The following is a 57,671-nucleotide window of genomic DNA, read 5'->3' on the forward strand; positions in this document are numbered from 1 at the left end:
ACGCCGCCAGCGTTCGTCCTGAGCCAGGATCAAACTCTCCAATAAAGAGTAAGATTAGCTCTTAAAGTTTTAAAACTTGATTTAAACGTTGACGTTTTTGCTTTGTTTAGTTTTCAAAGAACTATTTTTCAACAGATTCATAATATAACATTTTACAATCTAGCTGTCAAATGCTTTTTAAAAAAACTGCTGATGTCTTAGCGACAAATAATATAATATCAACTTCATTTTTATTTGTCAATCAGTTTTAAAAAACTTTTAATAAAAGTACATATTACTAGTCTATTATTTTAAGAGAGCAACATACTCTGTACACTTAAAAAGCAGATCCGTGAATACAGACCTGCCAGTAAACCATTTATTCCACTATTCTACTTTGATTTCACCGCTTCTCCCCTTGTACCATTTACAAAACTCGTTAGTTACCTCTTGGGGAACATCCTCTACCCCTGCATAGTAGACGGGCTTTGCCCGGTTGATCGTTGTTATTGATGCAAGTCCTAATAGTTTTTGAATGATATTCCTCGATACTTTTACCTCAATGACCTTTTCTCTTTTGGAAATAAATAAAGTAGTAGTCAGACTCCCTTTTTTAAATTGAACAAAACAATCGTTCAAAACATATCGGGTATGCAAGAAATCCAGTAATCTTGCTATACCAATAACAACTAATAAAATAGCAGGTATTATCCACCAGGCTTGCTCCATATTTAGAATAATAGGTTTGAAATAATATAGGACAGCAGCTGTTAAAATCCAAATCCAGCTTGGCCACAGCAAGCGTACCCACAAGGATGTTTTCGGAAGTCTGACCATTTTTTCAGTTACCTTATATGTTGGCAAAATGTCTGAAACAATCTCATATGCACGTTTAATAGGCAGGTATGGATAAAGAGAGTTGATTTCGTGTTTATCTTCCCCAAAATCCAGACTTCCCGCACTGGTCAATTTCACTTCAGCGAGTCCGAACAATCTTTTTAATATTGTTTGTTTAATTTCTATCGCCTGCACTTTTTCTTTTGAAATAGAAAAGGAAGTTTCATTGATTACTCCTTTTGTTATATAAATTCGATCAACATCGGAGGAAATTTCATATTTTCCATATTTCAAAAATGTCGACACAATACCAAAAGCTGCAGAAGCAACGACAAGGAATATAATGATGCCAAAAACGAGCCACCAGGAGCTAAAAATTTCGGAAATAACCCCTTCTGCCTCCTCTTCCACATGGAAGATATCATTTATTTTGAAATATAGAGAAGCAATTAAAGGAATAAGGAGGAGAAAGCTAAAAGATGTAAAAGAAGCTTTTAACGTATCCTTTTTTGTCGGTTTAAAATGCATGACTCGAGTTGAACTTACCTTTGAGTCATCCTCTTCAGGGGGAAATGTTTCCATATTCGCATCACTTTCCTGAATGGAGGGTAAGTCAATGTGTACAGTGCTAGACAATTGCGCCTCCATCCGATCGGCTTCTATCCTTGAAACAACTTCGAATTTTACCGCTGCATCATCCCCTTTAATTCCTGTCTCAAAACTAATAGAAGTCACTCTAAATATCCGATGGAATAAAGCAGTATGCCGATTGATGTTTTGAATCTTTGAAAAAGGAATAGATCGCTCAGATTTACTAAAGACTCCTTTGTAAAGATAAAATGATTTATTATCAAATGCATATTTAGTGGTGAACCACTTGATAATTATCGAAATAAACGTTATTACGAAAGCTAGAATGAAAATAACCTTACCATATTTAATAAAGGCTGAATCTGAACCTGCCTTGATTACAAATAAAAAAACCACAAAGAAAATGGAGTTCTTTATTAAATTCATTAGTTGAAAGATCATAAGTAAAGGGTTATATCTTTTTGCAGGAATCATGATTCCACTTCCTTTACTTTTGCAAATTGAGCAATTTGATTCCTTAACTCAACCGCTGCCTCCTTTGGAAGTGCAGGAATTGTGTACGATGATGCCATTGTTTCCACTGACACTGAATAGAGGCCGTACCTTCTAAGCAATGGTCCATGGGTAGTCGCTACTGATTGTATTTTCGTCATAGGAATAAGTTGGTGCTTTTCATTTAGGGCACCGTATTTCAATTGCAGAAATTCTTCATCCACCTCATAGCACCATGTTTTATATAGAAGAAAAGGTTTAATAAATGACCCAACTGCCAACAGCACAGAAATACCTGCAACCCCAATTAATATCCATCCAATCCACTCTTTCCATGAAAATAAATGATCTAGGTAAAATAAAACAGCAAGTATGATGAATCCAATTACATTTTCAATTACTCCGCTAATTATCCATACTTTAACCGCATCTTTGGATAATCGATTTTGAGGTGAGGGGATATGAGAATTCATAAGTCCGCTCCTTTCTTTCTAATCTAGCTGAAACTCTCTAGTCTTATATACGATTAAAGAAAGAAATGGTTCTATTATATTTTTAGATGCATAGCAAAATTTGCAAAAGTTTAATGCAGCAAAATAAAGAAGAAAGAAAAAAACAATGACCAGCAAATCTGAATCTGCTAGTCATTCCTTGTACAAACAAAATTATATTATCCTTAAACATCCCGCTTTTTATACCCTATAAAGCCCACAGCTATTGTTACAATAGCAATGATAGTAAGGATGACTACCTTCATATAATCTAATTCTTCAACAGGCAGATTCGGTATATGATCGTAAGGCGAAAGCCTGCTCATCCATTCTGGGAGTTGAAGTAACCCTCCTAAATACACGACAAAGAAGGAATAGGCTAAGTAAACCCATACTAAGCCAGACAGTTTTGGTGCAATTCCAATCAATAATACTGCCAATCCAATCATAATCCAAATCGCAGGCAGATAGACCATTGCTGCACTATAAAGCCTGCCAAACGCAATCCCTTCCTCCATAACCGAATTCCCGACTGCTCCTAATCCAATTGCCGCAAGCGACAGCATAACAAATCCACAAACAATGGATATTAATAAATAACTCCCCATCAGGCGTATCCGAGAGACAGAACGACTTAGCAGATGATCTGTTCGATTCTTTCTTTCTTCTCCTTTAAGCTTTAACATTGCCATCAAGGGAGGAATTGTACAAATCATTGAAATAACTGACATCAGCATCGTTAAAAACTGCTCAGTTAATGTGAATCCTTCACTAGGAGTTACTAAATTTTGCATTATATCATTCCCAGCGAAAAAAGATTCTAAATCTCCTAAAACAGATCCGTATGATGCACCAAGGATCAACATTCCTACAGCCCATGCAACTAGCCCTGTACGCTGAAGCCTAAACGCTAGCCCAAGCGGACTAAGCAAAAAGGAAGACGCCTTTTTCTTGCCAGGCTTTGCTGGTAAAAACCCTGCCTCTAAATCACGAGTGGCATTCAAATAAAGTGAAAGGACAACCAAAATAAATGCCACACTGACCGTAAGTAAAATCGGCGACCAGTAATTATTTACAAATACCTCTGAACCTAAAACCCAGCCTAATGGAGATAACCAAGAAAGAGCTTCATTGCTGACATCACCTATGGCACGAATCAAATAGGCTATAAGCAAGATTGTAATTGAAAATCCTATTGTCCCTCGAGAGCTTTCTGAAAGCTGGGCAAACAATGCCGTTATGGCTGTAAAAACAATTCCTGTAGCTCCTAACGCCGCACCGTATAAAAGAGAACCTTCTAAATCCATGCTTTCAATTCCTAAAGCAGTCAGTCCAAAACCAACAATTAATGCTAATAGCACATTCGTCCCAACTAAGACTAGAATTGTTGAAGTTAGATTAGCTAACCGTCCAGCTGGCAGAGCTCGAATCATTTCAATCCGGCCATCTTCTTCATCTGCCCGAGTGTGGCGCACAACAAGTAATATACTCATGATTGCCACTGCCATCAATGTGAAAAGCAGCATCTGGTGAGCCATCATGGCACCGTTTGTATAGTTTTCTAGACCGTATCCTTGACCTACCATTGCCGTCATAGCTGGGTTCTTCATGGTATCAGCTAGCGCCTGTCTTTCTCCTTCATTCTTATATAAATCTGTAAATGCTGCTGCAACGATAATCGTGAGAGCCGATAATGAAATTAACCACACAGGGATACGAACTCGATCCCTTCTTATTATCAGTCCAGAAAGAATCCTTGTATTTTTATATAATTGCTTTGACATTACTTAGCACCTCCAACTCCCGTTTTCAGAGTTTTGCCTGTACCCTCATAATGACGCATAAACAAGTCCTCTAAAGTTGGCGGTGCACTTTCTAGGGATAGAATGCCGAAGTTGCTTACATGCTTAATAACATTATCCAACTCTTCGGCATCTACTTGAAAGACAAAAGCATGGTTTTTCTTCTCTATGCCATGTACACCACTTATTTCATTTAAACCAGTAAGAGGCTGTTTTGTTTCAACAACCAAGCTAGTTCTTGTTAAATGGCGCAACTCATTCAATGTACCTGTTTCAATTATTTTTCCATGTCGTATAATTCCTACCTTGTCACATAATCTTTCAACTTCAGACAGAATGTGGCTCGATAGGATGATGCTCTTCCCTGCACTTTTCGCTTCTAATACACACTCCTGGAATACTCTTTCCATCAATGGATCGAGCCCTGATGTCGGTTCATCTAATATATAGAGATCCGCATCTGAAGAAAAAGCAGAAATTAACGCAACCTTTTGCCGGTTCCCTTTTGAATACGTTCGGCATTTTTTCGAAGGGTCTAAATCGAATTTACCTATTAGTTCTTCACGTCTGCTGCTTTTATTATTTGACCCACGTAATTTTACAAAAAGGTCAATTACTTCGCCCCCTGTCAAGTTCGGCCACAAATTTACATCACCAGGAACATAAGCAATCCGTTTATGGATATCGACAGCATCTTCCCATGCATCCAATCCAAAAATTTTCGCTTCTCCATCAGTCGCTTTCAAAATGCCAAGAAGGATCCGTATAGTCGTAGATTTCCCAGCACCATTAGGACCAATAAACCCATAAACCTCCCCTTCATTTACCTCAATATTCACTCCATCTAATGCAGTAAATTCCCCAAACCTTTTAATTAAATTTGTTGTTTTTAATACACTCATTTCCATCCCCCTCGTAAAATTATGAAATATTTTAATCATTTTAGTTCATAATATATATAAATAAGCTCCTTGACAATAGTTTATGAACTATTCTATTTGTTTTATTTCATAAATTTCATTAAAATGAACAGGAGGTGAAAGAAATGGACGGGTTTGAACGACGCAGAGAACAGAAGAAAATGAATATATTAGAAGCAGCTTTAGCTTTATTTATGGAATATGGTGTTCAAAAAATCTCTATTGCTGAAATAGCAAAGAAAGCAAATGTATCCCAAGTAACGATATATAATTATTTTGACAGTAAGCATAATTTAGTTCGTGAGGTGTTTCTTTATTACGTAGATAAGGCAATGGATGAATTTGATCAAATACTTAATGGTGATATTGCTTTTCCTGAAAAAATTAAGCAGATTATTTTCACTAAAAAGGAAACTGCCAATCAGATTCATGAAGATTTTTATCAATATCTAATGAAGGAATATACAACAGGGGTCAATTATATTGAGAAAATGTATGTAGAACAAATCATCCCTCGCTTAATTGATCTTTTTAATGAGGGGAAGAAGCTAGGATACGTGGATCCGAATGTATCTAATGAAGCCATTTTATTTTTCATTCAAGCGGTCCATGAATATATACAACGAGAAGATGTATATCAAAAAATTCTCCCGCTGACTGAGGATATAATGAGACTTATGTTTTATGGAATCGTGGGAAAAAAAGAAAATTAATGCGCAGGATATAACAGATTAAAAGGAGCACGATGGAAAGACTTCATGCTCCTTCTTGATGATAATATCCTAATTCATCCTCATGTTAATCTAATAAATTGTTTGTATTTTTCCGCATCCCACCTTTCACACTCTACAATTAGTTTCGTTCCATCGTCCTCATACTCACTTAATAACACATGACTATTCTCATTAAAATATGAAACGATCTCACCTTGTGCATAAGGAATGAGGAATTCACATTGAATAGAATCATTGTATATCTTTTCAGAGATTAGTTGAGTAATTTCATTGAGACCTATTCCTTTTTTTGCAGATAGATACACACAGTTTTGTTGAGTAAATGGATATGCGGCTTCTGTTAAGTCAGCTTTATTATTTGCGTAAATGACAGGAATTCCTTCAATTCCAATTTCTCTTAAAATTTCATTTGTCAGCCTTTTTTGCTCCTCATGATTTGGATTGGAATAATCCAAGACATGAATAAGTAAATCAGCTTCACCAACTTCTTCAAGGGTCGAGCGAAATGCCTTTATTAAGTGATGGGGAAGCTTATTAATGAATCCCACTGTGTCAGTTAATAAAAAATTTTTATTTTTTGCTAGTGTAATCTTTCGTACGGATGTTTCCAGCGTAGCAAATAGCATATCCTTTTCAAAAACTTGCTTATCTTTCCTCTTATTATATTTTTCCAGCATCGCATTCATTAATGTAGATTTACCGGCATTGGTGTACCCCACTAATGAAACTACTGGAATATTATTCTTTTTACGCAGCTTTCTTTGCGTTTTACGCTGGTTTATTAATTTTTCAAGTTCTTTATTGAGTGCCGTTATTTTAATCTCAATTTTCCTCCGATCCAGTTCTAGCTTCGTTTCACCTGCTCCTCTATTCATCAACCCTGCACCACCGCCTTGACGTCCGAGTGATTGGTGCATGCCGACCAATCGAGGCAGCATATATTTCAGCCTAGCCACTTCTACTTGCAGCTGAGATTCCCTTGTTTTCGCCCGGTTAGCGAAGATTTCCAATATTAACATCGTGCGATCGATTACCACACAGTCAAGCTCTGACTCTAAATTCCGGATTTGTGAGGGAGACAGTTCATCATCGAAAATAACAATATTTGCATCCTTTTCATTTAAAAGTGAAAGTAGCTCTTCAACCTTTCCTGCCCCTATATAATGCGACTTATTTAATTGCTGTAAATTTTGAGTCATCTCACCAGCAACTTCCACATCACATGCCCCAGCTAGATTCGCTAACTCCTCCATCATATATTCAAAATCTGACTGCGTGCTATTTAGATTCACACCAACTAAAATGGCCTTTCTTTTCATAAATGATTTCCTCCATTTCAAATAAAATAAAATAAAAAGCACAGGCAGTCTGCCTGTGCTTAATTAGTAAACGGAAATGGATATCTCTAAAAAAACCACAAAGATAGTTGTAAACAAAATCAACAACTGTCCTAACGGTAAGGTGGAAGGTCCTTCACATAAAGAATGGTGCACCGAATTTATCCCTAATATGAAAGAAACTTAAGCTTAAATTTTCTAGCTAAAGTCCTGCTATCATTAAAGATAAATATCATGATATTAGATGAATTTTTTTATTTTAAAGACAACAAAAAGAGAGTGAGTTCGTCCTCACCCTCCTTTTTACATATGCCGTAAAATAAGGTTTCCTTAAAAAAGGCAGACCAATCCCGTTTACTCTGCGCACAGGCAGAGCCTTGAACGTATTCAATTACTGGTTCAAAGTTTGGAATCGAAGTCTGTTATCTAACACTAAGGAAAACCTCCATTCATTATAAGTAACATTATCATAACATGCCAAAGCAGCTATAACAATGCAAAAATTCAAAAATATTCCAAAATCACAAAAAACGAAGCTTAACTAATCAAACGTTTGATTAAGATGTTTGCGATGATATTATGCTTTCTCCATCTTTACTTTAAACTTGTTATTCAATGCACGTTTTTGCCATACAATTGTCGTTACTAACGTGATCACTAGAAGGATTAAACCTAAAACAAATGGATAAATTATTTTAACATCGTATAACAGTCCTGCAAGCGTCGGTCCTAAAACATTCCCTATGCTCATATAAGCGTTATTCATTCCCATAGCAAACCCTTGCTCGTTACCTGCCAACTTAGAAATAAGTGTATTCAAAACAGGGCGAAGGATTGAGGTTGCAAGGAAAATTAATAGTGTAATTGCAAAGAATAGCACATAGCTGGATGCGAATAACGATAGAAGGAAACCGAATGCAGCTACACCAATAAACATAGTCAATACTGTTCCTTCACCAAAACGGCTTACAATGCGATCGACAATAAATAGCTGAACGATGACACTGATAATCCCCGTAGAAGTAACCATAATGGCAATATCCTGTGGAGAGGCACCAAACTGATTATCAACAAATAAACCAAGAACTGATTCAAAGGCCATTAAACCAAAGCTCATAACAAGTGTAATGATAAGCGGAATGAAATAAGGCATCTTTACAGAACGAACCATTTTTCTTGCCATCGATTCATCCTCAGGTATATCACCAATAGCTCCCGCCTGCTGGTCATGTTGGCTTTCTTTAAGAACAATAACTGAAAAAACGACTGCTACAAGTGATACGACTGCTGAGATCAAGAAGGGCATTTTAAGTCCAAAATCAGCTAAAAAACCTCCGACTCCTGGTCCAATAACAATCCCAAGTGACATAGCAGCTGAAACTAAGCTATTCCCCTTTGCTCGTTGATCCATTGTTGTAATATCAGCTACATAAGCGAAAATTGCAGGTACTAGCAAGGCTGCTCCTACCCCGCCAATAAAACGGGAAATATACAACCACCAAATAGAATTAGTGCCGTAAAACACAAACATGGAAGCCGTCAATCCTATTAATCCATATATAATCATCTTTCTTCGGCCATATTGATCCGTCCATTTCCCCGCGATCGGAGAGAAGATCAACTGTGCACCTGCGAAAATAGCAATCATTAACCCTGCAGCAGTCCCCCCTTGATTAATTGACTCTAAGTAAGCTGGGAGAATAGGAATAATGATCCCAAAGCTGCCGATGGCAATAAACATATTAATCATCAATATGGTCAATTTTTTCCTTTGATCCTTTGTCATTTAGAGAACACCTCTTTCCCTTTAAATTATTCAAACGACAAGTTTTTTAATCTAAATTATAATCCCCTTACCACTTTAAGAGATTGATAACATAATTTTACAGACGCTAAAAAGAAAAAATCATATCACGATAAGCAAATGATGTCAATACAATCAAATAAAATTAATGAAAATATTATTGCGAATCCTTTATTCCAATCAGCATTCTATTAATCAAACGTTTGATTAATAGATATATCCGTTATAATTCCGAAAAAAAAAGGGATTAGACCAGCCTAACCCCTTTCTCTTATTGAAAATTTTAAAATACTCTTCAATTATTCAGACTTTTGAACATTCAATGCACTTTGAACCTGGCTTACAGCCGTTTGTGCTTGCGCTATTTCTTCCGCAGCCTGTTTAAGCGCCTGTTCAGCTAAAGCTGGGTCTGAAGATGATTTTTCAATTGCTTGGTTTAATAACGTTTGTGTTAATGTTACATTAGCTTTTGCTTGATTTAATTGATTGACATCCATTTGTTGAGGCACTCAAATCTCTCCTTATCAATTGAAATTACCTCTATATCTTAACCGAACAAAAAACTTTTATTATTAGTAAAAAACACCATGATTTAATCTATATACATTTTCCTAAAATCGGGAATAATTTCTCAAAGGATTGAACATTCCCTGCGACTCTTTCCTATTTTTTTGCTACTCTTTTTTTCATGAATAAAACAGCAAATACAATAACTGCCAGCGCTAAGAACGCATAAACAAAGTTTGAATAAATATCCATGTACTTCACGATGGTTTCCCATGAATCCCCCACTGCTGCACCGACATTCACAAGAATCACATTCCAAACCAACGTTCCTAGAGTGGTAAATAAAAGGAATACACCAAAGTTCATACCGGACATTCCTGCAGGTATAGAAATCAAACTTCTTATTAATGGGATTAAGCGGCAAAAGAAAACAGTCCATACTCCATATTTATCAAACCATTGATCAGCCTTTTGAATATCCTTCTTCGTCAGCCGAAGAATATGTCCCCATTTTTCTATGATTTTTTCCATTCTATCTACATCGATCAGACGGCCAATCCCATAAAGGATAACCGCACCAGCAACTGAACCAATAGTGGAAAAAGCAACTACTCCCATAACAGTTAACTCTGAATTTGTTGTCATAAATCCGCCAAATGTTAGAATAACCTCAGATGGAATTGGAGGGAAAACATTTTCCAATGCAATCAGCAGTAATATCCCCAAATATCCGAATTCATTCATAATATCAGTAATCCAGTTTTCCATTTATGACACTCCCCATAAAATTTCCTCTTCGCTTAATTTATCATCTAACATTCTCTTCTAACTTTCGATAAATCATTGCATCAAATAACTTATACACAAAAAACAATCCTACAAATCCTAAACTATAAGCAATAAGCATCGATTCAACAATTAGCATGAGGGTAGATGAAGTAAATAAAGTAATCCAGAATACCCCTATAACTATAAATAAAGCAAAGGCTAGGATTGACCAACCAAGTAAATAATAATGAGCATGCAAATTAAATAGTAACGTATTTTTCGATAGTGATAAAATCTCTTGAACTTTAAAATGGGTAATTGCCTCTATTGAAGCTTCTTCTTTTGTCCTTCCTTGCTGAATTAAGTCTTCGGCAAAGTCCTCTAAATAAGCTTGAAGCTCCCATTTATCCTCCTGGCTTAACGCAAGCTGAGCAACATAAGCATGAATATTATTTTGTTTTTGGTACATTACATTCATTCGAATATGGCCAATATAATTGATGGCTCCCCATAAAACCGCAATGGTAAAAGAGAGAAGATAGCCAGTGGTTACTATAGCCGAATCAATTAAAAAATCAGCACGATCAATATAAAATATCAGAAAGCATAGTATCATGGATAGCAGCAGAATCCAACTATACTTTATATCATTTAAACTAAACATTTTCCGAATAAACTGACTCATTCCTTATCCTCCCTCTATATAAACCGATCAACCATCTCAACAGTTTGCTTCCATTCATATATAGACTTTTGCAATAGATCCAAACCATCTACGGTTACAGCATAGTATTTGCGCCTTCCGCCATGGCTTTCATTGCCCCAATAAGAAGTGATTGCTTGCTGTTTTTCTAATCGTTTTAATGATAAATATAGAGTAGCTTCCTGAATTTCAAAGGTTCCTTCTGTTCTTTCCTTTATCGCCTTTGAAATCTCATAGCCATAATTCTCCTTTTCTTTAAGAATAGAAAGAATAAGAAGATCAATCGTTCCTTTCAGCATCTCTTTATTCAAAATCATGACCCCCAAAATTACTTAATAAAATTAAGTACTTAACAATCATAAGTTATATTACTTAAAATAGCAAGGTAAAAGAAAAATAGAATCGCCCTACTTAGCGTCGTATGACTGGACGTCTCCTGACTGAGATAAAGGAAACACGATGAACAGAGTGATTCAATGCTGACTTATCGTAGGGAAGGATCGGAAGTACATTAGTCGCTGGGCGCTGGAACTAGACAATTCCCAGGCTCAAAAGACAAAAAATCCACTGCTCTATTTTCTAGAACAGTGGATTTTAATTGATTGTTATTGATTTCATTCAAACTTTGTCACCGCGCATCTGACCGCGCTGATTAATCTTGTGAACCTAGAACCTCTTGTTTCTGCTCTACTTTCATATTATAAATTGGCAATATAAATAACAAACCTATAATAAACAAGATCGCTGCTGATTCAAAGATGGCAGTCAATGAGAATTGTTGCTTTAAGATTCCTGCTGCACTCATGGTTAAAACCATGGAACCAGTGAACAGCGGACTTAATATTCCGTTAACCCTGCCAATAAAGGCTGATTCTGTTCTCTGCAAGATCATTGTGTTAATCCCGATCTGGATACATGGAAGCATTAATCCATTTAAAAACTCTGCACCAAGTGTTAACCAAAGATTTGTTGATAACCCCATAGCCGCCAGGCCAATTCCATTCGCAAGCATTCCAAAAATTAAAAGCTTCTGGGGTGGGACTTTTTTCGCAAATATCATGACTCCTGCTCCACCGATAATCATGCCAATTCCATTTGCAGTAAGTAACCATTGAAGATTTTCCTTTGGTAAGCCTAATTGTTCAGTAACTAGAAAAATAGAGAGAGGCTGAACAAAACCAAGTCCAAGTCCTGCTGCTAAAAAGCATAAGCCTAACTGGCTTAATTCCTTCTTATTCAACACATACTTAATGCCGCTCTTCATTTCCTCCCATAGTGAAGTCGTACGGTTCTCCTCTTCCATGACGCGATCTTGAGGAAGGAAAGCTAAGGCTGCTGCTGATAGCAGGAATGCCATCCCTGTAATTGCAATGGAAATATTAATGCCAAATGCTTGAAATGCAAATGTTCCAAGAATTGGACCTAACACCATAAATACAGCAAATACCGTTTGATAGACAGACATCCCCGCCTGAATTTGTTCTTCCGGTAAATGCATCTTAAACAGCTTCATTCCAGAGGGCTGAGAAAATTGCGACAGAATGGCAGATAATAATGTTGCGAAAAACACAACCTGCCATGTTCCGAACATAAGTGTTACTAATACTGCAAATACAGATATAGCACTTAAGATATCACACCAAACCATTGTTCTTTTCGGACGCCAGCGGTCAGCAAATGTTCCACCGATAAATGAAAAGATAAAAATGGGCGCAAACTCAGCAACAGAAATCATTGAAACTGCAAAAGGATCTCCCTTTGTCTGCTCCATAACAAACAGCAGAACCGCAAAGTTCCTCACCCATATTCCTATTTGCAAAAACAATCCCGACATTATAATAGCCTGGAAAACCCGATTGCCAAACAGACTAGGTGAACCGCCAGCTAATTGATTTGATTCCAAAATAAAACCTCCTGTCAATATTCTAGACAGGAGGAGAAGGTACAATACAACACCAAAATGGCATAATACCCCTTTAAGAAGGGACACAATGAACATATCGTTTGTATAAAAATGTACAGACTAATCCTATCTAGAAAAAATGAATCGTATTGTAAACGAATTTTTTCTTAACAAATAGGATTAATTGTTCATTGTTCCACGGACACCCTTCCATTTTTTGATATTTACATCATAATTGAAAAATTTTGGGAACACAAGGTTTTTCTTAGCCTATTTTTTTACATTTTTTCTCGAACTAAAGCTTCCACTCACACTTCATATATAATTGATTTTCCTTTAACTCCGCAGTTAGACTCCCATTCATCTTCACCATTAGACTTTTTGCTATTGATAATCCCAAACCTGTACTTTTTTCTGATCGTGTTTTATCTCCTTTGTAAAACCGATCAAAAAGCAGATGAACTTCTTTTTCGCCTAGTTGATGAACAGGATTGCTTATAATCAGTTGAACTGTTGAAGAATACTGATCAAGCTGTATTCCTACATTTCCTTTTGAATGTTTTACAGCATTAAGCACTAAATTTTCAATCACACGCTTAACTGCAGACGAATCCGCCTGAATTCGAATATCTTTTTCTGGAATATGAATAGATGGCTCTACTCCCCTTTGGTTAAATTCCTCATAAAAACCAGCCAAAACCTCAAAAGCCAAGTTATTCAACGAGATTGTTTCAGCCTTCAATGGATAATCAGCAGACTCAATGACCGATAACTCAAAAAAATCTTCTAATAAAACCTTCAGTCTTAGTGCCCCATTTTTAACAATTCCTAAATAAGCTGATCTATCCTCTAATGTTTGTTCATCAGATTCCAAAAGCTGAATATACCCTAAGATAGAGGTCATCGGCGTCCGTATATCATGTGAAATATTGGCAACCGCCTGCTTTAACTCATTCTCTGTTCGCATTTTTTCTGCATTTGCCCTTTGTATTTCATCAATTTGATCATTGATCTCTATTGCCAGCCCTTCAAGATCCCTATCCAAAAAGGTAAGATCAATCTTTTTGCCCGTTAGTCCGTTGTTCAGTTCGTTCAATTGACGCGCTATACTCTTTATCTCCATTTTCAAACGATAGTAGCGAGTGAGAAAAAACAGGGCGGCTGCCGTACAAATAATCATAATAAAGTACATGATCTCACTCGCTTTCATCGTTATTTTATTTCTTTCTTCTGAAATACCAAACTGCCTATTAATCCAAAAACTACAAAGGTTATGATTGGAACAAGCACTAATTTCAAAAGTATGCCATTACTTATATCAAATTCACTGATTTCTAAAAACAGCTTGAACACTGAGTAATTAAAAATTTGTTCAATGAATGAAAATTTTTGACTTAAAGCGTAGAAGATACTATCAAATAGAATGAAAAATAGAATGAGAAAGCCGATCGTTTTGCCGCTATCAGTAAATATAATTGATACTACAGCCATAATGGAAGCAAATGCAGCTGCATAGAGGAGGGTTAAGCCGAGAGTTCGTACAACATAGTCCATTGCTGGCATATCATTAAAACCTGATAAAATAGCTCCAACTATCATTATGACGATTGGGAAAGTTAGTGAAATGATCACTGCTCCAATAGAAAAGATCATCAATTTTGAAAAGTAAATTCGGAATCTGCTATTTCCTGAGGCTCCGATACTTTTCATTGTACCAAGCGAAAATTCGCTAGAAATAAAGAAACCTGCAAGGATACATGGGACAAGTTTAACGATGTAACTATTGCCGCCAAGTGCCGTATAAGCATACAAATCTTTCACTGAAACAGCATCTGCGCCAAATACTCCATCATTAAAAAAGATTAGCATTGGATACAGAATTCCTGATGCAAGTAACCCTAATATTAATGTCCAAAAGGAACGATCCTTCCTTAACTTAAATAACTCTGTTTTCACTAAATTATCCATGCTGAACACCTCCAATCCGATTGGAAAAATACGTTTCTAAATCTTCCCCCATCGGCATGAATTGCTCAATTATTAACCCTTCATCAGCAAGTGTCTTGGAAACGCTGCCGGGAGAATCTAGATAGTCAAACAGCTTAATGGTCCCTTCAGGCATAACTTCAAATTGAGTTGTCCTAAGCTTTGTTTCAAAAATGGCGGCTGCTTTTTCTGGATCATCCACTTTCACATGAATGTATTGCTGGCATCTCTCATTAAGTTCTTTTACAGTCAGCTGCTCCAGCAATTCCCCTTTATGAATAATTCCATAATGGGTCGCAAGTAAATGAAGTTCACTTAATATATGGCTTGAAATCAAGATCGTAATCCCATATTCCTGATTTAATTTCTTCAATAGCTCTCTAATTTCTACAACACCCATAGGATCTAATCCATTTATCGGTTCATCAAGGATCAAAAATTCCGGGTCTCCTAATAAGGCAATTCCCAGACCTAGGCGCTGTTTCATCCCTAATGAAAAGTTCTTTGCTTTTTTCTTCCCTATTCCTTGAAGACCCACAAGAGCAAGCGTTTTTTCCACACATTCCTTTCCAGGAATACCTTTTAAAAGCCTGTGTGCTTCAAGATTCTCCGCCGCTGTCATTTGTGGATACAAGGCAGGACCTTCGATAATTGTCCCAATCCTTTTTCTTGCCTGAATTATCTCCTGCTGACTGCCTTTTCCAAATAACTCGATGGAGCCGCTTGTCGGATACGCAAGCCCAGTTACTACTCTTATTAGAGTGGACTTTCCGGCTCCATTTTGCCCGATAAATCCATAAATGGAGCCCCTTTTTATTGTAAGATCAATATTATCAAGGGCAATTTGCTTCTTATATCTTTTTGATAAGTGGTTGGTTCTAAGAACATATTCGTTCATTTTTTTCCCCTCCCTCATGTGATGCTTTTAGTATAAAAAGGAAAACATAAGAAAGGCTTAAGATGTTCCTTAAGAAAACCTTAAGATTTTAATCGATAGCCCATTCCCCAAATTGTCTCGATATATTCTTCATGCGGATTGGCCTTGGCTAGTTTATTTCTTAAATTACTCATATGTACATTAATCGTATTATCATCGCCATAATAAACTTCATTCCACACAGCTTCAAATACGTTAGCTTTTGTAAACACCTTCTTAGGCGAGGACAGCAATAGCACTAAAATCGCGTATTCACGTGCTGTTAGCGCAACCTCTCTTCCATTTACCCTCACTGCTTTTGCTTCCGTATCAATATAAATATCTTTATGCTTCAACTCTATTCTTTTCAGCGAATCCATTGAACGTTTATATCTCCGTAAATGGGAGTCAATTCTTGCTGCGACTTCCTCAATATCGAAAGGCTTCGTTATATAATCATCTGCTCCAGTTCTTAATGCTTCTATTTTCGTTTGCTGCTCCAATTTTGCCGAGATAATAAGGACCGGAACTGAACTTTTCTCACTAATATTCGCTAGAATTTCTTCTCCATTCATCCCAGGCAGCATTAAATCTAGCAGAATCATATCCCACTCTTGTCTTTCTAAATAAATCATCGCTTCTGTACCTGAATAAGCAGGCTGTGGGAAATACCCGCTCCTTTTGATTATGCTGCATAGCAATTGACTAATATCATTATCATCTTCGACTACTAAAATGTTTATCTCTTTATCCATCTATCTTCACCTTATTTCTATGTAAAAAATAAATTGCATGTCTGAATAAATATATAAATTTAACAATGAGTAGCATTCTTATTATTATATTTGGGGTCATGGGTATAAGGTAGCTTTACCCTACTTCTTATTTTACTAGGACTTGCTTGCGGACAATATAAAATATTTGAAAAGCTGGAGTAAAAAACTAAACAGCTTTTTATATTTACGGCAACTATGCTTATTCTTAGCATAATTAGGTTGTATATCCAATACTTAAATATGCCTGAACAGCCATTTGAACCGATGATTTTATTAAGTGAAGATGGCTCCCTTGATCAGTCAAGCAGGTTTCTCCAAATCGGACGGACCGATTATATCAGAATTTTGCTCTTGCTCCTACAAACAAAAATCGTCCAAACCATTCTTAGCCTCCTTAAATATTATGGGCGAATGGCATTCACAAACTATTTTGGGCAAACAGCTTTTATCTTACCTTTTGACAGGATGGTTCATTTCATAAGCAATCTGACTTATGTCCAAACGCTTTATGTATGCTTAGCTATTTATGCTATTCAAATCCTTTTCAGTGTTATTTGGCTGAAATACTTTAGGATGAGACCGCTTGAATGGATTTGGCGTATAATTACGTATTGGCACACAGTTCCTTTGAGAAAACCTGTGATTCAAGAAAAGCATGTTCAAAACCACGGGAGCTTATAGAGTAAAAACACCAGCTCTTGATGTAAAAAATATGGCAAGAGAATATTTTCTCCCGAAATTAGAATAAGAAGCAGAACAAAAAAACGGACTCTCCTTTAATCGGAAGTCCGTTTTATTTAGCCTATACAAATCGAATCCAAATGACGTTCTAACACACGAACGATTCGCTCCTTATCAACTCGCTTTGGCTCAAGCAATGCATGAAGCGCGATCCCATCAATTAAGGCATACAATCTTTCAGTTTCTACAGCTATATCTAGTTCCTTCCGAAGGAGTCCATACTGTTCCATGGAATCAACTAGTTTTTTTATTCCGTTAAAGACGCCATCATCCTTTATATTAAAGATGTCTTCCTTATGTCTGGCATGGGCAATAAAAGCAAACCAAACCTCCATTTCGGCCATTGTTTCCTCATTGATAGGGACCATTTGCAATAAAATGCTTAAAATCATTTCTTTTGGCGGCAAATCCTTCTTAGTTATTTCATTAATACGTACAGTAGCCTGTTCCTTCACAAGATCCATCGCATACACAAGCAATTCATCCTGTGTAGAAAAATAATGACGCAGAGCTCCAAGCGATAGCCCTGCTTCCTTTGCGATATTCCTAACGGTCGCTCCTTCCATCCCTAGGTTTAAGATGACCCGCCATGTTGCTTCAGCTATTTGTTTTCGTCTTTTTTCATGATCCACAATTTTTGGCATAGTATTATTTTATCAATGAAAAATTAATTTTTCAATTATATAATACAGTTGTATTAAATAAGGCAGCATGGTAAAATCTTTTTATATAATACAGTTGTACTGGAAAGAGGTGCTCGTTTGAATTTCCTAGCATGGATGATTATCGCATGTGAAATCGGCTTCTGGGTCGTTATTGCCTTAGGTTTAGTCATACGCTATGTATTCAAGATGAATAGGATTGGATTAATATTTTTAGCCTTAACACCTGTTATTGACTTAATTTTATTAGTAACGACAAGTATTGATTTATACCGTGGAGCAACTGCATCAAGTATTCATGGGATTGCAGCCGTTTATATAGGTGTATCAATTGCCTTTGGTAAAAGCATGATTCAATGGGCAGACGAGCGATTTCAATACTATATTACAAAACAGGGACCGAGGCCGGCTAAACGTTATGGGCTGGAATATGCAAAGCATTATCTTAAAGGCTGGGGCAGGCATGTCATTGCATTTCTCATCGGAGCAGGACTTCTTGCTGGGATGATTTATTTTATAAATGACGCCTCCCGAACCGAAGCATTAAGCGGGATATTAAGGTTATGGTCTATTATTTTGGGGATTGATTTTCTAATTTCCCTTTCCAACTTTATTTGGCCGACAAAAGCAAAGGTAAAACAAATACATTCAAAGGACCGATAAAATACAAGCGGGTATTCCACTTTTGGAACATCCGCTCTTTTCAATTAAACAATAAAATAAGCAATAATCGATAAACAAATAGAGGTAATCCCCATGGCAATTAACGGCTTTAATGCTTTCGTACGCAGATCGTGAAGGCTGACATTCAATCCAAGTCCGACCATTGCCGCCGTTAAACACCAAGTAGTAAGATTTGTTACTCCATTTAAAAACATTTCCGAAACAGGAATGTACTTGCCAAACACGTAGCTGCCGATCACACTCATGATTATAAACCCAATGAGGAACCATGGAAATTCAATCTTGGTATCTGAATTTTCCTCTCCTGTGTTTTTCTTTTTCATCATATACATAAAAATAAAGCATAATGGAACGAGCAAAAATACCCTGCCTAGTTTTGCAAGCAAGCCGATAGCGAGTGCATCCTGTCCACCGGGTGCAGCTGCTAATGCGACATGAGCGATCTCATGCAGGCTTATCCCTGACCAAATGCCATATTCACTTGCCGTTAATGGAAGGACAGGGCGTAGAATCGTATAGCCAATCGCAAAAATAGTACCTACAAGTGCAATAATTCCAACACCAATGGCGGTATCCTCATCCTTGGACTTGATAATCGGAGCAATAGCCGCAATGGCGGCAGCACCACATACCCCTGTTCCTACTCCAACAAGCAGTGAAATATTCTTATCCGCTTTTAATAGGTGCGCCAGCCAAACGGTAAACAAAATGGCAAAAACAATGACACCAGCATCACGGATAAGTAATCCAAGACCATCCTCTAACACCGTCCCAATATTAAGCTTTAACCCATATAGGATAATCGCAAATCTTAAAAGTTTCTTTGAAGAAAAACCAATGCCGGCACGTAAAAGCTCCGGATATCCAAAAATATTTCGGTATAATACTGCAATTACTATGGCGGAAGCAAGTTGACCAACATGGTCAAACCCAGGTAATTTTGCTAATAAGTATCCTAATAAAGCGATCAAAAACGTAAACGCAATCCCACCTGCCCATCTTCCGGCAGAGGCATTTTTTTTATCTGGCTGAAGCGGTTCTTTACTAGATGAATTTGTATTAGCTGCTTGTGCTGACATTCCATCACCTCCAAAACTGTTTGTAATCTAAGCATAATGTTTTCTTTACTATAAGAAAAATAATAATTTATAATGCTAATAATAAGTAAAACACATACCAAGTGGAGATGATGAGTTGGACCAACATTTAGCTGTCTTTATCACTGTAGCGGAAAAGCAGAACTTTTCACGTGCAGCAGAAGAATTACATATGACTCAGCCTGCCGTCAGCCAATACATTCAAGCTTTAGAACGTACAATGGGCACCAAATTATTAGAACGAACCAATAAATATGTTCATTTAAATAAAGCCGGAGAAATCGTTTACCATCATGCTAAAGAAATATTAGGGCTCTATGGGAAAATGCACTATTTAATCGATGACCTTACAAATAATCCAAATGGACTGTTATCCATCGGAGCAAGCTATTCTTTCGGGGAGTATGTTTTGCCCCACTTAATCGCTGACATGCAAAAAAAGTATCCTCAAATAAAACCTGCTATCACCATTGGAAATACAAAGGAAATAGCTGAACTCGTACTTGGTCATCAACTAGATGTCGGCATTGTGGAAGGACAATACAGGGAGAAAAACTTAAAGATTGAGCCTTTTGCTGTAGATAAGATGAGTATCGTCGCCTCTCCCAAAAATCGATTATCACACATTGAAGGCGAGGTATCTATTAGAGACATTGAGAAAGAAATATGGATTGTAAGAGAAAACGGATCAGGAACAAGGGAGGCGACTGAGAAACTGTTTAACCAGCTTAACATCGCACCTAAAAAAATATTAGAATTTGGGAGTACACAATTAATTAAAGAATCTGTCGAGGCAGGCATTGGCATTAGTCTATTATCTGATTGGGTTATTCGGAAAGAAAGAGACTTCGGCTCATTGGCAGTTATCAAAGTGAAGGGGTTGTCTCTTACAAGAGAATTTTCAGTTGTTCTGCGCTCTCCCTTCCAAACAAAGGCATTGTCTGTATTTTTAAAGCTATTGAAAGGGTAAAATGAGTAAAATGAAAAAGCTGATAAACAGCTCTATATGCAGCCTTTTATCAGCATACTTATGATTACATATGAAAGCTAGCTAAAATCAGGTGATTTATAAATCATTGGTTTTCCGAAGCTAAAGTCATGTTCAACCATATTTTCATTTACCTGATGCGGATAGAAATTAAGCTTTCCTTTATAAATTAATTCAAGCTCGTTCACTGCTAGTAAATCTTGGGGGGTGCACTGGCTTGGGGATTTTTCGAGCATCCCTCTTTTTTCATTTAATATAGTTGCAACAAATTGTGAGCAAAAGAAAGCATTTTTTCGTTTAAGATTATATTTAAGCATAATAGCAATAAGTCCTAAGAAGTTATATTTATATAGTTCTTTCTTTGCTTCTATTTCTCTAACCTTTTTTTGCATTTGTTCATATTCCGCTTCTGATAAGGAATAGCTATATACCTCACATCTCGCTTTTTTAAATAATCCTTCCGCAATTCTTTCTCTTACAAAACCCCCAACAAAGGGATTATAAGGCTTCTTGCGCCCGAAGCTGAATATATTTGTTAATTGTTTATCAAATGAAATCGATACATGGTTTAATGGCTTCTTCGTATATAGCTTGATTAATTTTGTGAAAAGTGTTCCAGTATCTGTAAAAATGATATAGATCTTTTTCTCCTCCATAATCTACCTTCACTTTCTTCTTGAATTCAAATCAATTTACTCTTCTCTTCTTATAGACGAAATAATACATAGAAAGTGGCCACCATAATACACAAAAAATTGGGTAAACCGCCCAAATTGTGTTTGGAGAGGAGACTGCATTCACAGTAATAAAAAATAAAATGATTAATAAGCTGGCATGTACCGAAAATGTAAAAAATGTCTTTTTCAACGCATGGTATAATGAAAGCGGCCACCATAACACGACAAATGCGGGATAGATTGCCCAAGGATATCCAGGAGAAATGAGTATGTTCAAGATTAGATAATATAGAATTATACTTATGCTTCCTACCCACGCAATGGACATGGTCTTAGCCCGTTTTCCTAAAATAATCAGTATTGGCCACCATAGGATGGGAAAGATGGCGTACAAGGACCACGGGTGGACTGGAGAATGAATGATATTTTCAGATATAAGAAAAAGAATAATGAGTCCACTGCATAATATCGAAAATAGATTATGTTTTCCCTGTTTTGCACAATATAGACCAATAGGCCGTAGCAGCAAGGCTAAAGAAGGATAAATAAACCATAAATACTCGGTGCTTGTTACATAATTGACGATCATAAAAAAGAGAATACTCATCATGCTTCCAGCTGCCGCAAAACCAACATCATATTTTTTCATTTATTTTCACCCCTCATTTAGAACGCTGCCACTTAAAATACATCGTTAAAGGCCACCATAATACAGCAAACGTCGGATAAACAAACCAGATGACATCAGGAGAATAATAAAGATTAATAAAAAGAAATAATGCAATGATTAGTGCGCTACCCCAAATCGAATATCCTAGATTTAATTTCGTCATATTTTTCTTTATTGGCTGTTTAACACCCAGCTCCTTTTTCAAATCTTCTATATCCCCAAACTCGACAATCGCTTTATTAATCGCATCTTCCTCTTCTTTCCCATTAGCCTTTAAATCCCAGACCTTTTCTTCAAGATTTTCCAAAACCTCTTGCTTAATTGCGTTTTTTTGTTCACTTTCAGGAATGTCCTTAAACAATTCTTCCACATGATTTTTTAGCTTCTTCACTTTAACCCCTCCATAAATAAATCGATGATCGCCCTTACTTCCTTCCACTCTTTCACCATTTCTTGCAAGTAAGCTTTTCCCAGCGTTGTAATTCTGTAATATTTTCTTTTTCCGCCTTGAGAAACTTCCCCCAAGTAAGATTCAATTAGTTCTTTCTTCTCAAGCCGCTGAAACACTGCATATAAAGTTGCTTCTTTTATCTGAAATCGATTGTCTGTGCGTAAACTGATTTCCTTTGAAATTTCATATCCATATCGGTCCTCTTCATAAATCAAGCGCAAAATAATCGAATCCAAATGTCCGCGAATAATATCACTTCTAATCATTCTGACACACCCTTGTACATTCACTATTCTATCTGATAGAGTAATATTAACCGAAATTACTCTACCTGTCAAAGTAATTTTTATCCCTTTTTTAGCTTTTTTTGATTTTTTTGTAAAAAAACAAAAGGAGCATCTTCTTTTTCTAGAAGATGCTCCCACTCATTTTTATATAAGACGAACAATTTGCTTTTTCTTCCACGACCAGCGGTAATAAGAATACACGAAAGCAAATGTGACAATGAATGCTGCTGGATAACCAATCCATATCCCTTTGATGCCAAGATTTGTGTAACTGGATAACCAATACGCAACAGGAACCTCAATCAGCCAGATCGGAATAATACTTAAAACGGTCGGCCATAGGACGGTTCCGCTTGCCCGCATCGTTGAATTTAGTATATGTGCATGCCCAATAATCACATAACTCCATAATGTAATCTTAATCAAGCTATTCGCAATCTCAATTGTTTCTTTACTTGTAATAAATAACGAGAGAATGTTTTCAGAGAAGATATAGATAAGAATTATCAAAACCCCGCTGATTACATAATTAAAGAAGACCCCAGTTCGAATGACCTGCTGTAATCGATCAAATTGACTTCCGCCAATAGCCTGTGCAGCAAACACAGAAACAGTGATGCTTAAACTGATTGCTGGCATCTGTACATAACTTGCTACTTGATTCACTACACCATATGCTGCTGTTGCATCCGATCCATAGCGATTAACAAAAGTGATGACTGCGATTTCAGAAAGTGACAGCAGGATCATGCTGATGCTTGATGGAATACCGAGTCGCAAAAGCAGTTTAAGCAATTCTTTATCCATTCGAAGATACTTCCGAATCGAAGCATCCATTTGCAGCGGATGCTTTACCTTGTGTAAATAGAAAAGCATAATAACAAAAGTGATAATGGTAGAAAGTAAGGACGCATATGCTGCTCCATACACACCGAGCTGCGAAACACCAAACCACCCGAACACTAAGGGCGGCAATAAAGCCACATTAAGAACAGTGCTGACGATTAGGAAATAAAAAGGCGTTTTTGAATCTCCTGTCCCCCGCATAAAAGTTGTGTATACAGAGTACAAAAACAATACAGGCAATGACCAAAACAGAATTTGTGCATAATGGACACTAATTTCTAAAATATTGGCCGGCGTGCCAATTAAGCGAAGAACATCCATAGCAAAAATTCCTCCTAGGATTGCCAGCACAACTCCTATAATGAATGTAAATGTTAGTGTTGTCCCTACGATAGCCTTTAGCTTTTCTTTATTTCCCGCTCCAAAAGCCTGGCCAATCAAGATTGCACTGCCTGATCCAATCCCAATAGCAAAGGATATAAGCAGAAAGAACAATGGAAAAAAGGCAGAAATGGCTGCCAATTCATTCACACCTAACCAGCGTCCAACAATGACCATCCCAAATAATTGACCAACAGATTGTAATATATTGCTGAGTATTAAGGGAATCAGGAACATAAGCATTGGACGCCATACAGGCAAACGACCCGTTCCATCTCCTCCAGGTTTATGATTTTTGTCTTTTATCCTTTGCTGTGTTTCCAACTTTCATTTCTCCTTTTAGCGGGTCTTTTCGTGATGATACCCGCGATCTCCAAAGGGCTGAAGCTGACTCAGCCACTTTTCCTCCAGTTTCTCCAATTCTTCCTTCTCATTGTAATAAGGATCATCCTTCTCTTTCAAAATCTCTAATACTTCCATTTCAAAAGCATCTTTTCCAAATTCGCTCCATTCTTTTTGAAGCAGTTTATTTGTGAAGCCACCATTTTCCAACGAAAATCTAGTACCATTTAATGTTTTTAAGTTTCGAGTACTGCCGATAAAAATCTTATCATTCTTTGTATTTTTAATTTTGAAAACGCCTGCTTCAATTTTAATTTCTTTATATTGCTGCTTTAGTTCTTTTTTTCTGTTCATTTTCACTTTCCTCCCAATTACTTTTTCAGCCAATATTCACTGCCATCTGCTTTACGATCTAAAAAGCCATATTCAATTAGATATCGTCTTAATAACACATAATCATGGTAAGCATCATTTAGTAGCTGATTAACTTCTTTTTCCCCATAGATTTTTTCACTTTTGAAACGACTAGCAATTGCACGAAGCACAACTAGCCTTTGTTTTTCCTTTGGCGGGAAGGATTTCAATAGTTGATTTGTTCCCTCAGGAAAGAACTTCTTTAGGATTTCTTCATTTTCCTCCTTCGTCACGTTGTATCGGTCATCGACCATCCTTGCTGTTTTATGAATATCAATGAAGGCTGGTTTATGATTGTCCTTTTCTTTTAAAAGTTCCATTAAAGTTAAAAACAATTTTGCCTGACGTTCTTTTTCTTTTAAGGCAAAGCGATGATTCCGAATTGTGGATGCACTGCCAATCCCCATGTCCTTCTGCACCTCGGCATCACTCTTTCCATCATAGAAAAGACGAAGAAGGCGATTTTGATGATCAGTCAGTCCTGTTAGCTTTTTATCCAGGTCAATCAAGGAATCAAATACAGATTTATGTTCATTTTCAATATGAAGAGACATATACCTTTCCGCTTCGTAAAAAACATCCTCTGCTTGATAAACAATCCCTTTCTCTGTTGTCTTTCCGCATAGAAGACACATATAATGACGATTCTCCTCAATATAGCCCCGCTTCAATTCCTCCATGGAAGCATTCCAAAAAGTTTCAGATAAACCCATATATAGTCACAACCCTTATTTGTTTATATTATAATAGACATTATATGTTTTTGTTTGTTTTATGTCAAACGTTTTTAAGGAACGTCTATAAAATATACAACATAAAAAAATCTGGCAAATTGCCAGATTTTTCATTGATATGCCTTTATATTTAACATTGTTTCTAAGTCTACTATTTCAAAGCCCTTTTCCTGTAATCTCTCAATTAACTCCGGCAATGCTTTTGCTGCCTCCGCCTTCTTTGAATCCGAATGCATAAGGATAATATCACCGTTTCTAACATGATTCATGACATTATTAATGATATTGCTCGCATCTTTTTGTGACCAATCAAGCGTGTCTATGGACCAAAGGACAACAGAATATCCCTCCTGCCGGGCTATTTCTACTACCTGATTATTCGTTTCTCCATAAGGTGTTCGTATAATGGAAGGTCTTTTTCCAATAACTGATTTAATCGATTTTCCAGCACGATCAATTTCTATTTGGATTTCTTTCGACGTTAACTTCGGCAGTTCTACATGATTATAACTATGGCTTAAAACTAAATGACCACTAGTAAATGCCTTTTTTGCAATTTCCGGGAATGCCTCTACATTTCTGCCAAGAAAAAAGAAATTACCTTTAACTTTATATTCATTTAATATATCAATTATCGCTGGCGTTACTTTCTCATCAGGACCATCATCAAAGGTTAAAGCAACTTGTTTTTTATTTGAACCATTTATATACACATTCTCATGATCCTGAGCAAATGAAACAATTTGTTTTCGCCATTCCTTCATGCTTTCCCATGCTGATGCAGACAGCTGATTGGATTCCCCTTTAATATCAAGTACATACTCATCGTTTGCTCGTTCAGGGTTAAAAACGGATACGTGATGAACACCTTTTTCTTCTTTTGGAATAATAAACTTCAGTTCGATTTTCCGTTCCAATTCGTAAACATAAATTTCTTCATTATCTGTTTCCCTTATTTGGTCTGGCTGACCAAAACGATCTTCAATCTGTGCGGAAGTAATTTCATTAAGTTCTTTAGCATACGAACGAACATCGAATATGGCTCCTGCCTTATTAAAACCCAATGCGAAACTTTTATTTTGATAAGTAGCATAGAAACCCTTTCCTGCCTGATCCTCGTTGTCTGGCTTGCCCCATTCACCTTTTACTTCATCTACTTTACTGTCCAATACATTGAATGGACCGCCAATGGTCAATCCAATTTGTGCTTTTTCCATCACTTGATTCAGCAGATCAGCAGCCCTATTGCTTTCCTTCGGCTGAAGTGCGTCTTCTCTCTGCTGCAATTGATCGGATGATGAAGGGGTTTTCGCATGGCAAGCTGTTAACAGCATACATAACATGCCCATGATGAGTATGCTTTTTTTATTCAAGGTTCTATACCTCCTTAAAGTTAATACATTTTATCAGTCGGAAGTATTCAATTAAAAGTTGCAGAAATGTTTAGAATTAGTTCTTCTGCTTTTTAAGATAATGCCTTCAAACCCGTTACACCGATTACGATAAGTGCCACACTTGCAATTCTTAGCTTACTCTTAGATTCCCCAAAAATCACCATATTTAACAGGACCGCTCCTGCTGTTCCAATTCCAATCCACACTGCGTAAGCAATACTTAACTGCAAATAGTTGAATGATGTGTATAAAAAGGCAAAGGAGGCACCAAATCCCCCTAAATAGATCATTCCATTTTTAATAGATTTTTTCTGGCTATATAATTTTAATCCTATTACACCAATAATTTCACTTACAGCAGCACAAATGACAAATAACCAGCCCATACTTAAGCAACACCTTTCGATACCGTTTCCTCTTCTTTGTTATCAGCTAGATTTAAACCGATAACCCCTGTTACTAAAATAGCAATAAAAAGGAACTTCCCTATGCTAAAACTTCCTCCAAAAAAGAAAATATCCATTATTGCCGTTCCGATTGTTCCTACTCCAGCAAATACGGCATAAACGGTCCCTGTTGGAAGACTTTCACATGCTTTTGGAAGGAAATGAAAATCAATCAGAATGATTCCGATAATGATTCCCCATTGCCACCATGTCTCGGCAACATTAAATCCGTACACCCAAATTAATTCAAACAAACAAGTTAAAAAGACATATATCCACGCTTTATTCATTTATACCCTTCTCTCTAATGAATGAATGACTGTCATTCATTTTTAAATATAATAAACATGGCACTCTATTTTTATTATTCTTGAATGCCTAGCCCGTACTTCAAAAATTCTAAAACCTCAGCTTTTTGTATTGAAGCTTGGTCATCCTGTTTTGAATCATATAAGTAAACCTGCTCAGCTGCTGATTCAACTAAGCCGATGAATAATTTCGAGGTACGCTCGACATGAATCGAATCACGGATAACTCCTGAAGACTTTGCCTCATTTAGGAATTGACTGATCCATGAATAGAAAGGTTCATACACTGTCTCCCATTCTTTAATATGTTCCGTTGATCCCATTCCTGCATAGATAAGCACAAGTATTTCTCGGTAATCACATGTGATCTTAAAGATCGCATCAATGACTTGAGTGAGTTTTACTGTAAAAGCTGCACCCTCTTGTACTTCATTTTTCACCGCTGTAATGGTTTTCTCTACCATAACTTCTGCAATCGCCGGCATGACAGAAAGCTTAGAAGGAAAATATAAATAAAACGTACCTTGTGCAATATTTGCAATTTTTACGATATCGGAGATTTTCGTTTTCTCAATTCCCTTTTCACGAAAAACTTCAATTGCTGCATGAACAATCTTTTCTTTTTTATTCATTATATATTGTCCCTTCTATATAAATGACTGACTTTCATTCATTTTATAAAAAATTATTCGTGATGTCAAAACGTAATGTCCCATTTGTAACGTTTCAAAGGGATCACTTTAGGGAACTTCTAAGAATACAATGAAACGATAAAGATCAGAGGAGTGTATAAAAAGTGTACCCATCTTCCAATTATGGATACCAAAAAGTATGCAAGAATCAACCTATCGCCTTTCCGCCTCAGCATCAACAAACTCAGCCAGGTCTTGAGTATTTAATGGTACCAAAACCCATATCAGAGAATCCATCCTATAAAGGATCAGGGAAACTTAAAGGAAAAGTAGCCATTATAACCGGAGGAGATAGCGGAATCGGCCGTGCAGTCTCCTATGCTTTTGCTAAAGAAGGGGCAAAGGTCGTTATTGTTTATTTAAATGAACATAAGGATGCAAAGGAAACCGAACAAAGAATTAAAGAGCTTGGAGGAGAATGCCTTCTCATTTCTGGTGATTTAAAAGAAGAGAAAATGTCCCAGCAAGTTGTTCAACAAACATTACAGGCATTTGGAAGAATTGATATCCTAATCAACAATCATGCTATTCAATATGTAAGAAAAAGCATACTCGAAATTACTAAAGAGCAGCTGGAACAAACGTTTCAAACAAATATTTTCTCATTCTTTTACTTAACGAAGGCCGTTCTTCCCCATTTGAAAGCGGGGAGCTCTATTATTAATACTGCTTCTATAACCGCCTATGAAGGACATAAGAAACTAATCGATTATTCTGCAACAAAGGGAGCCATTGTAGCATTTACACGTTCATTGTCCCTTTCTCTTGAAAAACAGCAGATTCGTGTAAATGCGGTTGCACCAGGTCCGATTTGGACCCCGCTTATTCCTGCAACCTTTTCCGAGAAAGAGGTGATGAAATTTGGACTAGAAATTCCAATGAAAAGAGCCGGCCAGCCATTTGAACTAGCCCCTGCCTATGTATATTTAGCATCTGAAGATTCAAGCTATGTGTCAGGGCAGGTTATTCATGTGAATGGCGGAGCAATGGTGAGTTCCTAGTACGAATCTTTTCCATAGTTACTCTGCTGCTATGCAACACTCTTCTTGGTCACAAGTTCCCTTTTCTTGTGACCGTCTTTTTTGTTGCTGGTACTCACGGACACATAGAGCATCTTCTTGGGTACGATCCTGCACTTCCCCTTCCTTATAAGGGCATATATGCCCACACACTTTGACCGACATACTATTTTCCACCCATGAAGCCTCGATTATGATTAAATCCACTTTAGATAAATTTTCTCGTAATAAATAAAGAAATATCCCATTCATTCTCCGTTCATATTCACTTCTTACAATGAAGTCAATATCGAACAGTAAGGAGTTGGATTGGATGCTTAAACCATTTCGTAAGTTAGTTAAATATACAAGCAGTCAAAAAGGAGCAAAGGTGACTATCCTTGCCTGGATCTTAGCAGTTGTGCTTCTAAGCCTGCTTGTTCCTTCAGCAAAAGAGTATGAGGTTAATAGTACAGAAGGAAGCATAAATGGAAACAAACCATCGGAAATTGCCCAGCAAATTTTAAAAGAACAGTTTCCTTCTACTGATGGACTGCCAGCTTTGCTTGTGTTTCATCGTGAAGGGGGAATCTCAGAAGAAGACATCGGAAAAATTAATAAATTAAGCGAGTGGCTCGCTTCAGACAAAAAGCCAGAACAGATTATGAGTGCTCTTCCCTTTCATGCATTGCCGCCAAATGTTCAAAAACAGATGTATTCTGAAAATGAAACCACACTGCTCATTAATCTATCATTAGAGCCTGATTTAGAATCTTCTGAGACACTTGCAGTCATGGATAAAATAAAGGAAAAAGCCAATAAAATCGATTTGGATGGGATGCAATTTGAAATTACTGGTCCTGCCGGGATTTCTGCTGATACCGTCTCTCTATTCAAAAATGCAGATATTGTTCTCATGCTAGCTACTGTAGCATTAATTTTCATTCTCTTAATTGTTATTTACCGTTCCCCCATACTTGCAATTACTCCATTAATTATTGCAGGTATCGTTTATGGGGTTGTCGATCGAATCTTAGGATTGGCAGGGAAAAATGGCTGGTTTACCATTGATAGTTCTGCTGTATCCATTATGCTTATCTTATTGTTTGCCGTCCTAACAGACTATAGTTTATTTATTTTCTCGCGTTATCGTGAGGAATTAACGAAACAAGAATCAAAGTATGCCTCAATGAAAGAAGCCATTTTCCACGTTTCGGAACCCATAGTTTTCAGTGGTGGAACAGTACTGATTGCAATGCTAACATTATTTGTTACTGTTTTTGAACCTTATAACCATTTTGCACCCGTTTTTTCGGTAGCAGTTGTCGTTATTCTCATTGCTGGTCTAACACTTATCCCTAGTATCTTCGCGATAATGGGCCGCAAAGCATTTTGGCCGTTTGTTCCTAAAGTTGAAAAAGGAGAAGAGAAAACAACACATGGCATTTGGCCTGCCATCAGCAAACAAGTGATGAAAAGGCCAGCTTTATTAGGCGGCACCTTACTGATTGTCTTGCTTATTGGCCTGTTCAACTTTACTTCTATTCAATATTCTTTTAACCTATTAAAATCATTTCCAGAGGACATGCCGTCACGGCAGGGATTTGAGCTTCTAGAAGAAAATTACCCAGCAGGCCAATTAGCACCTGTGACCGTATTGATAAAGTCTGACAATGAGTTTTCTGTAAATGCTGAGTTATTCCAAAAAGTAAATCAGCTTGTTTCCAAACTTAGTGGAGAAAGCAATATTGTCTCTGTCACCCCAATTATTCAGGATGATATGATGAATGAACCACAGTCATTGCCCAGAAATTATTTAGCAGAAACAAATAAAGTCATTAGACTTCAAATGGTGTTAGGCAGCAATCCATATGAAAAAGAAGCACTTGATACCCTACAAAGACTGCGTGATTCTGAAGAATCCTTATTAAAAGACAGCGGTTTTTCAACAGCTGATGTTGAGCTTCACTTTGCTGGCCAGACCGCTCAGCAGGTGGATATCAATCTTATGAACCAGCGTGATATGATCGTCTTGTTCTCACTTATTACAATATTGCTTACTATTATTCTTGGATTCCAGACAAAATCTATTTTGATGCCGATATTGATGATGGCAACCATTCTATTATCTTTCTTTTCAACAATGGGTTTTGGCTGGTGGATATTCCAGCACCTTATGGGCTATGATGCAATCAGCTATCGATTGCCTGTATATGCTTTTGTCTTTATGGTCGCTCTTGGAATTGACTACAACATTATGCTTGTTTCAAGAATTAAAGAGGAAGCGACAAAGCTGCCATGGAAGAAAGCAGTTGGAAAAGGGGTTGCTGTTACAGGAGGTGTGATTTCCTCAGCTGGATTAATATTAGCTGCTACCTTTGCCGTGTTGATGACACAGCCATTACAGGAACTATTCTTATTCGGGTTTACAATGGCTTTCGGAATCTTACTCGATACATTTTTAATACGAGGAATTTTCCTTCCATCCATCTTGATATTGACAGGTAAAAAGAAAAAATAAACAAAGGCCTGGTTCCCAACTAGTTATGGGAATCAGGCTTTTTATTCAGAAAGGACATGACCTTTTCCCTCTTATTCAGAAATGCCCGTTTTCCCAAATCAATCAATTCATCGATAAATTTAATTTCATCAAAGGGCATCTCCATTCCCAGCTCTCCGTTTAAGCGAAAGTAATTATTGCCAAGCAGGTGCTGACAATGATATGTAACGGATTCGGAGGACAATTGAAGAGCTAAATCAAGTAATTTCGGTGTCATTTTCATAGATGGGAGCTGAAACGGGAGCCAATGCTTTGCTCCCCAGTATTTATCCTTTCCTATAGAAAAGTCGATATGCTGCAAACCTGTTCCAATAGAGAATATCTCTATTTCACTTATATCCTTTTTAAATTGATGAAGAGCCTCTGTCACACAAACAAGTGATGGATTGTTCGCCCATAGACCTCCATCAATGGATAAGTACTGATTATTTATATTGTTAGGCGGGAAGAAGACCGGTGCCGAACAGGACGAGAGAACAGCATCCCACAGCTTAATCGATAAATCATCATTTTCTGTGTGTCCGTAGTTCGATCGATGAATAAAGGGCTTTCCATTTGTCACGTCTACAGCAGGAATCAGAAGCGGTTTGTTAATATCTTTTAGAGCGATTTCGCCAAATGCTTTTCGGAAAAAACGACGTAAATAGTGATCGCTATAAATACTTTTAAAAAGGCCAACCTTTGACTTTCGGATAAATATTTTCTTCCCATACAATTGATAGCTTTCCATGACCTCACTCATATTCTTCTCCAATACAACTGATGCAGCTATAATCGCACCAGTACTTGTTCCAGCCACCACATCGAATAAATCGCCAATCGGACATGCATACTCTTCCTCGATAGCCTGTAAAATGGCTACCGCAAAAACTCCTCGAATTCCACCGCCATCAACGCAAAGCATTTTCATTCTCTTTCACCTTGAAAGTATGTCTTCCACTCTACTGTTCCCTAACTCACAGTTCTTTAGCAGCATAAAATGCCACTGAGAAAATAAAAATACCTAACCTAAAATGGTCAGGAATCTTTATTATCATACTTCAAGTACTGCCTCTCCAAAATGATCAAAAACCACACGATTGTCCACTTAACAGCTGCGGATTTATCCTTGGTATTTACCCTTTATCATTGTTTAACTTGGGAATAATCCGTTTTATGCGTTGAATAAGTAGTATCTTCCTCCCAGTCTTTACAAACATCAACCCATTCTTTTGCAGTGGAAAATTCAAAAATTTCATCACACGTTAGCTCAATGGCTGAATTAGTACTGCCACACGCCGGAAAGAGAGTATCGAAACGTTTCATTGAGACGTCTAAATAAACATCCAAATTATTCGCCAACCCAAACGGACAAACCCCGCCAATCACATGCCCCGTTTGCTCTACCACCTCGTCAGCTGAAAGCATGCGAGCTTTCATTTGAAAAGCTTGGCGAAATTTCTTATTATCAACCTTTGCATCACCGGCTGCAACAACAAGGATGGCTTTATCTTCTCCTCTAAATGACAGTGTCTTTGCAATACGTGCAGGGGCAACACCTATGGCTTCAGCAGCCAATTCTACGGTTGCACTTGATGTTTCAAACACCATAATATCTCTTTCACGATTCCATTTCTTAAAATGATCCTTTACACTTTCAAATGACATCCTATACATCCTCTCTTTCCAAATATTATGTAAGATAATACCACCCTTTATCACGTTGAAGCAATAGGAATGATGTGAAATTTTACAAAATCACAGTACATTTTCCCCTTATCTCAAATAACAGTCCCGATATTTCTGAATGGTCTAATTATTAATACATTAATTTTTCACCATTTTTTCACTTTTCACCCATATTTTTCTGATATAATGTTTTTTTGAATGGCTTTACTAAATTTAATAATACATAACCAATTAATAAAGGAAGTGTGTGACCTATTATGGCAACAGGATCTTATTCGATGAATGTAAATCAAGTGAAAAAGACAATCGACATGACGGTTAGTGGAAGCTTTACACCTGAGAAGGCACAAGAATTTATTAATGAGTATCAACGCAAAACAAGTGCTATTAAGGCTGACGAATTTACACTTCAATTTGATTGCAGAGATTTAAATCTAGTTACGCAGGAAATGATTCCAGATCTCGAAAACTGCTTTCGCCTTTATCAAAGTTCAGGGTTCAAAAAAATTGTGATTGAAATAAAAAAGAGTGCAGTCTTGAAAATGCAATTAAGCCGTTTAGCACGTAATACCGGCTTAAATAATGTAGAAGTTACTGAAATTTAATACGGTAAGTATATGAGTAAGGCTTTTTTAGTCTTACTCATTTACTTAATACATTTATGAAACATCCCTAGGAGACGTTATGACAAACATTAAAATCAATGCAATTGAGGTTTACCACCCTAATAAAATTGTTAAAAACGATTACTTTATTGATCATTTTAAACAAAAAGGCAGAGATATTACTCATTTTTTGGATGTTATGGGACGTAATGAAAGATACCTTATTGAGAATAACAGCGAAAATGGTATAACAATGGCAGTAGAAGCATCCAAACGTGTATTAGAAAAGGCCGGATTAACGGGAACAGATATTGATATGATTATTTTTTCAACTCAAATCCCAGAGAAAACTGTGCCTACCAATGCTATGTATGTTCACCATTCTATTAATGGAAAAAAAGATACAATTGTTATGGATACAAACGCAAATTGTGCTGGAATGACAATTTCAATAGAGCATGCTTCACGTTATATGTTATCGAATTCACATATACGTACTGCCTTAATTATAGGTTCAGATAATTTTTCACTTATTGCTAATCCTGAAGAGGAAATCACATATGCTAATTTTGGGGATGCGGCTTGTGCCGTAATCCTTGAAAAAACCGAAGAGAATACCGGATTTATCGATGCGATCTATGAGGTGGATTCTACTTATCGAGATAATATTCTTTATCCTGAAAAAGGTTTATCCCAGGCTATTAAAGGAGAAGGATCAATTGATTACATGAAATGGTTTCCATTCGATGGAAGTGTATCTTTACCCTTTACATATGAAAAAATCAGCAAACTATTAGAACGCAACCACTTAAGAAGTGAAGATATTGATAGTTACTGTTTATCACAATTTGCTCTTTCTAATATTCTAAAAATCCAAGATCATTTTAACATTCCCGATCAAAAAATAATGTATGTGGGTGATCGATATGGATATACAGGAACAAGCAGTCCATTTATTGCCCTTTATGAAGGAATTGAATCTGGCAGAATTAAACGTGGGGATCATGTCCTTTTTTGGACAATCGGCGGAGGACATGAATTTATTGCGATGTTGTTTAAATATTAATGGAAAACAACGTGTATCTGGCAATCCACCAATTATTATCAGCCAATTGACAAATATCAGTTAGTTGTATATTGTAATAATAACTAAAAAACGAAAGGGTGACCCAATTACATGAAGTTCTAATCCTATTTTTCGAAAGCAATCCATTGAAGAATGTCATAGTTAGCAGATATCTGCTCTATTTTTTGTCGTCTTCAATCGAGGTTTTCAGGATAGGATTAGGTTTCTATAGTTGGTCCTTCAAAGAGAGTAGTCTCTTTGTGCACCCCTATGCCTCCTATTCTGAATGCAGATAGGAGGCTTTTTTGTCTCCAAGCACTGATGAAATGGGGATGATTGTATGATGTTATTAGAAGCAAACCAAATAAAATTATTTATAAAAGACCGTTTATTATTAGATATAGATAAATTACAAATTCAAAAAAATGATCGAATTGGTCTTGTTGGCAGAAACGGCTGTGGAAAAACAACCTTATTAGAGGTTTTAGCAGGGAAAACATCTCCTGACAATGGAACAATTGCGACAACTGGCATATGCGAGCTATTGCCGCAGCTAAAAAGAACAGATACAACAAAAAGCGGCGGAGAAGTGACACAGGAATATATTAATGCCGCACTCGCAAAAAGTCCTGCCATTTTACTTGCCGACGAACCAACAACTAATTTGGATACGAGTCACATTGAATGGCTGGAGAAGAAATTAAAAAAATCACACAGCGTGCTTGTCCTTGTTTCACATGACCGGGCATTTTTAGATGCTTTATGCACATCCATTTGGGAGCTTGATCAAGGAAAAGTGAAGGTTTACAAAGGACATTACTCCGATTACATGGAGCAGAAGGAATTGGAGCAGCATCAGCAGAAGCAAGCGTACGAAACCTATGAAAGAAAGAAAAAACAGCTTGAAGAAGCGTTAATTTTAAAAGAAAAAAAGGCAGAAAGAGCGACGAAAACACCCCAAAATGTAAGTTCCATTGAAGCAGGAAAATCCAAACCTTATTTTGCAAAAAAGCAAAAAAAACTGCAAAAAACTGCTAAAGCGATTGAAACGCGTTTAGAAAAGCTGGAGAAAGTAGAAAAAGTTAAAGAAGTGCCTGTCATTAAAATGAATTTGCCTAACGAAGAAACCTTTAAAGGACGAATTGTCTTGCGCGCAGAAGATGTACAATGTTCGATCGATAAAAGGTTACTCTGGAAATCTGCCAGCTTTCATGTACGTGGCGGGGATAAGCTTGCTATCATCGGACCGAACGGATGCGGAAAAACAACGCTCGTGAAAAAAATAATGAATCAGAGCGAAGGGATAACCATTTCCCCTTCCATGAAAATCGGCTATTTTAGTCAAAACATCGATATTTTAAATACAGAAAAATCAATACTTGAAAATGTCAGCACAACCTCAATACAGAATGAGACTTTCATACGAACGGTCTTAGCAAGGCTGCATTTCTTCAGAGAGGATGTCTATAAGCCAGTTGGTGTTCTAAGTGGCGGAGAGCGAGTAAAAGTGGCATTCGCTAAATTATTTGTTAGTGAAATTAATACAATTATATTAGACGAACCAACAAACTTTCTTGACATCCCATCAGTGGAAGCACTTGAAGCACTCTTGCAAGAATATGAAGGAACCGTTATTTTTGTTTCTCATGATCGGCAATTTATCGAAATCATTGCCACACGAATTTTAGTGATTAACAACCAAGAAATCCAGTTATTTGATGGAACATATGAGCAATACAAGAACTACACACCAAAAGTTGCACACGATACAAAAGAGGATCTGATCCTCCTATTAGAGACTAAGCTAACAGAAGTATTGAGCCGACTTAGCATTGAACCTTCTGATGAACTGGAAGTAGAATTTCAGAGACTTTTAGCTGAAAAGCGAAAATTGAATAATCAATAATGGCAAGAAAAACGGCAGAAATCATCATTCTGCCGTTTTTGTTAATCCTTTATTTTCACTCATTCTCATCTCATTTTCCAATTGTGCTACCCTCGAATCAATGGAGCTGATGTGAAAATCTTTATTCACTTGATTCTCTAATCGGCTAAGATAGCCTTCTATTTCCTGGAATCGAGAGTATGGCTTTTCAGAATAAGAAGTCGAATCCAATACTTTGTTTATTTGTTGATTGGCTCGTGTAACATTTTCACGCCCCATTAACTCCATCCTGCGAATATGCATATCTTTAAGCTTGCGCTTCATCTCTTCATATTTTCGTTCTAGTTCTTCAAGCTGACCATAGATGTGTTTAAGTGAGACTCTTAAACGTTCGGCACGCTCTGAATAATACTGCTGCTCTTCTGAGGCAAATTGATAGAGTTCTGTTTCACCTGCTTTTGAAGCTATCCCTGCTTGATACTTCCTCTTTTCCGCAAGCTCTGCTGCTTCTGCTAGCTCTCTTTCAAACTCATCCTTGAGTTGAGAGTGACGATCGACAAGCTTTTTTACCTTTTCTGTTTCTTGTTCACATTCTTGAAGATATTGATTAAGCAACGCGATCGGATTTTGATTTTCTTTTCTTTCCAGCGCTTCGTTTAAATCTGCTTTTATTGTATTTTTAATTTTTGTAAGTAAATTGGTCATAACTCACTCTCTCCTTCATTCAATTATTTGTTGATGTCATTCCATTGCTTTTCAAAATTAACAAATGGGTCTGTTTCTTTAATAACCACCTGTTTGTTTTCATTCCATTTTTTATAAACTAGGTACAGAACGTATGCTGCCACAACTCCTATGATCGCAGGTGCATTATGAATGGAAGCCATTAGGATAAAGAAACCAACAATCCCTAACCCAATTTTTCCTCCTGTTGAATCTGTCTTCAAAAATTGTTTAAAGATGAAATATAGAAGCGCAATACTTACTAGGAACCCAATCATAGGTCCAATGGTAGAAAGTAATATCATCGCTGAAATTCCGCCGATTAATAACAAACCAAATTTTTTCATTTTGTTTTCTCCTTCCTTTATCTTGATTTCATCTTACCTTTATTTTTGAATTCTTATAACGAGCTTGCGCTTTATTTTCAACTAAGACCCGAGACTTAGTGCGGGTCAGACCCCAAAAACACACCGCTCCAAAGAAATCGGACAAATTATTGAAGCAGCAAGGGTCGGTGAGCATGGAAGCGGGTTTGCCGGTTGTAGCTGATTCCGTAAACTTGCAGAACAATCTGCTCAATCTGCTCAAGAAATTTCTCAACTTATCTCAATCACACAACATGATACAAATAAAGCAGTTGAATCCATGGAATTTGTAACCAAAGAAGTAATAGGAGGGATGAAAGTTGTTAACAATCCCGGAAATTGCTTCGTTCAAATTCAGGAATCAGTGGATGAAGTGACAAATCAAATACAAGAAGTTTCATCCGCTATTCAACAAATGGCTGCGGGTGCTGAGCAAGCGGTACAATCAATGAAATTTATTACAGAATTATCTGATAATGCTGCATCCAGCACACAATCTTTGTCCATATCAACAGAAGAACAGCTGGCTTCCATGCACAAAATAACATCTTCAGCCAAGTATTTAACTAAAATGGCTGATGACCTGCAAGGACTGATTAGAAGATTTACGATTTAAATCGAAAACCTTACCGATTTGATTTGGTAAGGTTTTTGGTTTTATTTAAACTTTATTCACTTGAATCAATTCGATTGTCTCATGATCGGGACCTTCATAAAATACAGTGATCCATCCATTGCTTAAGGTATAGGGTCCTTCTGTCGGATAAAGACCTTTTCTCTTCAGCTGTCTTATCCAATCCTCTATATCCTCCACTTGCCACGCGGTGTGAATAGAATGTAATGATCCCGGACTCTCCTCTGACTCAATTAATTCAATTCGTACATTCTCATTCCTTAGAAAAGCAATTTTTTCTTCCTGAAACATCAAATATTGCTCGAAAGAAAATCCAAACTTCTGTATATAAAACTGGATGGAATCCTGTAAATGACTTACTGAAACTCCTGAATGGTGCCACTTCATTTTCTCTCATCCATCGGCAGGATTAAATTCATATCCCCAAATTCATGCCATAAATACCCATTAGCTAATGCCTTTTTATATGCCTTCATTAATAAGTCCTTATCAATAAAAGCAGAAAGCAAATCTAAATGGCTTGCTTCTGGCTCGTGAAAGCCAGTAATTAAACCGTCAACAGCTTTCAAAGGGTATCCTTTTTGAATATACAGACTTGTAATGCCTTTCTGCGGCACCACATATCCAGCTATATTAACCGCAGTTTCTAGTGCCCTTACAACAGTCGTTCCAACTGCAATTACTCGCCCATTTTTTTCCCTTGTTTTGTTAATCATTTCTGCTGTATTTAAAGGAACACAGAATTCCTCTAGATGTTTATTTGGATGTGGCCATCGGTCATTTCCGTAATAACTTAAACCAGCATGCAGCTGTAAATAGGCAATGTTTACACCTTTTTCTTTTAGCTTATTAAGCAGTCGCCAAGTAAACGCTCTTCCAGCCGAGGGCATTTCTACAGATCCCGGAACAGAAGCATAGACTGTTTGATACATCTCTATCGGCCAAGGCGTTTCGATATATTCGTAATGCAGCGGCTCCCCGTATTGATAGAAGTTTTCTATTAAATTTAATCCGCTCTTCGAAAAGGAAAGGACAATTAGTGGTGTCTCTGCTCCTAGTCCAGCAATAGTTGCTGTTAGTCCTCCAGGTAAATCAATCTTTTCTCCGACTGTGATTACTTCACCGACAATAAGGGCCTCCCATTCTCTATCCGATAACTTTCGGGATAAGCGAATTTCAACCGCTTGCCTTCCTCTTTTTCCTTTTAGTACTGCCGGAATGGTTCGGCTATTATTTAAAACTAATAAGTCTCCCTCTGCTAGATACGAATCCAGCATATTAAAATAATTATGGGAACAATCTCCTGTCACTGTATCTAGTGTCATTAAACGGACATGATCCCGCGAGATCCCCCTATATTCCGCTGGCGTACGTGCATTTAAATATTCTGGTACTTGGAATGAACGTGCGGTGCTCATCATTGTTCATCCCTCTTCTCTTGCATATAAGATTGAGCCTCAAACCGCTTTCCATTCAGATCAATCGTTTCATCTAATGCAAGGGTAACAAATACCTTCGACACCTCATTAGGATCCCCTAGCTCATAATCACATTCTGGAACAGCAACCCTATGCATCTCTGTGTCCATTTCCCCTGGGTCTACCATGCTGATACTGACTCCGGTATCTTGCAGCTCATCCGCCCAAGTCTGTGTTAAACCTTCTACTGCAAATTTAGAGATGCCATATGCACCCCATTCTGCAAATCCTGTCTTGCCAGCTTCAGAGGTCAAATTGAAAATTCTTCCTTTATTTCGAATCAGCATGCCTGGCAAAACTCGCTTAGTTACGAGGAAAGGATTCATTACATTGACCTTAAGTACTTCTGCAAAATCATGTTCCGGGTAATCAGATAATAGCGCTGGTCCGGGTCCAAATATAGACGCATTATTAATTAATACATCGACACATCCAAAGCCCTCTTCTACAATAGATACGAAGCGGTTTATATCTCTTATGTCAGAAACATCTGCTTGAACGGCTATCACTTCTGCTCCAAGGGCCAGTACCTCTTTCTCTACTTTGCGAAGCATCATTTCTCCTCTTGCACAAATAGCTAGCCGTACACCTTCTCTAGCCAATGCTAATGTTAACGCTTTTCCAAGACCTTTTGATGCTCCAGTAATCATTACAACCGGTTTTTTATCCATTACAATCTCTCGCTTTCTATATTGTTCTTAGCTTTATTTTAGAAAGAAAGCGTCCGCACAGCATCGGGAGCGAGATGGAATGAGATTACTCAATTATGATGATGAACTTCTACTACTTTTGGATGAGAATGAGTCTAAGAGGCATAAAAAAAACGGAGACAATCAGCTCCGTTTTCAATATTATTTCTTTTCAATCACTTGAATCCATTTATAATAACCTATTAATATGAGTAATAATATCGGATCAATGACTGCAGAATACTCAAGCCGCCACCAGCCATATTCAAAGTATCCCCATGGAGGGGGAAGCTGGGCAATACTTTCATAAATTAATATGGCTATTACCCATACAGCAAAATATAAGAATTTTTTTTTAAAGGAACGCTTAAAAGGAAACCAATTTAAAAATAGGATATTAACAGGAGGGACTAATATAGTATAGGCAGGAAAGGCTTCCCAATCAATTCCTTGCGTTATATACCAGTAGCCATGATATTTTAAATCGATAAAAATATCAAAAGTTAATTGGAGTGCGATCGTAAAGAACCAAATATGAACCATTTGATTCATAGTCAGATTCTTCTTTATAAAAAAAACGACTAGATTAATTACTATCACAAAAAGGATTAATCCAACCATTCCAGCCCTCCTTGCCATTTATCCTTTTAATTAATACGCCATTATTTATATAAATAGTATTGCCGTTTTAATTACTGGTTTATGCTGGCATTCAAGAGACTAAAAAAAGAAGATGTTAATATACAACATCTCCGTTTTCCCACTTTAAAAATCTATATTAAATTTATAGCCTAAACCGCGTACGGATACAATGAAAGGATAGTCAGAAAAACCAGCTATTTTCTCCCTGAGGTTTTTTATATGTACGTCAACCGTCCTTTCATTGATAATCTTTTCATTTTTCTTATACAATTCATTAATTATTTGTTCCCTTGATAATATTTGATCAGGATGTGTCATAAAAAGATATAAAAGCCGATATTCAAAATGAGTGACATGTATCTCTTGATCATGAAATTTAACAATCCCTTTTATCGGCTTAATTGTCAGTCCTTTAAAGCTTAATTTGCTGCAGCGATTTACGGTTCTTCTCAGGACAGTTTCTATTCTTATCAAAAGCTCTTCAAGGTTAAATGGCTTCACAATATAATCATCTGCCCCCATCTTCAGCCCTTGTATTTTGTCCTGGTCGGCACCTTTCGATGATTGTATGATAATAGGCACATTGTTAGAATTCTGATTGCGAATCCAAGTACAAAGTTCCAGCCCATTCATATCAGGAAGAGCTGTCTCAAGCAGGACGAAGCAAGGGTCATACTTTAAAAATTTCATTTTGGCTGCTTTTCCATTCTCGGCTTCAATAATCTCAAAACCATTTTTGGACAAATACCAATTAAGCTCAATCCGGTTCGCTTCGTTCTCTTCAATTAGAAGAATTGTCTTCCCTCTCAGCTTTCCATCCTCCATAACAATCACCACGTTTCTCTTATACAGTAAAGCTAGCAAATAGCATTTCTATAAAAATCTTTTATTTATCGGCATTCTTCTTGCCGGCTAAAGTTTCATAAGCTGCATCATCTGGTGCATCTCCATTCGGCCAGTCATTAATTTTGTTTGGAAAATCTGGACGCTCCATTGAATTGATGTACGCTGCAATATTCATCGCCTGTTCTTCAGTAAGAGAACCTGCTTCATGTTCGCCAACTGGAGCCTTTGGCATATACTTTTGAATATAACCAGCTGCTGTTCGAACTCTAGCCATCCCAGCACCAATATTGTATGAATTATCTCCCCAAAGTGCAAGTCCTGCAGCTCCGCCAGCACCATCTTCCCCATGACAGGTGATACATGCTTGCTGATAAAGCTCTCTTCCTTCATCTACATTCACTTTTGATAAATCACCTTCAGCCTTTTTAAGCTTTGCCCAAGGCCGATCGGTCGTACCTTCAGGAACATTTGTTGAAATATAATTATAATACGCAACCATTGCCTTCATCTCTTCTCCCTCTTTAGGAAGGGGCTTTCCATTCATACTTCTTATAAAGCATCCGTTAATTCGATCCTCTATACTTACTTCTCGTCCCGCACGTGGATTATATTGTGGATATGTTTTTGAGATTCCAACTAAATCTAGAGAATCACCAACTCCTCCATTCGCATGGCAGCTGGCACAACTTAATGTATTGCCGACATACCCGTCTAAAACACTGCTTGTTTCATTATGATATTTTTGTCCTAGCTTAATTAATTCGCCTTCCTCCCCTTCTGGCACCTCTTCCATACTTGGCGGAGCATATGGATGTGTCTTTTCTTCTGCTTTTGGTTCTGAACTTGCCAATTCCGTGTTTGCTGGCTTATCCTTTACATAAATATAAAGATACGTAAAGCCGGCTATCATTGTAACAATGATGGCTATTACTGGTAAGAACATCTGATTTTTAACTTTCATAATCATTCTCCTTTCGACTGCTGTTCAGTTGGTATTTACTATGATTGAAATCACAAGTAAATTGTCTAAAAGGAGTGTTAAGAGTTGGTTAATTTGTCGTGAGCGTTTCGTGAACTTTGCAGTGAAAGGAATAGATTTCATATATTCTTCATATTTCAGAGCAGACTATTTTTTATGCTTACTCAGAACAATTCTGCTATATACTAACTTCTATAGAAAAAGTTTCCTTCAATCCTTTTTCACCTTTAGATGTAACTTTGATTGCTCTTGTTTTTGGTAAACGTTCTACCCAGTTTAATTCTAATAACCTTTCTAAAAGCGCATTTCCAAGTGCTCCAGCAAGGTGATGTCGTCTTTCACTCCAATCAAGGCACTTGTGTGAAAATGAACGTCTCTTTGATTCAACCCTTTTGAGGTCAATTTGAAAATCAGCAAGGAACTCCTTTCCCTTTTCTGTCACTGTGAATTCTTTTGATCCCTCACAAAGAATGCCTTCTTGAATAAGAGCATCAGTCAACTTCACGCCAAGTCCCCCTGCAAGATGGTCATAGCAAGTCCTTGCTAAGCGAATGGCCTTATCCTCAGAAGCCTGTTTGAATGATTTAATTTCAATTGGCGGTGCAATTAATAGCAATGATTCCATAACCTGAGCAACCTGTTGACTCTCAATGCCATAATACCGATGTCTTCCTTGTTTTTCTACGGCCACAATTTTTGCATTGACCATTTTAGATAAATGAAAACTCGCTGTTTGCGGTTTTATGCCCGCCATATAGGCTAATTCGTTTACCGGATGGTATCTGCCATCCATTAAAACAGTCAGAATTGCCGCACGCGAAGGTTCACTCACAAGACTGGCAATAATCGCTACATTAGCGTTTGCATTCATAGTTTTTCCTCCTCTCTATGTATTCCATATTTCGATGAAGATTAGAATATTACTATTTTACAATAAATAAGAACATATAAGTAGGAGGAGAATAAAAATGGAAACTGCCTATCAAGCACTAAACATAGAAAGAATTCAGCCTAGCATTCTTTACTATGGAACTCCCGTAATCTTATTAAATACACTAAATGAGGATGATTCCGTAAATATAAGCCCTATATCATCATCATGGGCATTAGGGGATTGCATCATTTTGGGCATTGGTCTTGGAGGAAAAGCCATCGAAAATTTAGAACGACAGCCTGAATGTGTAATCAACATTCCAAGTCCTTCATTATGGAGAAATGTTGAATCATTAGCACCCTACACCGGAAAGAATCCCGTTCCCGAATTTAAGAAAAAAGCAGGGTTTGAGTATGGGAAAGATAAGTATGCCATTAGTGGATTATCACCAATTGAATCTGAGACTGTGAAACCTTCTCGAATTATGGAATGTCCTTTACAAATTGAAGCAGCAGTGAAAAACATTCGGATTCCCGAGCATACCCCTGATTTTGCCATAGTAGAGACAAAAGCGTTGCAAATTCATGCGCATAAAGAAATTATCATAGGAGAAAATCATATAGATCCAAACAAGTGGAGTCCAATAATATATAATTTCCGTCATTATTTTAGCCTTAGTCATCAGTTGGGAAAAACATTTAGGGCGGAGATCTAGGATTTGTTTAAAATAAAGGGAAAAGTCACCCCATCCCTAAAAATAGAGGGTAAGGTGACTTTCTCTTCCATAAAGGAGTACTTTTTATAAATGATAAAACCATATTTATTCCTTTTTATAATAATCCTGTGCATGATAGGCTTTAAATCCACAAGACTCATATAGTTTTAATGCGTGTGCATTCTTTGCTTCTACTTCTAGAAAAATCGAAAATCCATTCTTATCTTCATTTAAAATGATGTTTGTTAACGCTTTTCGTCCAATGCCTTTGCCTTGATATTCAGGGAAAATAGCAAATCCGTAAATCCACGCTTCTCCATCCAGATGAGAGATACGCATTTTGCCAACAGAAACTCCATTTGATTCAATGATATAGAATTGATCCGTGTTTTCACGTTTAATTCTTTCATTATAATCTCGTGCATCCTCTTCTTCAAACTGGAAAGCCTGAACATCTAATTGGATTTCTGTTTCAAAGTCATCAGGAGTTGACAGCCTCAATATTACATCCTCTTTATAAGAGAGAGGCATTTCTTCCCATTTCATCTGATACTCTGAAAATGAATAAGAGCAAGAAACAGATCGCAGAAACTCTTTTCCAGACTCAGAATTAGATGGAGCATTTAAGAGAATATGCGAAGTTCCCCGGTCCTTCAACACCTTTTCTGCGTTGCGATAAAGTTTAGTAAATATTCCTTTTCTCCGATAATCTGGTGCAACCATCCCACACGCTTCAACTTTATTTCCAAACCCGTACAAACCTAGAAAACCAACTAACTTTCCATCCTCATAATGAAAAAAGTCGTTTCCTTCATTTTCCTCACGAGATTGGAGCATATCCCAATTCAATTTCAATTCGAAGGGTTCACCATTCTCACAAGCACACTGCAGTTCCTTAATATCTGTTAACTGTTTCGCTGTCAGCATTCTTTACCTCCTAAATTAAGCAATAGTAACTTATTCTTTATTTCTAGCATAAAATCCTTTTTATGCATTTGCTGACATTGTTTAGGAAATTACAGAAATAACAGTACCAACAGCCTGAATCCAGCTCTCGCTAAAATCTCCTTCGATATCTTCTATAGAAGCATTATTTTGGTGTTAATATGTTATTTGCTTAGTAGACTTTTGCTGATTATCCATTCGCTGCCTCCACCCTCCTATTTCTATCATGAATTCAAATGATCAAATTTGTATTAGGAATTATCCAAGAACAACTGTGCAAGCGCATGGATCAGTTTCATGCATAGCACAAGACGAGCCTCACTTTGCCATTTTGGAACACTTCTAACATTTAGGTATTTTGTATGCCAAGGAACATAGAAAATAAAACAGCCGATTTCACCTTCTATTTTAGGAAATCGGCTGTTCTATCTGTCTTACATTTATTATCATGTAATTTGGACCCGTTCTGAGTGAGTCGAAAGAAAGAAGATGAGCAATCAGACCTATCAAATCCTCCAAACGAAAATAGATGAAAAGAGTTACGAATCACACGAGCCCTAATCCCCTCATTTAAGCTGTTCATTCAACACACTATCTTCTAAAACCGAAAATTTATCTCCATATACTCTCGTTAAATGTGTTTCACCCCATGCACATAATAAATTTAGGATCCCTTCTAAGCTACGTCCATATTCACTGAGTTCGTATTCTACTTTTGGTGGAACTTGATTGTACACAATTCGATTGATGACACCATCCTCTTCTAGCTCACGCAGCTGCTGGGTGAGCATTTTTTGTGTGATAGTTGGCATGAGCCGCTTTAATTCGCTCGTCCGTTTTTTTCCGTGAGTTAGATGGCAGAGAATCACACACTTCCACTTTCCCCCGATGACTTCTAAAGTCGCTTCTACAGAAATATTGTATTTCTTTTTTTGCATTTTTGTTGTCCTCCTTATAGGCACAAAAAAGTACCTATATTACTTTTAGGTTTCTATATAACTTTAAAGTGCGTACTTTTCTTTATGTTCGATATATATCATACTAACATTTGCCGGCCGATTAATACTATACTTTCTTTCAAAATTTATTATTTGCTGAAATGAAAGTTTCCATTTATATAACAGAAAAAAGGAGGAAATCATATGGCTTTAAGTAAAAAGCAAAGCACGTTCGCATTGCTTGCTTTAGCAGTTAGTGCTTTTGCAATCGGAACGACTGAATTCATCAGTGTCGGGTTGCTTCCACTTATTGCAAATGATTTTAGTATTCCTGTAACTACTGCAGGATTAACTGTATCTTTATATGCGTTAGGGGTAACGTTTGGAGCTCCTATATTAACATCTTTGACATCAAAAATGTCACGTAAGACATTATTACTTTGGATTATGATTGTCTTTATTATTGGTAACACTCTTGCTGCAATCTCTACAACAATTGGGCTATTGCTAGTGGCACGTGTGATTTCTGCATTTTCACATGGGGTCTTCATGTCAATAGGATCGACAATAGCTGCTGATTTAGTTCCGGAAAATCGCAGAGCTAGTGCGATTTCAATTATGTTTACAGGCCTTACAGTAGCTACGGTAACTGGTGTACCATTTGGAACCTTTATTGGTCAGCAGCTAGGTTGGAGAACTGCTTTTATGACCATAGTTATCATTGGTGTCATTGCCTTAATTGCAAATAGCATTCTTGTTCCATCTAATTTACGAAAAGGAGTAAAAACTACCTTTCGTGATCAGCTTAAGCTTGTGAAAAATGGCCGGCTATTGCTTTTATTTATCATTACAGCATTAGGCTATGGCGGAACATTTGTCGTGTTTACCTTCTTATCCCCATTGCTTCAAGACATCACAGGGTTTAAAGAAGGAACTGTGGCTGTCATTTTATTAGTTTATGGAATTGCGATTGCGATTGGGAATATGGTTGGAGGTAAGTTGTCGAATCAAAATCCAATTGGTGCATTGTTCTATATGTTTATTGTACAGGCAGTTGTCTTATTTATTTTGATGTTTACAGCACCATTTAAAATTGCCGGGTTAATAACGATTCTATTGATGGGTCTGTTAGCATTTATGAATGTGCCGGGCTTACAAGTATATGTTGTCATACTGGCTGAGCGCTTTGTCCCTAGTGCGGTTGATGTGGCGTCAGCAATAAATATAGCTGCTTTTAATGCCGGGATTGCAATTGGCTCCTATTTAGGCGGTCTCATTACAGACTCGATAGGACTCATCCATACGTCATGGATTGGAGCACTTATGGTGTTAGCGGCTGCAGTTTTAACTGGATTTAGCAAAGCTTTGGAACGAAAAGATCAAGCAAGTAAAATATAATAAAATTTTGGAGGGTTTAAAGATGATGGTAAAAAAATTACAAGATACAACAACTTTGCATAATGGTGTAAAAATGCCTTGGTTCGGACTTGGAGTTTTTAAAGTCGAAGAAGGTCCTGAATTAGTGAACGCGGTAAAAACAGCGATTAAACATGGATACCGCAGTGTGGATACAGCAGCGATTTATGAGAATGAAGAAGGGGTTGGCAAAGGGATCCAAGAAGGTTTAAGAGAAGCAGACATTTCAAGAGAAGAGCTATTTGTCACTTCAAAGGTTTGGAACGCGGATTTAGGATATGAATCAACGATTGCTGCTTATGAAGCAAGCTTAAAGAAACTTGGCTTAGAGTATTTGGATTTATATTTGATTCATTGGCCAGTTGCAGGAAAATATAAGGATGCTTGGAGAGCGTTAGAAACTCTTTATAAAGAAGGCCGAGTAAAAGCAATTGGAGTAAGTAATTTTCAAATTCATCATTTGGAAGACTTAATGAAAGATGCTGAAATCAAGCCGATGATTAATCAAGTAGAATGCCATCCTCGATTAACTCAAAAAGAGCTGAAGGCATTTTGTGAAGATAACGGCATTCAGCTAGAAGCTTGGTCACCATTAATGCAAGGTCAGTTGCTAGACAACGAAGTTATACAGGAAATTGCGAACAATCATAATAAATCTGTTGCGCAAGTTATATTGCGTTGGGACTTGCAAAATGGTGTTGTAACGATTCCAAAATCAACAAAAGAGCATCGAATTGTTGAAAATGCGAATGTGTTTGATTTTGAATTGACGAAAGAGGAAATGGAGATCATTGATGGATTAAATCAAAATCTTCGTGTAGGTCCAGACCCAGATAATTTTGATTTTTAATGTAAACAAGCTCGGAACCCGAGTTCTCAGAGTGTAGAGAAAGAGTATTTTTTCTCTACACTTTTTTTGATGGTTAATTTAAAATCGGCTTCTGTTTCTTTAAACGTATTAAAAATATACTTTGTACCAATCTTCAACGATTCTCAATGGAGAAATCATCAACAGCTGAAGGAAGAGCACTGCTTTAAAACTTAACAAAACAGGCAATATTTCATCTTTATAATGGTTGAGTAAAATGTTCTGGCATGGGGGTTCAAGGTATACACAAAAGTTTAGAATCAATGACACATGAAAAGGTTACTGTGCTGAATATTAAAGATTAGAATAAAATAGAGGCTTTGTTTATAGATGATTGGAAAATTTTAAAATAGAGAACAGGATTGCCCTGTTCTCCTTCCATATTAGCTGTAATAAGCTATTTAACAATCCCCAATGCTTGCCTATATGATTGAACACAGTTTCTGCCTTTTCCCTTTGCTGCATAAAGAGCTTCGTCGGCTTGTTTCATTAATGAATGGATAGAGTATTGACTTTCACCGGCATTAATATAAGCATGTGAAACCCCAAAGCTAGACGTTATAACTACTTCTTCGCCATTAATCAGACGATTTTCTTTAGCTATTTCCTCACGGAGAGTCTCCGCAAACTCACAAGCCTGATACAAAGGAGTATTTGCCATACATATAATAAATTCTTCGCCTCCATAGCGCCCCATAATATCTGTATTCCGTAAGCTTTTCTTAGCAGTATCTGCAACATGCACTAAAATATGATCTCCGATAGCATGTCCGAACGTATCATTCACTTTCTTAAAATGATCGATATCAAACATAATAATAGACACGCCTCCACCATTAATTGTAAGTGATTCGAAAACTTCTTCTATTTTTTCCATAAAGAAAGTCCGATTAAATACTTTTGTTAGTCCATCCGTGCTTGCCAGTTTTTTTAGTTCTTCCTGGATATGGACTCTTTCAGTTACATTTGCAAACGTTACAATCCTTCCTATAGATATATTTTTCTTATTTTGAACAGGTGAAAACCGTATATGATAGTATACATGTTCCCCCCCAAGACTTATCTTGTAATCACACTCTTGCTTATTACTTATGATTTCTGCCAGCCTTGGGTTACTGCGAAGGACATCCCTTATCGGCTTACCAATCGCATGCTTGTTTAATTTTGGGATTAACTGCAGCATCGTACCATTATAATCGACAATCACATTATTTTGATTCAGAACAATGACACCTTCTTGCATGTTTTCAAATACTATGTCTCTAGCAATAGGAGTGACATTAAACATTTGAAAAGATACAAGGGCTATTCCATGAAACAAAAAGGAAATGCTCATAGATACAGGTCCAAGGTCAATGCCGCTTGGACTCAGCCCGTTAATATAAAAGTAGTTTGCTAGTAAGGGAATCATTAGTCCCGCTATCATCAAAAGGATTTGCATCCGAAACTTAAATGATGATTTCTTCAGCTGCATGAGCAATATGATAATACTCATCATAAAACACAAAAAAAGAAAGATGGAATGGATGTAAAACCAAGGACCACCTTCCAGATCGATTGTTGGGAATGGAGTATCACTTCTTAGTTTCATTGATTTGTAATATAAATGATGAAGGCTATTCGTATTATGCATGAAGATGGTTATAATCGGGATAACATAAAGTGTATAGCAAATCCATGGCTTTAGTCTTTGTCCAACATAATCCAAACACATTAATAAGATGAATACTGGAATGAACGGCAATGCGAGATACTCAATTCTTAACCATAATCTTATTTCCTCTAGCGACGTACCCATCAGTTCAAAGGCGTATGCAAAAGTAAAAACGGCAGACATGAAAGTAACTAATATATAATATCTAGCTCCAGGCGCGTCCTTTATTTTCCAAACAGCATACCCACATAAAAAAAGGCTTAATAAGCCAGCTATTACAACCACTAATACATACAATAATAATTCCTGGGCCATTTCTACCTACTCCATATAATAAAAACTGTTATTTTCACTATTATATAGCAGTTTATTCCTATATGACTAGTTTTAATATTTGAATTATTTGAAGATAAAAGGCTTGGAGAAATCTCCAAGCCTTCAGTAGCTAGTATGTTCTTTTTATTTAGGTTCCGTATCTTGCTTCGGATCTGGCTGTTTTCCCTTTTCTTTTAACTCTTTATTCGTATCCATACTCTCCATTATTTTTCCATTTTCCTTCATTTCCGTGAAATTCTGAACCATTGTGCCATTCATTGGATTCAGTTCTTTTTTCATCGCCCTCTTCATTGCACTCACCTCAAGTTATTTTTTGATTTAATGAAATGATTACTGAACTTTTTCATTGAAGAATTGCACAGAATATAAAGCACCTTCACTAACCATATTATTGTCTTCTATATCTCTAGGATGCGGATGTCCTCCTTTTTCAATCGGAAGATTTTCACTTTTATCAAATGGAGAGGGTTTTACTTTTCTTTTCCAATCTCTTAGCACATCTTTAGCAAGGATTCTATTTGGTTTAGACGATAACCATATAGCTGCTGCAGATGCTCCTACCCCAATACCTACTGCCGTTACTGATTTTACAAGTGAAGCTTGTTTCATAATAAGTCCTCCTCGTCTATTATGTTTTAAGCTTTCTTCATGAATCATTCCATCTATTTCTCTACTAGATATATTCCCTATTTCTATCAAACTAAACATTTTTCTTTTCAAATGATTTCAGAAGGAATCCACCCTACTAAACCATTTTTCTTTTTCACTAAGGTATATCCTGATTGTTCTGCATCTAAGACATTCACTCTTTCGTCTATCTTAACCGACAAGAATGTCGTGCTTAAATCATCCTTACAATAGACCCCATCCTCTCTTTCAACTAAATATTCATTTTTAATCCATTGCTTATACCCCAGCTTCACGTTCTCACACAAGGTGAAATAGGTTTCCCGTTCAATTACAAGCATTTCATAATTAGGCCATGTTACTGTACCTACACGGTTTGTCTCATCCGCATATTCCATTTTCACTTTTCTTTCCTCTTTTACTTCATCAACAAACTCATATGAAAATTGATTATTCGCGAATATGAGTGCATTTAATTGTCCATCTTTTTTTATCTGGTTCCCGCCATCGATCGCAATGATCTTCTTTTCCTGATCTATAAATGGATTATTCGAACTTTCCATCTGAAAACGATAATTAACTGCTGGCCAATGCCCGACAATAACGTTTTTTCTCATTTGATGCCCTTTATCTAAGAATGAATCAATGGAAAGCGCGAAGGATTCCTCTGTTTCCTTCCAATCTGCCCGATTCTCTATTCCAGCATGTATGAGAATGAAATGTTCGGTCTCAAAAGCAATGGGCAAAGACTCAATCCAATCAATTTCTTCTTTGTAATAGCTCATATAAAATTGAGCAAGCTCTTTCATATCATTGAAATCTTCTAAGATTTGATGCCGCTCTTTAAGCATTTCATTTAAAAATGAATGCTTATGCTTTTTCATATAAGGAATAATATTTTCATTCCCTGCTAGAGCATAACGGTACAAAATATCACAATTTCCTTTTGTGACAAAAACATCTTTCGATTGCTCTGTCATCCATTTGACATAACGAACAAGCTCTAAACTGCGCAACCCCTTCTCACAAAGATCCCCGTTAATAAATAGATAATCATCCTTCGTATACTGTACCTTTTCTAATAGGTTTTTAAATAGAGCTAAACTTGCATGGATATCCGATAGAATAATTACTCGTCTTTCTGGATTTAAGTTTAATTGGCAAATATTTAACATAGTAATCTCCCATTAACCCCGATTGTATTTTTTAATAATTCCCACTTATTATATCATTTGTTTTCAGACGCCTCTTTAGCGATCCTGTTCTAAAGGGAATCATTATTTTCTAAAATTATTGAATATTAAATTCTAAAAATATAGAATATAAACAAATGATATAAAAGAGGTGCTATATTTGGATATTTTAAATCTTACAGGCAGAAAGAGAGAAACTTACCAAATTCAGCTAGAATACTCCCTTTTGTGGGAATGTGCATTAGGGATCGCAGCCATTACCAATACACCGCTTATTAAAACGTTAGAAAAACCTCCCGCGTATTGGACTGATATTAGAAATTCTGCACCAAAAGAATTATTGCAGCATTTAGACTTTGTCGAGAAGAATAATACGTGGAAAGCGCTACTCCAACTGCTGCATAAAAAGCCATTCATCCAGCTATCCGAATTTACAACGTATATAGAAGATCTTCCGAATATAGATTTAAAGTTTATTTGTTTGCCATTTATAGGCACCCACTATCAAGAACTCAGGCACAATGCAGCAATCGGAGTGCAAACTGCAATGAAAGAAATGCAGCACTTAACGAACGATCATCCTTATTTGCCTGACTATATAGCATTTATTTGTCAAGCAGATGAAAAGCTCCTAAAGGAACATCTTATCCATGTCATGACAGGCTGGTACGAAACAGTTATAAATAATTGGCCTGAAAAGCTTTTGGCTATTTTACAAACGGATTATGAAGCGAAGAAATTAATGGAAGAAAAAATGGAATCTGAAGAATTCGTAGAATGGGCAACTGGCGGAGTTACTTATTTACCAGAACCAAGCATACATACAGTCATTTTAATTCCACAATATATATACCGCCCATGGAATATTGAAGCAGATATAGAGGGAGCAAAGGTTTTCTATTATCCCATAGCCAATGAAAGTATCTCTCCCAATGATAAATACACACCTAATCACTTTTTTGTTCTTAAACATAAGGCATTAGGAGATGAGGTTCGAATGCGAATGATCAAAATGCTGAATGAACATGACCGTACCTTACAGGAGCTTACTTCACAATTGAATATTGGAAAATCTACAATCCACCATCACCTGAAGATTCTTAGAGCAGCTAAACTAGTTGAAACGTCTCAATCCAAATATTCACTTAAAAGAAACGCACTCGAAGGATTAGCAAAAGAGTTAGAACTGTATTTAAATCAATGATAAGGCTTTAGGTGGGAGATATATGAGGAACAGTATTTTTAAAAATCGATCGTTTGTATTTGTATGGATTGGAAATGCAATCTCTGAATTTGGCGGTGCTTTTGGGACCTTTTGTAATTCTATTCTTATTTATCAGCTTACTGGTTCCACAATGGCACTTGGGAGTATGTGGCTATTATATTTTCTCCCTTCCCTTATTCTCCAATTATTCATTGGTCCATTTATCGATCGCTGGAGCCGAAAGTGGATTATGGTCTTTTCGCAATGGATTAGAGGAGGAGTTTTCCTTATCCCCCTTGTTTCATTATTAACAGAAAATCTCGTATCCTGGCATATTTTCGCAGTACAAATCATCGTAGGATTGGTCACACCCGTATATACACCAGCAAATCAGGCAATCATCCCTTCCATTGTGGAAAAAGAACGGTTAAAAACGGCTAACGCCTATTTGGATGGAACACTTAGACTGATGACTTTTATGGCTCCAATTGCTGGAGGAGTAGTGGTGGAATCCTTTGGTGTAAAACTAACTCTTTTCATTGTAAGTAGCTTCCTTCTGGCAAGCGGTACATTATTACTATTTATAAAAGAGGAAAAGGCCTATCAAAATGAGCGAAAAACTTGGTTACAGCAATTTACTGAAGGAATATCCTACTTTTTCAAGCAGCCTATCATAGTTTGGCTAGGAATCTTTCTTGCTTTTGTTCAATTTGGAGTAGGCGCTGCCATGGTTATCAATCTTCCCTACATAACTACTGAATTATCAGGGACCTATGCTGAATACGGTTATTTTATGGCAAGCTTCCCTCTGGGTTATGTAATCGGATCTATGTTAATCGGAAAAATTAAATACAAAAGCCGGCGAGTGATCATGCTAGGATCACTGGTTATAGGCGGGTTTACTTATCTATTTCTTGCCATTAATCATTGTATGTATGTTGCATATATAACAGAGGCAATTGCCGGTGTTGCCATGGCAATTTTCGGAGTACATAATATATCCATCTTTCAGCAAATAATACCAAACCATTTAATGGGGAAGGTCATTTCTGTAAGGCTTTTTATTATTCGTGGTGCGATGCCTATAGGGGTAGCCGCAGGCAGCGTATTAAGTGAGCTATGGGGGATAAGGCCATTATATCTATTAATAGGATCACTCATTTGTTGTGTCTCTTTAATAGGTATCTTTCTCCCATATTTTAAATTTATTGATAATCCAATAGAAAAGGAGATGTCTTCATAATAAGAAGTTCTTATAAACAAGCTGCCGTAATTGGCAGCTTTCTAATGAATCTAATCAATCAATGCTTCATTCATACGCTCTAGAAGTTCACCAAATATCTCTTTCTCTTTATTTGACCAGTTTTCTAACATCGCATGATATCGCTCAATTCTCATTTTTTTGTCTATTATTAATTTTTCTCTGCCTATATCCGTAAGTCTGAATAAGCTTACCCTGCCATCCGTTGGATCTGAAAAACGCGAAATATATCCTTTTGCTTCAATAGCAGATGCTTGTCTAGAAAGAGTTGATATATCTAAATTAAAGGTTTCAGCCAAAGCTTTTAATCGAGATGGACCAAATTCATCTAGATGCCTTAATAATAAATAGACAGATCTCTCCAAATGCCCAATTTTTTTATCGGAAATATCTAAATAAACAGCTCGCCGGATTAATGTAGTAAGTTCATATTCTATACGTTCAACTGCATTTTGGTTTTCTTTTTGCAATGGATTCCCCTCCGCTTATATTTTATACAATTTAATTGATGATTGACAAATCGGCATTTACTTGTATAATACAAACATATACTTGTATCTTACAAGTATATGTTTGTAAAGTAAAGGTCTTAATTATCATCATCACGATTTCACATGAAAAAGGAGGCAGTTGTTCTTTATTTAAAGAACAGCAGTATTATGAAGGGACTTCAAATTATCTACCAAATTGCAATCTTATATGCTTTCACATGGATTGGAAATGTTATTCATCATATTTTCCCTATCCCAATCCCAGGAAGTATTATTGGTCTAATTCTATTACTTATTTGTTTATCACTCAAAATTATTCCATTGAAGATCATAGAGAATGGAGCAAACTTTTTATTAGCTTATCTGCCATTATTATTTATTCCTGCCATGATTGGAATTATGAATTACCCGTCACTATTCTCTATCAGTGGAGCGATCTTATGTTTGATCGGCATTGTTAGCACTATTGTGACCATGCTGGTGTCAGGAACAGCCAGCCAATTTTTAGAAAAGAAGACACTAAAACGAAAGGATAATAAAAAATGCAGCAGTCACTTATCGCAATCATTGTAATTCTTGGAACTGTTGTTGTTTACTTAGCAATGGCGAAAATCTATGCACGGCTTCCCAATCCGATTTTAATTCCCGTCCTTACTGCAACAACTCTCATCATTCTGCTTCTATTACTTACTAATATTTCGTATGATGAGTATATGATTGGCGGTAAGTGGATTAATTCTTTATTAGGACCAGCAGTTGTTGCATTGGCCTATCCACTTTATAAAAACCGCCACATATTAATAAGCTATATCTATCCAATTATTGTTGGTGTTCTAATTGGATTGTTTTCAGGTATGATCAGCGGAATCTTAATAGCAAAGGTTTTTGGAATAAACCGTGACTTAATTCTATCCATAATTCCAAAGTCAATCACTACACCTGTAGCCATTCAGATTGCTACAGATTTGGGTGTTGAGCCTTCTATGACAATGGTATTTGTCATGATTGCTGGTTTTTCTGGTGTTATTCTAGGGCCATTATTTTTAAAATGGAGCCGCATTAATAGCTCTATTGGCAGAGGGATTGCCCTTGGAAGTGCATCACATGCTCTAGGCACCTCGAAAGCATTTGAATATGGCGAACTGACAGCTTCTATCAGCTCTGTTTCTATGACATTATGTGCCGTCCTAGGGTCCATATTCGGACCTATTATTGCATGGGCGTTTCATATTTAAACTCTCTGAAAAAGGAGATATTAAATGAGGCAATTACCGAACAAATTTGTACAAACAATCAAGTCTGTCCATAAAGAGAACGGTGAACAATGGCTGAATTGTTTTAATAAGCTCATTGAGGAATGTGAGGAGCGCTGGGACATCCAGTTCATGCCTCCATTCCCTTTGTCTTATAATTTCGTTGCGCCTGCTGTACGAAAAGCTCAAAAAGAAGTCGTTGTTAAACTTGGCATTCCTGGTGCAGAATTTAATGCTGAAGTTTCCGCTCTAAAGCATTATAACGGACGTGGAATGGTTAAGCTCATTGATGTTGACCTCGAAAAGGGGATTCTCATTCTTGAACGATTAACTCCAGGTACAATGTTGGCATCCTTAGAAGATGATCAAGCAGCTACACGTATTGCCTCAAGAGTCAT

Annotated in this window: 64 protein-coding genes and 1 pseudogene (1 of these 65 running past the window's edge); 18 read left to right on the forward strand and 47 right to left on the reverse strand. The window is 36.9% G+C overall.

Features of this window, described 5'->3' with window-relative positions; genetic code table 11:
* Positions 1-366 precede the first annotated feature (366 nt).
* The 4 genes from ASU02_RS21210 to ASU02_RS21225 form a co-directional block, all read right to left on the reverse strand.
* Positions 367-1,881 carry a PH domain-containing protein gene (locus ASU02_RS21210; protein ID WP_057767368.1) on the reverse strand — a complete coding sequence of 505 codons (1,515 nt, stop codon included), beginning with the start codon at positions 1,879-1,881 and terminating at the stop codon, positions 367-369.
* Positions 1,878-2,372, reverse strand: a complete 495-nt coding sequence (locus ASU02_RS21215; protein ID WP_057767369.1) for a PH domain-containing protein — start codon at positions 2,370-2,372, stop codon at positions 1,878-1,880. The genes ASU02_RS21210 and ASU02_RS21215 overlap by 4 nt, the downstream gene beginning before the upstream one ends.
* Positions 2,373-2,575: 203 nt before the next feature.
* A complete protein-coding gene (locus ASU02_RS21220) occupies positions 2,576-4,174 on the reverse strand; it encodes an ABC transporter permease (RefSeq protein ID WP_057767371.1) in 1,599 nt (532 codons plus the stop codon).
* Positions 4,174-5,094 carry an ABC transporter ATP-binding protein gene (locus tag ASU02_RS21225; RefSeq protein ID WP_057767373.1) on the reverse strand — a complete coding sequence of 307 codons (921 nt, stop codon included), beginning with the start codon at positions 5,092-5,094 and terminating at the stop codon, positions 4,174-4,176. The genes ASU02_RS21220 and ASU02_RS21225 overlap by 1 nt, the downstream gene beginning before the upstream one ends.
* Positions 5,095-5,237: 143 nt before the next feature.
* Between ASU02_RS21225 and ASU02_RS21230 the strand changes: the two genes are divergently transcribed.
* Positions 5,238-5,825 (forward strand): TetR/AcrR family transcriptional regulator, encoded by a 588-nt coding sequence (locus ASU02_RS21230; protein ID WP_057767375.1) that lies wholly within the window; start codon positions 5,238-5,240, stop codon positions 5,823-5,825.
* An 80-nt stretch (positions 5,826-5,905) separates the two neighbouring features.
* Here ASU02_RS21230 and hflX read toward each other — a convergent pair whose 3' ends face one another.
* The 11 genes from hflX to ASU02_RS21285 form a co-directional block, all read right to left on the reverse strand.
* Positions 5,906-7,165, reverse strand: coding sequence for a GTPase HflX (gene hflX / locus ASU02_RS21235; protein WP_057767377.1), 1,260 nt, complete (start codon positions 7,163-7,165; stop codon positions 5,906-5,908).
* 595 nt (positions 7,166-7,760) lie between these two features.
* Entirely contained in the window at positions 7,761-8,969 is a 1,209-nt protein-coding gene (locus ASU02_RS21240; RefSeq protein WP_057767379.1) for an MFS transporter, read from the reverse strand.
* A 317-nt stretch (positions 8,970-9,286) separates the two neighbouring features.
* Complete coding sequence (locus ASU02_RS21245; protein WP_380000889.1) at positions 9,287-9,484, reverse strand: hypothetical protein; 198 nt, start codon at positions 9,482-9,484, stop codon at positions 9,287-9,289.
* Between the two features lie 166 nt (positions 9,485-9,650).
* Positions 9,651-10,262: a DedA family protein gene (locus ASU02_RS21250; RefSeq protein WP_057767381.1), complete on the reverse strand. Its 612-nt coding sequence runs from the start codon at positions 10,260-10,262 to the stop codon at positions 9,651-9,653.
* Between the two features lie 40 nt (positions 10,263-10,302).
* On the reverse strand, positions 10,303-10,947 hold the full coding sequence (locus ASU02_RS21255) for a hypothetical protein (RefSeq protein WP_057767383.1): 645 nt from the start codon (positions 10,945-10,947) through the stop codon (positions 10,303-10,305).
* A 14-nt stretch (positions 10,948-10,961) separates the two neighbouring features.
* Entirely contained in the window at positions 10,962-11,282 is a 321-nt protein-coding gene (locus tag ASU02_RS21260) for a PadR family transcriptional regulator (RefSeq protein ID WP_408607303.1), read from the reverse strand.
* Positions 11,283-11,617: 335 nt separating this feature from the next.
* Positions 11,618-12,868 carry an MFS transporter gene (locus ASU02_RS21265; RefSeq protein ID WP_057767387.1) on the reverse strand — a complete coding sequence of 417 codons (1,251 nt, stop codon included), beginning with the start codon at positions 12,866-12,868 and terminating at the stop codon, positions 11,618-11,620.
* A 295-nt stretch (positions 12,869-13,163) separates the two neighbouring features.
* Positions 13,164-14,060, reverse strand: a complete 897-nt coding sequence (locus ASU02_RS21270) for a sensor histidine kinase (RefSeq protein WP_057767474.1) — start codon at positions 14,058-14,060, stop codon at positions 13,164-13,166.
* Positions 14,061-14,080: 20 nt separating this feature from the next.
* Positions 14,081-14,836 carry an ABC transporter permease gene (locus tag ASU02_RS21275; RefSeq protein ID WP_057767389.1) on the reverse strand — a complete coding sequence of 252 codons (756 nt, stop codon included), beginning with the start codon at positions 14,834-14,836 and terminating at the stop codon, positions 14,081-14,083.
* Positions 14,829-15,752 (reverse strand): ABC transporter ATP-binding protein, encoded by a 924-nt coding sequence (locus ASU02_RS21280; RefSeq protein ID WP_057767392.1) that lies wholly within the window; start codon positions 15,750-15,752, stop codon positions 14,829-14,831. The genes ASU02_RS21275 and ASU02_RS21280 overlap by 8 nt, the downstream gene beginning before the upstream one ends.
* A gap of 80 nt (positions 15,753-15,832) precedes the next feature.
* A complete protein-coding gene (locus ASU02_RS21285; protein ID WP_057767394.1) occupies positions 15,833-16,525 on the reverse strand; it encodes a response regulator transcription factor in 693 nt (230 codons plus the stop codon).
* Positions 16,526-16,810: 285 nt separating this feature from the next.
* Between ASU02_RS21285 and ASU02_RS27420 the strand changes: the two genes are divergently transcribed.
* Complete coding sequence (locus tag ASU02_RS27420; RefSeq protein ID WP_408607304.1) at positions 16,811-17,227, forward strand: DUF418 domain-containing protein; 417 nt, start codon at positions 16,811-16,813, stop codon at positions 17,225-17,227.
* Between the two features lie 116 nt (positions 17,228-17,343).
* Here ASU02_RS27420 and ASU02_RS21295 read toward each other — a convergent pair whose 3' ends face one another.
* On the reverse strand, positions 17,344-17,931 hold the full coding sequence (locus tag ASU02_RS21295; protein WP_057767398.1) for a TetR/AcrR family transcriptional regulator: 588 nt from the start codon (positions 17,929-17,931) through the stop codon (positions 17,344-17,346).
* A 117-nt stretch (positions 17,932-18,048) separates the two neighbouring features.
* On the opposite strand from ASU02_RS21295, the gene ASU02_RS21300 reads away from it, so the two are divergent.
* Positions 18,049-18,612 (forward strand): hypothetical protein, encoded by a 564-nt coding sequence (locus ASU02_RS21300; protein ID WP_057767400.1) that lies wholly within the window; start codon positions 18,049-18,051, stop codon positions 18,610-18,612.
* A 44-nt stretch (positions 18,613-18,656) separates the two neighbouring features.
* Here ASU02_RS21300 and ASU02_RS21305 read toward each other — a convergent pair whose 3' ends face one another.
* A complete protein-coding gene (locus tag ASU02_RS21305) occupies positions 18,657-19,712 on the reverse strand; it encodes a YeiH family protein (protein ID WP_057767401.1) in 1,056 nt (351 codons plus the stop codon).
* Positions 19,713-19,827: 115 nt separating this feature from the next.
* Between ASU02_RS21305 and ASU02_RS21310 the strand changes: the two genes are divergently transcribed.
* On the forward strand, positions 19,828-20,700 hold the full coding sequence (locus tag ASU02_RS21310; protein WP_057767403.1) for a LysR family transcriptional regulator: 873 nt from the start codon (positions 19,828-19,830) through the stop codon (positions 20,698-20,700).
* A 77-nt stretch (positions 20,701-20,777) separates the two neighbouring features.
* On the opposite strand, the gene ASU02_RS21315 is transcribed toward ASU02_RS21310, so the two are convergent.
* The 11 genes from ASU02_RS21315 to ASU02_RS21365 form a co-directional block, all read right to left on the reverse strand.
* Positions 20,778-21,374, reverse strand: a complete 597-nt coding sequence (locus ASU02_RS21315) for a hypothetical protein (RefSeq protein WP_198317474.1) — start codon at positions 21,372-21,374, stop codon at positions 20,778-20,780.
* A 31-nt stretch (positions 21,375-21,405) separates the two neighbouring features.
* Positions 21,406-22,044 carry a hypothetical protein gene (locus ASU02_RS21320; RefSeq protein WP_057767405.1) on the reverse strand — a complete coding sequence of 213 codons (639 nt, stop codon included), beginning with the start codon at positions 22,042-22,044 and terminating at the stop codon, positions 21,406-21,408.
* A gap of 13 nt (positions 22,045-22,057) precedes the next feature.
* Entirely contained in the window at positions 22,058-22,456 is a 399-nt protein-coding gene (locus ASU02_RS21325) for a permease prefix domain 1-containing protein (protein ID WP_053478181.1), read from the reverse strand.
* Positions 22,453-22,782, reverse strand: a complete 330-nt coding sequence (locus ASU02_RS21330; RefSeq protein WP_053478221.1) for a PadR family transcriptional regulator — start codon at positions 22,780-22,782, stop codon at positions 22,453-22,455. The genes ASU02_RS21325 and ASU02_RS21330 overlap by 4 nt, the downstream gene beginning before the upstream one ends.
* A gap of 165 nt (positions 22,783-22,947) precedes the next feature.
* The gene (locus ASU02_RS21335) at positions 22,948-24,273 is read right to left on the reverse strand and encodes an MATE family efflux transporter (RefSeq protein WP_082631889.1); all 1,326 of its coding nucleotides are present in this window, start codon (positions 24,271-24,273) and stop codon (positions 22,948-22,950) included.
* Positions 24,274-24,369: 96 nt separating this feature from the next.
* Positions 24,370-24,726: a GIY-YIG nuclease family protein gene (locus ASU02_RS21340; protein WP_057767478.1), complete on the reverse strand. Its 357-nt coding sequence runs from the start codon at positions 24,724-24,726 to the stop codon at positions 24,370-24,372.
* Positions 24,727-24,743: 17 nt separating this feature from the next.
* Positions 24,744-25,499: a DUF2087 domain-containing protein gene (locus tag ASU02_RS21345; protein ID WP_057767407.1), complete on the reverse strand. Its 756-nt coding sequence runs from the start codon at positions 25,497-25,499 to the stop codon at positions 24,744-24,746.
* Positions 25,500-25,630: 131 nt separating this feature from the next.
* The gene (locus ASU02_RS21350; protein ID WP_057767408.1) at positions 25,631-26,893 is read right to left on the reverse strand and encodes a polysaccharide deacetylase family protein; all 1,263 of its coding nucleotides are present in this window, start codon (positions 26,891-26,893) and stop codon (positions 25,631-25,633) included.
* A gap of 92 nt (positions 26,894-26,985) precedes the next feature.
* Positions 26,986-27,300 carry a DMT family transporter gene (locus ASU02_RS21355; RefSeq protein ID WP_057767410.1) on the reverse strand — a complete coding sequence of 105 codons (315 nt, stop codon included), beginning with the start codon at positions 27,298-27,300 and terminating at the stop codon, positions 26,986-26,988.
* A gap of 2 nt (positions 27,301-27,302) precedes the next feature.
* Entirely contained in the window at positions 27,303-27,650 is a 348-nt protein-coding gene (locus ASU02_RS21360; RefSeq protein ID WP_057767412.1) for a DMT family transporter, read from the reverse strand.
* A gap of 74 nt (positions 27,651-27,724) precedes the next feature.
* Positions 27,725-28,303 (reverse strand): TetR family transcriptional regulator, encoded by a 579-nt coding sequence (locus ASU02_RS21365; protein WP_057767414.1) that lies wholly within the window; start codon positions 28,301-28,303, stop codon positions 27,725-27,727.
* A gap of 161 nt (positions 28,304-28,464) precedes the next feature.
* Between ASU02_RS21365 and ASU02_RS21370 the strand changes: the two genes are divergently transcribed.
* Positions 28,465-29,361: an SDR family oxidoreductase gene (locus tag ASU02_RS21370; RefSeq protein ID WP_057767417.1), complete on the forward strand. Its 897-nt coding sequence runs from the start codon at positions 28,465-28,467 to the stop codon at positions 29,359-29,361.
* A gap of 18 nt (positions 29,362-29,379) precedes the next feature.
* Here the strand turns inward: ASU02_RS21370 and ASU02_RS26545 are convergent, their stop codons facing one another.
* Positions 29,380-29,544, reverse strand: a complete 165-nt coding sequence (locus tag ASU02_RS26545; RefSeq protein WP_157684554.1) for a hypothetical protein — start codon at positions 29,542-29,544, stop codon at positions 29,380-29,382.
* A 148-nt stretch (positions 29,545-29,692) separates the two neighbouring features.
* Between ASU02_RS26545 and ASU02_RS21375 the strand changes: the two genes are divergently transcribed.
* Entirely contained in the window at positions 29,693-31,879 is a 2,187-nt protein-coding gene (locus ASU02_RS21375) for an MMPL family transporter (RefSeq protein ID WP_057767420.1), read from the forward strand.
* 19 nt (positions 31,880-31,898) lie between these two features.
* Here the strand turns inward: ASU02_RS21375 and ASU02_RS21380 are convergent, their stop codons facing one another.
* Together ASU02_RS21380 and ASU02_RS21385 are read right to left on the reverse strand one after the other, a co-directional pair.
* Positions 31,899-32,828 (reverse strand): CBASS cGAMP-activated phospholipase, encoded by a 930-nt coding sequence (locus ASU02_RS21380; RefSeq protein ID WP_057767421.1) that lies wholly within the window; start codon positions 32,826-32,828, stop codon positions 31,899-31,901.
* A 215-nt stretch (positions 32,829-33,043) separates the two neighbouring features.
* Complete coding sequence (locus ASU02_RS21385) at positions 33,044-33,565, reverse strand: YbaK/EbsC family protein (protein ID WP_057767423.1); 522 nt, start codon at positions 33,563-33,565, stop codon at positions 33,044-33,046.
* 299 nt (positions 33,566-33,864) lie between these two features.
* Here ASU02_RS21385 and ASU02_RS21390 point away from each other — a divergent pair, with 299 nt between their 5' ends.
* From ASU02_RS21390 to ASU02_RS21400, 3 genes are all read left to right on the forward strand, one after another.
* On the forward strand, positions 33,865-34,191 hold the full coding sequence (locus tag ASU02_RS21390) for a hypothetical protein (protein ID WP_232426315.1): 327 nt from the start codon (positions 33,865-33,867) through the stop codon (positions 34,189-34,191).
* Between the two features lie 79 nt (positions 34,192-34,270).
* Positions 34,271-35,257, forward strand: coding sequence for a ketoacyl-ACP synthase III (locus ASU02_RS21395; protein WP_057767427.1), 987 nt, complete (start codon positions 34,271-34,273; stop codon positions 35,255-35,257).
* 340 nt (positions 35,258-35,597) lie between these two features.
* Positions 35,598-37,163 (forward strand): Vga family ABC-F type ribosomal protection protein, encoded by a 1,566-nt coding sequence (locus tag ASU02_RS21400; protein ID WP_057767429.1) that lies wholly within the window; start codon positions 35,598-35,600, stop codon positions 37,161-37,163.
* A gap of 24 nt (positions 37,164-37,187) precedes the next feature.
* Here ASU02_RS21400 and ASU02_RS21405 read toward each other — a convergent pair whose 3' ends face one another.
* On the reverse strand, positions 37,188-37,847 hold the full coding sequence (locus tag ASU02_RS21405) for a PspA/IM30 family protein (protein ID WP_057767431.1): 660 nt from the start codon (positions 37,845-37,847) through the stop codon (positions 37,188-37,190).
* A 23-nt stretch (positions 37,848-37,870) separates the two neighbouring features.
* Complete coding sequence (locus ASU02_RS21410; protein ID WP_057767432.1) at positions 37,871-38,212, reverse strand: lmo0954 family membrane protein; 342 nt, start codon at positions 38,210-38,212, stop codon at positions 37,871-37,873.
* Between the two features lie 217 nt (positions 38,213-38,429).
* On the opposite strand from ASU02_RS21410, the pseudogene ASU02_RS21415 reads away from it, so the two are divergent.
* A pseudogene (locus ASU02_RS21415) lies at positions 38,430-38,846 on the forward strand (methyl-accepting chemotaxis protein); the annotation flags it as partial.
* Between the two features lie 45 nt (positions 38,847-38,891).
* Here the strand turns inward: ASU02_RS21415 and ASU02_RS21420 are convergent.
* The 7 genes from ASU02_RS21420 to ASU02_RS21450 form a co-directional block, all read right to left on the reverse strand.
* Positions 38,892-39,251: a VOC family protein gene (locus ASU02_RS21420; RefSeq protein WP_057767436.1), complete on the reverse strand. Its 360-nt coding sequence runs from the start codon at positions 39,249-39,251 to the stop codon at positions 38,892-38,894.
* Positions 39,248-40,285, reverse strand: coding sequence for an S-adenosylmethionine:tRNA ribosyltransferase-isomerase (locus ASU02_RS21425; RefSeq protein WP_057767438.1), 1,038 nt, complete (start codon positions 40,283-40,285; stop codon positions 39,248-39,250). The genes ASU02_RS21420 and ASU02_RS21425 overlap by 4 nt, the downstream gene beginning before the upstream one ends.
* Positions 40,282-41,013, reverse strand: coding sequence for an SDR family oxidoreductase (locus tag ASU02_RS21430; RefSeq protein ID WP_057767440.1), 732 nt, complete (start codon positions 41,011-41,013; stop codon positions 40,282-40,284). Before ASU02_RS21430 ends, ASU02_RS21425 begins: the two co-directional genes overlap by 4 nt.
* 180 nt (positions 41,014-41,193) lie before the next feature.
* On the reverse strand, positions 41,194-41,652 hold the full coding sequence (locus ASU02_RS21435; protein ID WP_057767442.1) for a hypothetical protein: 459 nt from the start codon (positions 41,650-41,652) through the stop codon (positions 41,194-41,196).
* Positions 41,653-41,796: 144 nt separating this feature from the next.
* Positions 41,797-42,498 carry a response regulator transcription factor gene (locus tag ASU02_RS21440; RefSeq protein WP_057767480.1) on the reverse strand — a complete coding sequence of 234 codons (702 nt, stop codon included), beginning with the start codon at positions 42,496-42,498 and terminating at the stop codon, positions 41,797-41,799.
* 61 nt (positions 42,499-42,559) lie between these two features.
* Positions 42,560-43,480: a c-type cytochrome gene (locus ASU02_RS21445; RefSeq protein WP_057767444.1), complete on the reverse strand. Its 921-nt coding sequence runs from the start codon at positions 43,478-43,480 to the stop codon at positions 42,560-42,562.
* Positions 43,481-43,676: 196 nt separating this feature from the next.
* On the reverse strand, positions 43,677-44,369 hold the full coding sequence (locus ASU02_RS21450) for an ArsR/SmtB family transcription factor (protein WP_057767446.1): 693 nt from the start codon (positions 44,367-44,369) through the stop codon (positions 43,677-43,679).
* Positions 44,370-44,466: 97 nt separating this feature from the next.
* Here ASU02_RS21450 and ASU02_RS21455 point away from each other — a divergent pair, with 97 nt between their 5' ends.
* The gene (locus ASU02_RS21455; protein ID WP_057767448.1) at positions 44,467-45,087 is read left to right on the forward strand and encodes a flavin reductase family protein; all 621 of its coding nucleotides are present in this window, start codon (positions 44,467-44,469) and stop codon (positions 45,085-45,087) included.
* A 105-nt stretch (positions 45,088-45,192) separates the two neighbouring features.
* Here the strand turns inward: ASU02_RS21455 and ASU02_RS21460 are convergent, their stop codons facing one another.
* Together ASU02_RS21460 and ASU02_RS21465 are read right to left on the reverse strand one after the other, a co-directional pair.
* Positions 45,193-46,014 carry a GNAT family N-acetyltransferase gene (locus tag ASU02_RS21460; protein WP_057767450.1) on the reverse strand — a complete coding sequence of 274 codons (822 nt, stop codon included), beginning with the start codon at positions 46,012-46,014 and terminating at the stop codon, positions 45,193-45,195.
* Positions 46,015-46,598: 584 nt separating this feature from the next.
* Positions 46,599-46,970, reverse strand: a complete 372-nt coding sequence (locus ASU02_RS21465) for a winged helix-turn-helix transcriptional regulator (protein ID WP_053478210.1) — start codon at positions 46,968-46,970, stop codon at positions 46,599-46,601.
* Between the two features lie 204 nt (positions 46,971-47,174).
* Here ASU02_RS21465 and ASU02_RS21470 point away from each other — a divergent pair, with 204 nt between their 5' ends.
* Both ASU02_RS21470 and ASU02_RS21475 read left to right on the forward strand, forming a co-directional pair.
* Complete coding sequence (locus ASU02_RS21470; RefSeq protein WP_057767452.1) at positions 47,175-48,368, forward strand: MFS transporter; 1,194 nt, start codon at positions 47,175-47,177, stop codon at positions 48,366-48,368.
* A 25-nt stretch (positions 48,369-48,393) separates the two neighbouring features.
* On the forward strand, positions 48,394-49,236 hold the full coding sequence (locus ASU02_RS21475) for an aldo/keto reductase (RefSeq protein ID WP_057767482.1): 843 nt from the start codon (positions 48,394-48,396) through the stop codon (positions 49,234-49,236).
* Positions 49,237-49,651: 415 nt separating this feature from the next.
* On the opposite strand, the gene ASU02_RS21480 is transcribed toward ASU02_RS21475, so the two are convergent.
* The 4 genes from ASU02_RS21480 to ASU02_RS21490 form a co-directional block, all read right to left on the reverse strand.
* A complete protein-coding gene (locus ASU02_RS21480) occupies positions 49,652-51,223 on the reverse strand; it encodes a histidine kinase N-terminal 7TM domain-containing diguanylate cyclase (protein ID WP_057767454.1) in 1,572 nt (523 codons plus the stop codon).
* Positions 51,224-51,367: 144 nt separating this feature from the next.
* On the reverse strand, positions 51,368-51,535 hold the full coding sequence (locus ASU02_RS26550; RefSeq protein WP_157684555.1) for a hypothetical protein: 168 nt from the start codon (positions 51,533-51,535) through the stop codon (positions 51,368-51,370).
* Positions 51,536-51,574: 39 nt separating this feature from the next.
* Positions 51,575-51,853, reverse strand: coding sequence for a hypothetical protein (locus ASU02_RS21485; protein WP_057767456.1), 279 nt, complete (start codon positions 51,851-51,853; stop codon positions 51,575-51,577).
* A gap of 107 nt (positions 51,854-51,960) precedes the next feature.
* Positions 51,961-53,046 carry a metallophosphoesterase gene (locus tag ASU02_RS21490; RefSeq protein ID WP_057767458.1) on the reverse strand — a complete coding sequence of 362 codons (1,086 nt, stop codon included), beginning with the start codon at positions 53,044-53,046 and terminating at the stop codon, positions 51,961-51,963.
* 178 nt (positions 53,047-53,224) lie between these two features.
* Between ASU02_RS21490 and ASU02_RS21495 the strand changes: the two genes are divergently transcribed.
* The gene (locus ASU02_RS21495) at positions 53,225-54,268 is read left to right on the forward strand and encodes an ArsR/SmtB family transcription factor (protein WP_057767460.1); all 1,044 of its coding nucleotides are present in this window, start codon (positions 53,225-53,227) and stop codon (positions 54,266-54,268) included.
* 22 nt (positions 54,269-54,290) lie between these two features.
* Positions 54,291-55,511 (forward strand): MFS transporter, encoded by a 1,221-nt coding sequence (locus ASU02_RS21500; RefSeq protein ID WP_057767462.1) that lies wholly within the window; start codon positions 54,291-54,293, stop codon positions 55,509-55,511.
* A 50-nt stretch (positions 55,512-55,561) separates the two neighbouring features.
* On the opposite strand, the gene ASU02_RS21505 is transcribed toward ASU02_RS21500, so the two are convergent.
* Positions 55,562-55,999: a MarR family winged helix-turn-helix transcriptional regulator gene (locus ASU02_RS21505; protein WP_057767464.1), complete on the reverse strand. Its 438-nt coding sequence runs from the start codon at positions 55,997-55,999 to the stop codon at positions 55,562-55,564.
* Positions 56,000-56,188: 189 nt separating this feature from the next.
* Between ASU02_RS21505 and ASU02_RS21510 the strand changes: the two genes are divergently transcribed.
* The 3 genes in view from ASU02_RS21510 to ASU02_RS21520 are tightly spaced (at most 24 nt apart) and all read left to right on the forward strand, a layout consistent with a single transcriptional unit that may run on beyond the window.
* The gene (locus ASU02_RS21510) at positions 56,189-56,593 is read left to right on the forward strand and encodes a CidA/LrgA family protein (RefSeq protein WP_057767466.1); all 405 of its coding nucleotides are present in this window, start codon (positions 56,189-56,191) and stop codon (positions 56,591-56,593) included.
* Positions 56,563-57,255: an LrgB family protein gene (locus ASU02_RS21515; protein WP_057767467.1), complete on the forward strand. Its 693-nt coding sequence runs from the start codon at positions 56,563-56,565 to the stop codon at positions 57,253-57,255. The genes ASU02_RS21510 and ASU02_RS21515 overlap by 31 nt, the downstream gene beginning before the upstream one ends.
* 24 nt (positions 57,256-57,279) lie before the next feature.
* Positions 57,280-57,671, forward strand: partial view of an aminoglycoside phosphotransferase family protein gene (locus ASU02_RS21520; RefSeq protein WP_057767469.1) — the beginning only. The gene runs 514 nt beyond the window's last position; only the first 392 of its 906 coding nucleotides appear in the window; its start codon is at positions 57,280-57,282; its stop codon lies beyond the right edge, outside the window.

Source organism: Cytobacillus praedii, assembly GCF_001439605.1.
Lineage (GTDB): Bacteria > Bacillota > Bacilli > Bacillales > Cytobacillaceae > Cytobacillus > Cytobacillus praedii.

Bases quoted from the DNA above. Each gene is read 5' to 3' on its own strand.
- ASU02_RS21210 (WP_057767368.1), bottom strand. From the start codon at position 1,881: ATGATTCCTGCAAAAAGATATAACCCTTTACTTATGATCTTTCAACTA.
- ASU02_RS21215 (WP_057767369.1), bottom strand. From the start codon at position 2,372: ATGAATTCTCATATCCCCTCACCTCAAAATCGATTATCCAAAGATGCG.
- ASU02_RS21220 (WP_057767371.1), bottom strand. From the start codon at position 4,174: ATGTCAAAGCAATTATATAAAAATACAAGGATTCTTTCTGGACTGATA.
- ASU02_RS21225 (WP_057767373.1), bottom strand. From the start codon at position 5,094: ATGAGTGTATTAAAAACAACAAATTTAATTAAAAGGTTTGGGGAATTT.
- ASU02_RS21230 (WP_057767375.1), top strand. From the start codon at position 5,238: ATGGACGGGTTTGAACGACGCAGAGAACAGAAGAAAATGAATATATTA.
- hflX (WP_057767377.1), bottom strand. From the start codon at position 7,165: ATGAAAAGAAAGGCCATTTTAGTTGGTGTGAATCTAAATAGCACGCAG.
- ASU02_RS21240 (WP_057767379.1), bottom strand. From the start codon at position 8,969: ATGACAAAGGATCAAAGGAAAAAATTGACCATATTGATGATTAATATG.
- ASU02_RS21245 (WP_380000889.1), bottom strand. From the start codon at position 9,484: ATGGATGTCAATCAATTAAATCAAGCAAAAGCTAATGTAACATTAACA.
- ASU02_RS21250 (WP_057767381.1), bottom strand. From the start codon at position 10,262: ATGGAAAACTGGATTACTGATATTATGAATGAATTCGGATATTTGGGG.
- ASU02_RS21255 (WP_057767383.1), bottom strand. From the start codon at position 10,947: ATGAGTCAGTTTATTCGGAAAATGTTTAGTTTAAATGATATAAAGTAT.
- ASU02_RS21260 (WP_408607303.1), bottom strand. From the start codon at position 11,282: ATGATTTTGAATAAAGAGATGCTGAAAGGAACGATTGATCTTCTTATT.
- ASU02_RS21270 (WP_057767474.1), bottom strand. From the start codon at position 14,060: ATGTACTTTATTATGATTATTTGTACGGCAGCCGCCCTGTTTTTTCTC.
- ASU02_RS21275 (WP_057767389.1), bottom strand. From the start codon at position 14,836: ATGGATAATTTAGTGAAAACAGAGTTATTTAAGTTAAGGAAGGATCGT.
- ASU02_RS21280 (WP_057767392.1), bottom strand. From the start codon at position 15,752: ATGAACGAATATGTTCTTAGAACCAACCACTTATCAAAAAGATATAAG.
- ASU02_RS21285 (WP_057767394.1), bottom strand. From the start codon at position 16,525: ATGGATAAAGAGATAAACATTTTAGTAGTCGAAGATGATAATGATATT.
- ASU02_RS27420 (WP_408607304.1), top strand. From the start codon at position 16,811: ATGATTTTATTAAGTGAAGATGGCTCCCTTGATCAGTCAAGCAGGTTT.
- ASU02_RS21295 (WP_057767398.1), bottom strand. From the start codon at position 17,931: ATGCCAAAAATTGTGGATCATGAAAAAAGACGAAAACAAATAGCTGAA.
- ASU02_RS21305 (WP_057767401.1), bottom strand. From the start codon at position 19,712: ATGTCAGCACAAGCAGCTAATACAAATTCATCTAGTAAAGAACCGCTT.
- ASU02_RS21315 (WP_198317474.1), bottom strand. From the start codon at position 21,374: ATGGAGGAGAAAAAGATCTATATCATTTTTACAGATACTGGAACACTT.
- ASU02_RS21320 (WP_057767405.1), bottom strand. From the start codon at position 22,044: ATGAAAAAATATGATGTTGGTTTTGCGGCAGCTGGAAGCATGATGAGT.
- ASU02_RS21330 (WP_053478221.1), bottom strand. From the start codon at position 22,782: ATGATTAGAAGTGATATTATTCGCGGACATTTGGATTCGATTATTTTG.
- ASU02_RS21335 (WP_082631889.1), bottom strand. From the start codon at position 24,273: ATGCTTATGTTCCTGATTCCCTTAATACTCAGCAATATATTACAATCT.
- ASU02_RS21340 (WP_057767478.1), bottom strand. From the start codon at position 24,726: ATGAACAGAAAAAAAGAACTAAAGCAGCAATATAAAGAAATTAAAATT.
- ASU02_RS21345 (WP_057767407.1), bottom strand. From the start codon at position 25,499: ATGGGTTTATCTGAAACTTTTTGGAATGCTTCCATGGAGGAATTGAAG.
- ASU02_RS21355 (WP_057767410.1), bottom strand. From the start codon at position 27,300: ATGGGCTGGTTATTTGTCATTTGTGCTGCTGTAAGTGAAATTATTGGT.
- ASU02_RS21360 (WP_057767412.1), bottom strand. From the start codon at position 27,650: ATGAATAAAGCGTGGATATATGTCTTTTTAACTTGTTTGTTTGAATTA.
- ASU02_RS26545 (WP_157684554.1), bottom strand. From the start codon at position 29,544: ATGTCGGTCAAAGTGTGTGGGCATATATGCCCTTATAAGGAAGGGGAA.
- ASU02_RS21375 (WP_057767420.1), top strand. From the start codon at position 29,693: ATGCTTAAACCATTTCGTAAGTTAGTTAAATATACAAGCAGTCAAAAA.
- ASU02_RS21380 (WP_057767421.1), bottom strand. From the start codon at position 32,828: ATGAAAATGCTTTGCGTTGATGGCGGTGGAATTCGAGGAGTTTTTGCG.
- ASU02_RS21385 (WP_057767423.1), bottom strand. From the start codon at position 33,565: ATGTCATTTGAAAGTGTAAAGGATCATTTTAAGAAATGGAATCGTGAA.
- ASU02_RS21390 (WP_232426315.1), top strand. From the start codon at position 33,865: ATGAATGTAAATCAAGTGAAAAAGACAATCGACATGACGGTTAGTGGA.
- ASU02_RS21395 (WP_057767427.1), top strand. From the start codon at position 34,271: ATGACAAACATTAAAATCAATGCAATTGAGGTTTACCACCCTAATAAA.
- ASU02_RS21400 (WP_057767429.1), top strand. From the start codon at position 35,598: ATGATGTTATTAGAAGCAAACCAAATAAAATTATTTATAAAAGACCGT.
- ASU02_RS21405 (WP_057767431.1), bottom strand. From the start codon at position 37,847: ATGACCAATTTACTTACAAAAATTAAAAATACAATAAAAGCAGATTTA.
- ASU02_RS21410 (WP_057767432.1), bottom strand. From the start codon at position 38,212: ATGAAAAAATTTGGTTTGTTATTAATCGGCGGAATTTCAGCGATGATA.
- ASU02_RS21420 (WP_057767436.1), bottom strand. From the start codon at position 39,251: ATGAAGTGGCACCATTCAGGAGTTTCAGTAAGTCATTTACAGGATTCC.
- ASU02_RS21425 (WP_057767438.1), bottom strand. From the start codon at position 40,285: ATGATGAGCACCGCACGTTCATTCCAAGTACCAGAATATTTAAATGCA.
- ASU02_RS21430 (WP_057767440.1), bottom strand. From the start codon at position 41,013: ATGGATAAAAAACCGGTTGTAATGATTACTGGAGCATCAAAAGGTCTT.
- ASU02_RS21435 (WP_057767442.1), bottom strand. From the start codon at position 41,652: ATGGTTGGATTAATCCTTTTTGTGATAGTAATTAATCTAGTCGTTTTT.
- ASU02_RS21440 (WP_057767480.1), bottom strand. From the start codon at position 42,498: ATGGAGGATGGAAAGCTGAGAGGGAAGACAATTCTTCTAATTGAAGAG.
- ASU02_RS21445 (WP_057767444.1), bottom strand. From the start codon at position 43,480: ATGAAAGTTAAAAATCAGATGTTCTTACCAGTAATAGCCATCATTGTT.
- ASU02_RS21450 (WP_057767446.1), bottom strand. From the start codon at position 44,369: ATGAATGCAAACGCTAATGTAGCGATTATTGCCAGTCTTGTGAGTGAA.
- ASU02_RS21455 (WP_057767448.1), top strand. From the start codon at position 44,467: ATGGAAACTGCCTATCAAGCACTAAACATAGAAAGAATTCAGCCTAGC.
- ASU02_RS21460 (WP_057767450.1), bottom strand. From the start codon at position 46,014: ATGCTGACAGCGAAACAGTTAACAGATATTAAGGAACTGCAGTGTGCT.
- ASU02_RS21465 (WP_053478210.1), bottom strand. From the start codon at position 46,970: ATGCAAAAAAAGAAATACAATATTTCTGTAGAAGCGACTTTAGAAGTC.
- ASU02_RS21470 (WP_057767452.1), top strand. From the start codon at position 47,175: ATGGCTTTAAGTAAAAAGCAAAGCACGTTCGCATTGCTTGCTTTAGCA.
- ASU02_RS21475 (WP_057767482.1), top strand. From the start codon at position 48,394: ATGGTAAAAAAATTACAAGATACAACAACTTTGCATAATGGTGTAAAA.
- ASU02_RS21480 (WP_057767454.1), bottom strand. From the start codon at position 51,223: ATGGCCCAGGAATTATTATTGTATGTATTAGTGGTTGTAATAGCTGGC.
- ASU02_RS26550 (WP_157684555.1), bottom strand. From the start codon at position 51,535: ATGAAGAGGGCGATGAAAAAAGAACTGAATCCAATGAATGGCACAATG.
- ASU02_RS21485 (WP_057767456.1), bottom strand. From the start codon at position 51,853: ATGAAACAAGCTTCACTTGTAAAATCAGTAACGGCAGTAGGTATTGGG.
- ASU02_RS21490 (WP_057767458.1), bottom strand. From the start codon at position 53,046: ATGTTAAATATTTGCCAATTAAACTTAAATCCAGAAAGACGAGTAATT.
- ASU02_RS21500 (WP_057767462.1), top strand. From the start codon at position 54,291: ATGAGGAACAGTATTTTTAAAAATCGATCGTTTGTATTTGTATGGATT.
- ASU02_RS21510 (WP_057767466.1), top strand. From the start codon at position 56,189: ATGAAGGGACTTCAAATTATCTACCAAATTGCAATCTTATATGCTTTC.
- ASU02_RS21515 (WP_057767467.1), top strand. From the start codon at position 56,563: ATGCAGCAGTCACTTATCGCAATCATTGTAATTCTTGGAACTGTTGTT.